The organism is Psychrobacter sp. Ps2, from assembly GCF_022129405.1.
Classification (GTDB): domain Bacteria; phylum Pseudomonadota; class Gammaproteobacteria; order Pseudomonadales; family Moraxellaceae; genus Psychrobacter.
On record NZ_JADQAM010000052.1, the window covers coordinates 1 to 57,671 of the forward strand.

54 protein-coding genes and 1 pseudogene (1 of these 55 running past the window's edge) are annotated in these 57,671 nt (G+C 41.7%); 15 read left to right on the forward strand and 40 right to left on the reverse strand.

Annotated elements, in window-relative coordinates; translation table 11 throughout:
- Window positions 1-409 precede the first annotated feature (409 nt).
- Together pssA and rlmJ are read right to left on the reverse strand one after the other, a co-directional pair.
- A complete protein-coding gene (pssA, locus tag I3254_RS06985; RefSeq protein ID WP_238052244.1) occupies window positions 410-1,324 on the reverse strand; it encodes a CDP-diacylglycerol--serine O-phosphatidyltransferase in 915 nt (304 codons plus the stop codon).
- A gap of 26 nt (window positions 1,325-1,350) precedes the next feature.
- Entirely contained in the window at window positions 1,351-2,238 is an 888-nt protein-coding gene (gene rlmJ, locus I3254_RS06990) for a 23S rRNA (adenine(2030)-N(6))-methyltransferase RlmJ (protein WP_057758888.1), read from the reverse strand.
- A 141-nt stretch (window positions 2,239-2,379) separates the two neighbouring features.
- Between rlmJ and I3254_RS06995 the strand changes: the two genes are divergently transcribed.
- The 3 genes from I3254_RS06995 (at window position 2,380) to dapE (ending at window position 4,988) form a co-directional block, all read left to right on the forward strand.
- Window positions 2,380-3,132, forward strand: a complete 753-nt coding sequence (locus I3254_RS06995; protein ID WP_238052245.1) for a 2OG-Fe(II) oxygenase — start codon at window positions 2,380-2,382, stop codon at window positions 3,130-3,132.
- Between the two features lie 57 nt (window positions 3,133-3,189).
- Complete coding sequence (locus I3254_RS07000; RefSeq protein ID WP_238052246.1) at window positions 3,190-3,654, forward strand: hypothetical protein; 465 nt, start codon at window positions 3,190-3,192, stop codon at window positions 3,652-3,654.
- A gap of 134 nt (window positions 3,655-3,788) precedes the next feature.
- Window positions 3,789-4,988 carry a succinyl-diaminopimelate desuccinylase gene (gene dapE / locus I3254_RS07005; RefSeq protein ID WP_238052247.1) on the forward strand — a complete coding sequence of 400 codons (1,200 nt, stop codon included), beginning with the start codon at window positions 3,789-3,791 and terminating at the stop codon, window positions 4,986-4,988.
- An 82-nt stretch (window positions 4,989-5,070) separates the two neighbouring features.
- Here dapE and I3254_RS07010 read toward each other — a convergent pair whose 3' ends face one another.
- The 7 genes from I3254_RS07010 to I3254_RS07040 all read right to left on the reverse strand — a co-directional run bounded on the left by I3254_RS07010 (window position 5,071) and on the right by I3254_RS07040 (window position 10,575).
- Window positions 5,071-5,733 carry a hypothetical protein gene (locus tag I3254_RS07010; RefSeq protein ID WP_101204832.1) on the reverse strand — a complete coding sequence of 221 codons (663 nt, stop codon included), beginning with the start codon at window positions 5,731-5,733 and terminating at the stop codon, window positions 5,071-5,073.
- A gap of 68 nt (window positions 5,734-5,801) precedes the next feature.
- Window positions 5,802-6,305 (reverse strand): GyrI-like domain-containing protein, encoded by a 504-nt coding sequence (locus I3254_RS07015; RefSeq protein WP_238052249.1) that lies wholly within the window; start codon window positions 6,303-6,305, stop codon window positions 5,802-5,804.
- 65 nt (window positions 6,306-6,370) lie between these two features.
- A complete protein-coding gene (gene iscX / locus I3254_RS07020; protein WP_021812734.1) occupies window positions 6,371-6,580 on the reverse strand; it encodes a Fe-S cluster assembly protein IscX in 210 nt (69 codons plus the stop codon).
- A gap of 176 nt (window positions 6,581-6,756) precedes the next feature.
- Window positions 6,757-7,293: an acyl-CoA thioesterase gene (locus I3254_RS07025; RefSeq protein WP_238052250.1), complete on the reverse strand. Its 537-nt coding sequence runs from the start codon at window positions 7,291-7,293 to the stop codon at window positions 6,757-6,759.
- A 279-nt stretch (window positions 7,294-7,572) separates the two neighbouring features.
- Entirely contained in the window at window positions 7,573-8,955 is a 1,383-nt protein-coding gene (locus tag I3254_RS07030) for an NAD(P)(+) transhydrogenase (Re/Si-specific) subunit beta (RefSeq protein WP_179799564.1), read from the reverse strand.
- 14 nt (window positions 8,956-8,969) lie between these two features.
- Window positions 8,970-9,308, reverse strand: a complete 339-nt coding sequence (locus tag I3254_RS07035) for a proton-translocating transhydrogenase family protein (RefSeq protein ID WP_197707696.1) — start codon at window positions 9,306-9,308, stop codon at window positions 8,970-8,972.
- 115 nt (window positions 9,309-9,423) lie between these two features.
- The gene (locus I3254_RS07040) at window positions 9,424-10,575 is read right to left on the reverse strand and encodes a Re/Si-specific NAD(P)(+) transhydrogenase subunit alpha (RefSeq protein WP_238052251.1); all 1,152 of its coding nucleotides are present in this window, start codon (window positions 10,573-10,575) and stop codon (window positions 9,424-9,426) included.
- A 497-nt stretch (window positions 10,576-11,072) separates the two neighbouring features.
- Here I3254_RS07040 and yaaA point away from each other — a divergent pair, with 497 nt between their 5' ends.
- The gene (gene yaaA, locus I3254_RS07045) at window positions 11,073-11,885 is read left to right on the forward strand and encodes a peroxide stress protein YaaA (protein WP_238052256.1); all 813 of its coding nucleotides are present in this window, start codon (window positions 11,073-11,075) and stop codon (window positions 11,883-11,885) included.
- A gap of 33 nt (window positions 11,886-11,918) precedes the next feature.
- Here yaaA and I3254_RS07050 read toward each other — a convergent pair.
- The 5 genes and pseudogenes from I3254_RS07050 to I3254_RS07070 form a co-directional block, all read right to left on the reverse strand.
- Window positions 11,919-13,189, reverse strand: a pseudogene (locus tag I3254_RS07050) (IS256 family transposase).
- A gap of 156 nt (window positions 13,190-13,345) precedes the next feature.
- The gene (locus tag I3254_RS07055) at window positions 13,346-14,950 is read right to left on the reverse strand and encodes a hypothetical protein (protein WP_238052257.1); all 1,605 of its coding nucleotides are present in this window, start codon (window positions 14,948-14,950) and stop codon (window positions 13,346-13,348) included.
- A gap of 488 nt (window positions 14,951-15,438) precedes the next feature.
- Window positions 15,439-16,107, reverse strand: a complete 669-nt coding sequence (locus tag I3254_RS07060; protein ID WP_269117522.1) for a glutathione S-transferase family protein — start codon at window positions 16,105-16,107, stop codon at window positions 15,439-15,441.
- 25 nt (window positions 16,108-16,132) lie between these two features.
- A complete protein-coding gene (locus tag I3254_RS07065) occupies window positions 16,133-17,311 on the reverse strand; it encodes an aromatic amino acid transaminase (protein ID WP_238052259.1) in 1,179 nt (392 codons plus the stop codon).
- 18 nt (window positions 17,312-17,329) lie between these two features.
- Window positions 17,330-18,247: a DMT family transporter gene (locus tag I3254_RS07070; protein WP_238052260.1), complete on the reverse strand. Its 918-nt coding sequence runs from the start codon at window positions 18,245-18,247 to the stop codon at window positions 17,330-17,332.
- Between the two features lie 147 nt (window positions 18,248-18,394).
- On the opposite strand from I3254_RS07070, the gene I3254_RS07075 reads away from it, so the two are divergent.
- A complete protein-coding gene (locus I3254_RS07075) occupies window positions 18,395-18,850 on the forward strand; it encodes an Lrp/AsnC family transcriptional regulator (protein WP_165598234.1) in 456 nt (151 codons plus the stop codon).
- A gap of 233 nt (window positions 18,851-19,083) precedes the next feature.
- Here the strand turns inward: I3254_RS07075 and I3254_RS07080 are convergent, their stop codons facing one another.
- The 3 genes from I3254_RS07080 to groES all read right to left on the reverse strand — a co-directional run bounded on the left by I3254_RS07080 (window position 19,084) and on the right by groES (window position 23,635).
- Window positions 19,084-21,444 (reverse strand): DUF4238 domain-containing protein, encoded by a 2,361-nt coding sequence (locus tag I3254_RS07080; RefSeq protein WP_238052262.1) that lies wholly within the window; start codon window positions 21,442-21,444, stop codon window positions 19,084-19,086.
- A gap of 136 nt (window positions 21,445-21,580) precedes the next feature.
- Window positions 21,581-23,221 carry a chaperonin GroEL gene (gene groL, locus I3254_RS07085; protein ID WP_238052264.1) on the reverse strand — a complete coding sequence of 547 codons (1,641 nt, stop codon included), beginning with the start codon at window positions 23,219-23,221 and terminating at the stop codon, window positions 21,581-21,583.
- A 123-nt stretch (window positions 23,222-23,344) separates the two neighbouring features.
- On the reverse strand, window positions 23,345-23,635 hold the full coding sequence (gene groES / locus I3254_RS07090; RefSeq protein ID WP_057758860.1) for a co-chaperone GroES: 291 nt from the start codon (window positions 23,633-23,635) through the stop codon (window positions 23,345-23,347).
- 478 nt (window positions 23,636-24,113) lie between these two features.
- Between groES and I3254_RS07095 the strand changes: the two genes are divergently transcribed.
- Window positions 24,114-24,902, forward strand: coding sequence for a DUF3108 domain-containing protein (locus tag I3254_RS07095; protein ID WP_238052266.1), 789 nt, complete (start codon window positions 24,114-24,116; stop codon window positions 24,900-24,902).
- A gap of 110 nt (window positions 24,903-25,012) precedes the next feature.
- Here I3254_RS07095 and I3254_RS07100 read toward each other — a convergent pair whose 3' ends face one another.
- Window positions 25,013-25,462, reverse strand: coding sequence for a hypothetical protein (locus I3254_RS07100; protein WP_238052268.1), 450 nt, complete (start codon window positions 25,460-25,462; stop codon window positions 25,013-25,015).
- A gap of 154 nt (window positions 25,463-25,616) precedes the next feature.
- Window positions 25,617-26,234, reverse strand: a complete 618-nt coding sequence (gene wrbA, locus I3254_RS07105; protein ID WP_102092423.1) for an NAD(P)H:quinone oxidoreductase — start codon at window positions 26,232-26,234, stop codon at window positions 25,617-25,619.
- Between the two features lie 256 nt (window positions 26,235-26,490).
- Between wrbA and I3254_RS07110 the strand changes: the two genes are divergently transcribed.
- From I3254_RS07110 to I3254_RS07120, 3 genes are all read left to right on the forward strand, one after another.
- The gene (locus I3254_RS07110; RefSeq protein WP_238052271.1) at window positions 26,491-28,074 is read left to right on the forward strand and encodes a YhjD/YihY/BrkB family envelope integrity protein; all 1,584 of its coding nucleotides are present in this window, start codon (window positions 26,491-26,493) and stop codon (window positions 28,072-28,074) included.
- Window positions 28,067-29,683, forward strand: a complete 1,617-nt coding sequence (locus I3254_RS07115; RefSeq protein WP_238052272.1) for a DUF2254 domain-containing protein — start codon at window positions 28,067-28,069, stop codon at window positions 29,681-29,683. The genes I3254_RS07110 and I3254_RS07115 overlap by 8 nt, the downstream gene beginning before the upstream one ends.
- A gap of 169 nt (window positions 29,684-29,852) precedes the next feature.
- Complete coding sequence (locus I3254_RS07120; protein WP_201580267.1) at window positions 29,853-31,127, forward strand: sodium:proton antiporter; 1,275 nt, start codon at window positions 29,853-29,855, stop codon at window positions 31,125-31,127.
- 78 nt (window positions 31,128-31,205) lie between these two features.
- Here I3254_RS07120 and I3254_RS07125 read toward each other — a convergent pair whose 3' ends face one another.
- The 3 genes from I3254_RS07125 to I3254_RS07135 are packed head-to-tail and all read right to left on the reverse strand — an operon-like array spanning window position 31,206 to window position 34,090.
- Complete coding sequence (locus tag I3254_RS07125; protein ID WP_238052274.1) at window positions 31,206-31,754, reverse strand: DUF2127 domain-containing protein; 549 nt, start codon at window positions 31,752-31,754, stop codon at window positions 31,206-31,208.
- Complete coding sequence (locus I3254_RS07130) at window positions 31,747-32,958, reverse strand: dihydroorotase (protein ID WP_191114803.1); 1,212 nt, start codon at window positions 32,956-32,958, stop codon at window positions 31,747-31,749. The genes I3254_RS07125 and I3254_RS07130 overlap by 8 nt, the downstream gene beginning before the upstream one ends.
- A gap of 58 nt (window positions 32,959-33,016) precedes the next feature.
- Window positions 33,017-34,090 (reverse strand): aspartate carbamoyltransferase catalytic subunit, encoded by a 1,074-nt coding sequence (locus I3254_RS07135; protein ID WP_238052275.1) that lies wholly within the window; start codon window positions 34,088-34,090, stop codon window positions 33,017-33,019.
- A 385-nt stretch (window positions 34,091-34,475) separates the two neighbouring features.
- Here I3254_RS07135 and I3254_RS07140 point away from each other — a divergent pair, with 385 nt between their 5' ends.
- Both I3254_RS07140 and I3254_RS07145 read left to right on the forward strand, forming a co-directional pair.
- Complete coding sequence (locus I3254_RS07140) at window positions 34,476-35,456, forward strand: class 1 fructose-bisphosphatase (RefSeq protein WP_238052276.1); 981 nt, start codon at window positions 34,476-34,478, stop codon at window positions 35,454-35,456.
- A gap of 281 nt (window positions 35,457-35,737) precedes the next feature.
- Window positions 35,738-36,532 (forward strand): RNA methyltransferase, encoded by a 795-nt coding sequence (locus tag I3254_RS07145; RefSeq protein ID WP_238052277.1) that lies wholly within the window; start codon window positions 35,738-35,740, stop codon window positions 36,530-36,532.
- Between the two features lie 206 nt (window positions 36,533-36,738).
- Here I3254_RS07145 and I3254_RS07150 read toward each other — a convergent pair whose 3' ends face one another.
- The 8 genes from I3254_RS07150 to I3254_RS07185 all read right to left on the reverse strand — a co-directional run bounded on the left by I3254_RS07150 (window position 36,739) and on the right by I3254_RS07185 (window position 44,525).
- Window positions 36,739-37,671 (reverse strand): FAD-binding protein, encoded by a 933-nt coding sequence (locus I3254_RS07150; protein ID WP_057758839.1) that lies wholly within the window; start codon window positions 37,669-37,671, stop codon window positions 36,739-36,741.
- 152 nt (window positions 37,672-37,823) lie between these two features.
- Window positions 37,824-38,573, reverse strand: coding sequence for an electron transfer flavoprotein subunit beta/FixA family protein (locus I3254_RS07155; RefSeq protein WP_057758837.1), 750 nt, complete (start codon window positions 38,571-38,573; stop codon window positions 37,824-37,826).
- A gap of 449 nt (window positions 38,574-39,022) precedes the next feature.
- On the reverse strand, window positions 39,023-39,592 hold the full coding sequence (locus tag I3254_RS07160; protein WP_201572266.1) for a YetF domain-containing protein: 570 nt from the start codon (window positions 39,590-39,592) through the stop codon (window positions 39,023-39,025).
- Between the two features lie 267 nt (window positions 39,593-39,859).
- The gene (locus I3254_RS07165; RefSeq protein WP_057758834.1) at window positions 39,860-40,072 is read right to left on the reverse strand and encodes a cold-shock protein; all 213 of its coding nucleotides are present in this window, start codon (window positions 40,070-40,072) and stop codon (window positions 39,860-39,862) included.
- 363 nt (window positions 40,073-40,435) lie between these two features.
- On the reverse strand, window positions 40,436-40,867 hold the full coding sequence (locus tag I3254_RS07170) for a hypothetical protein (protein ID WP_101204855.1): 432 nt from the start codon (window positions 40,865-40,867) through the stop codon (window positions 40,436-40,438).
- Between the two features lie 297 nt (window positions 40,868-41,164).
- A complete protein-coding gene (ilvC, locus tag I3254_RS07175) occupies window positions 41,165-42,181 on the reverse strand; it encodes a ketol-acid reductoisomerase (RefSeq protein WP_101204856.1) in 1,017 nt (338 codons plus the stop codon).
- A gap of 134 nt (window positions 42,182-42,315) precedes the next feature.
- On the reverse strand, window positions 42,316-42,813 hold the full coding sequence (gene ilvN, locus I3254_RS07180) for an acetolactate synthase small subunit (RefSeq protein WP_057758828.1): 498 nt from the start codon (window positions 42,811-42,813) through the stop codon (window positions 42,316-42,318).
- Entirely contained in the window at window positions 42,813-44,525 is a 1,713-nt protein-coding gene (locus I3254_RS07185) for an acetolactate synthase 3 large subunit (RefSeq protein ID WP_197411831.1), read from the reverse strand. Before I3254_RS07185 ends, ilvN begins: the two co-directional genes overlap by 1 nt.
- 990 nt (window positions 44,526-45,515) lie before the next feature.
- Here I3254_RS07185 and I3254_RS07190 point away from each other — a divergent pair.
- Window positions 45,516-46,013, forward strand: a complete 498-nt coding sequence (locus I3254_RS07190) for a DUF4124 domain-containing protein (RefSeq protein WP_101204858.1) — start codon at window positions 45,516-45,518, stop codon at window positions 46,011-46,013.
- Between the two features lie 22 nt (window positions 46,014-46,035).
- Here the strand turns inward: I3254_RS07190 and I3254_RS07195 are convergent, their stop codons facing one another.
- The gene (locus I3254_RS07195) at window positions 46,036-47,859 is read right to left on the reverse strand and encodes an NAD(P)H-hydrate dehydratase (protein ID WP_238052278.1); all 1,824 of its coding nucleotides are present in this window, start codon (window positions 47,857-47,859) and stop codon (window positions 46,036-46,038) included.
- A gap of 245 nt (window positions 47,860-48,104) precedes the next feature.
- Here I3254_RS07195 and queG point away from each other — a divergent pair, with 245 nt between their 5' ends.
- Entirely contained in the window at window positions 48,105-49,262 is a 1,158-nt protein-coding gene (gene queG, locus I3254_RS07200; RefSeq protein ID WP_238052280.1) for a tRNA epoxyqueuosine(34) reductase QueG, read from the forward strand.
- Between the two features lie 146 nt (window positions 49,263-49,408).
- Here queG and lysM read toward each other — a convergent pair whose 3' ends face one another.
- The 6 genes from lysM to I3254_RS07230 all read right to left on the reverse strand — a co-directional run bounded on the left by lysM (window position 49,409) and on the right by I3254_RS07230 (window position 53,922).
- Entirely contained in the window at window positions 49,409-49,918 is a 510-nt protein-coding gene (gene lysM, locus I3254_RS07205) for a peptidoglycan-binding protein LysM (RefSeq protein WP_057758817.1), read from the reverse strand.
- Window positions 49,919-50,200: 282 nt separating this feature from the next.
- A complete protein-coding gene (gene acpP, locus I3254_RS07210; RefSeq protein ID WP_057758815.1) occupies window positions 50,201-50,437 on the reverse strand; it encodes an acyl carrier protein in 237 nt (78 codons plus the stop codon).
- Between the two features lie 271 nt (window positions 50,438-50,708).
- Entirely contained in the window at window positions 50,709-51,437 is a 729-nt protein-coding gene (fabG, locus tag I3254_RS07215) for a 3-oxoacyl-ACP reductase FabG (RefSeq protein WP_057758813.1), read from the reverse strand.
- Window positions 51,434-52,402, reverse strand: a complete 969-nt coding sequence (gene fabD / locus I3254_RS07220) for an ACP S-malonyltransferase (protein ID WP_238052281.1) — start codon at window positions 52,400-52,402, stop codon at window positions 51,434-51,436. The genes fabG and fabD overlap by 4 nt, the downstream gene beginning before the upstream one ends.
- 425 nt (window positions 52,403-52,827) lie before the next feature.
- Window positions 52,828-53,010 (reverse strand): 50S ribosomal protein L32, encoded by a 183-nt coding sequence (gene rpmF, locus I3254_RS07225; protein ID WP_057758809.1) that lies wholly within the window; start codon window positions 53,008-53,010, stop codon window positions 52,828-52,830.
- A 318-nt stretch (window positions 53,011-53,328) separates the two neighbouring features.
- Entirely contained in the window at window positions 53,329-53,922 is a 594-nt protein-coding gene (locus I3254_RS07230) for a YceD family protein (RefSeq protein ID WP_238052282.1), read from the reverse strand.
- A gap of 182 nt (window positions 53,923-54,104) precedes the next feature.
- Between I3254_RS07230 and I3254_RS07235 the strand changes: the two genes are divergently transcribed.
- A complete protein-coding gene (locus I3254_RS07235) occupies window positions 54,105-54,848 on the forward strand; it encodes an elongation factor P hydroxylase (RefSeq protein ID WP_238052283.1) in 744 nt (247 codons plus the stop codon).
- Between the two features lie 232 nt (window positions 54,849-55,080).
- Complete coding sequence (locus I3254_RS07240) at window positions 55,081-55,701, forward strand: L-threonylcarbamoyladenylate synthase (RefSeq protein ID WP_238052286.1); 621 nt, start codon at window positions 55,081-55,083, stop codon at window positions 55,699-55,701.
- A 111-nt stretch (window positions 55,702-55,812) separates the two neighbouring features.
- Here I3254_RS07240 and rplQ read toward each other — a convergent pair whose 3' ends face one another.
- The 3 genes from rplQ to rpsD form a co-directional block, all read right to left on the reverse strand.
- On the reverse strand, window positions 55,813-56,172 hold the full coding sequence (rplQ, locus tag I3254_RS07245) for a 50S ribosomal protein L17 (protein WP_021813387.1): 360 nt from the start codon (window positions 56,170-56,172) through the stop codon (window positions 55,813-55,815).
- A 19-nt stretch (window positions 56,173-56,191) separates the two neighbouring features.
- Window positions 56,192-57,199: a DNA-directed RNA polymerase subunit alpha gene (rpoA, locus tag I3254_RS07250; protein WP_021813386.1), complete on the reverse strand. Its 1,008-nt coding sequence runs from the start codon at window positions 57,197-57,199 to the stop codon at window positions 56,192-56,194.
- A gap of 80 nt (window positions 57,200-57,279) precedes the next feature.
- Window positions 57,280-57,671: the 3' portion of a 30S ribosomal protein S4 gene (gene rpsD, locus I3254_RS07255; RefSeq protein ID WP_057758723.1), read on the reverse strand. The gene runs 250 nt beyond the window's last position; only the last 392 of its 642 coding nucleotides appear in the window; the start codon falls outside the window, past its right edge — the gene reads right to left on this strand; its stop codon occupies window positions 57,280-57,282.

Here is a 57,671-nt window from a genome sequence, read left to right on the forward strand (position 1 = left end):
AGTTAACTGGGTTATTAATGTGTAATCTACACACTAGCTACTTCCAGCTCGTCTTGATGAGGTGCGTATTATAGACGCTATATTTATTTAGTCAAGAAGTATTTTCTATTTAATTCAAACAATCTACATTGCTCAAATCTGTAATCCACTTCCCTTTCGACTGGGTGGCATTATACGGAGTTTTAGATAGAAAACAAGGAAACTCTAGAAATAATCTCGGTTATTTTATATCAGCGATACTCTATTTACCTAACCTATTGTTATCGCTATCAAACTTTAAATACTGTTTCTTATATCTGTAAATTGATCTTGTTCACAGTGGCTGACGTACTTCAGCAATATATAGAGCATACAAAAAAAGGAACTCACCTGACGGTAAGTTCCTTTTTGTAGAATCCAAATACAGCGTTTAACTTTTCACTTTCGTTTTAATCGTAGTCACGATACCTGATAACGCGTAGATAATGCCGATCGCTAAGATACCAACAGGAATATCATAGAGCACGATGCTCATGACTAGCACCCCAATGATAAGCACTACAAAAGGTACTTTCTTTTTATCAAACTCTTTAAAGCTATAGTATTTGACATTGCTGACCATCAGTAGACCACAAATCACTACCCAAGCTGCAAACAATAGCATGACAGCTGTATCGTATTGACCAATCCACTCGTTATGATCGACTGCGACCATCACAGCGGACGTTACCAATATAGCAGCCAGCGGACTGGCCAAGCCAACAAAGTACTTTTTATCGACGATGCCGACTTGAACATTAAAGCGTGCAAGGCGAAAAGCAGCACAAGCGGTAAAGACAAACGCACAGCCAATGCCGATACGACCCAATGGCTCTAAAGCGAAGCTATAAATCAAAATAGCAGGGGCAACACCAAACGCTAGCATATCTGCTAAAGAGTCGTATTGCTCACCAAATGGACTTTGCGCATTGAGCATACGTGCGACACGTCCATCTGCACCATCAAGAATAGCGGATAAAAAGATAGCCAAAGCCGCTTTATAGAACTCGCCTTGGGTACTCGCCAAAATAGAGTAAAAGCCTGACAGTAGCGACAAGGTTGTGATCAGATTGGGTGCCAAATAAACACCGCGACTAACTACTCGCTTACCTTCGGCTACTTCAGCTTCAATCACCTCAAATGTCAAACCATCATAGCTGTCGTTATCCGCTAGGCGAATATTAAATTCGTGCTCATCAATAAACGGTGGCTGAGTCGCTGCATTATCTTGCAACGAGCCGTCATTTAAGGACGAATTGTTCACAGGTGCATTATTCGGCTGGCCGATAGGTGGCTGAGTCGTCATCTTAATATCCTTATTGGCCGTTATTGCTATTCGCCGACGAGCCAGCGCACATTGGTCGCACTATCAGGCGTCAAGTTTGGCGCGTCTTCTACTTTTAGTACTGGCTGTAAGAAACGTAATATCTCACGTGCATGGTTATCAAACTGCCATGGCGGATTGATAACCAGTAGACCTGTACCGTTCAGGCCAACTGCAACATCATTAGGATAAATGTTTAGCTCACAAACCAACTGACGTCTCATTTCAGTACGTTTGAGCTTTTTGTAGAAGAGCTCTACGGCTTCGATGTTTTTGATTGGGAACCAAAGCGCATAAGTTCCTTGTGGCCATTTGTTATAAGCTGCGACTAATAAATCGATCAGGCGCGTAAAATCTTTGTGCTCTTGCTCATAAGGGGGATCAAGGAAAATCAAACCGCGCTTTTCTTTTGGTGGAATAACAGCGGTGATACCTTCAAAAGCATCACGATGCTGGATACCAATTGGCAACTTATGTAGCTGATAGTTTAACGCATCGTATTCAGTCGCTTTGGCTTCAAAAGCCTCAGCACGCACGCCAGCATCAGGCTTTTTAGCTGCGGTTTTTTCGACGTGATGGGCCACCCACCATGGCGAACCAGGATAGACTTTATTGTCGTAAGTAAATTTGGCTTGCTTAATGCCTTCCATATAATCTTTGACAGCAGCTGGGGCCTTTTCGGTATCTGCTTTTAGAAAAGCTTGAATACCGCCTTTGGCCTCACCTGTTTTGCGCGCTTCTTCACTGCTTAGTGAATACAGTCCACGACCGCCGTAAGCGTCAAGCACATAAAACGGTTTGTTTTTCTGCCCCAGTTGATTAAGCAGTTGTACCAATAAAATGTGTTTAACCACATCAGCAAAGTTACCAGCGTGGTAGGCGTGTTTATAGTTCATAATCTCAAAAGTTTAAATAAGAAAAATTGCATCTATGGTAGCATAGGCAGAGTAAAAGATAATGTGGTTTTAGTAAGTGCTTTCAATAAAAACGTATTGAATGACGGTATATTGACAGCTGATTGATAATAATGAGATGAAATGACGCAGATTATTAGCAACCTTAACAAGACAGCGTTGGTCGTTGATCATCCGATAGGTCAGGATAATCCACCATTACTGCTGCCAGATACTCATAATGATAGCCAAGAAATTCCTACTCAGCACGTATTGCAAATGTCTGACTTTGCGGTGGACTGGGAAGATAAGCTGACGGATAAACAGCTTGATACCTTTGTCACTGACGGTTGGCTAATTATTGATGATGTGTTTAATAGTACTGCCTTGTTAGCACTACAAGCAGAAAGCGGTTTTATTGACTATCGTGATGCAGAGCTGACCGCTGGTGTTCGTATCAGTGATATTCGCGGTGATAGAATACGCTGGATTACTGAAGACTTTTTTGCAGGCTATTACTATCTACAAAGCATCAATGCTTTGGCCTCGCTATTCAATCGTAGTTTATTCGCTGGTATTCGCCATAGTGAAGCGCATTATGCGTGCTATCCGACTGGTTTTGGCTATCAATGGCACAGTGATAACCCTGCTGGACGTGATGAACGTGTTATCTCGGCGGTTTTTTATCTCAATGATGATTGGGAGTCAACCGATGGCGGTGCACTAGAGGTCGTTGATAAACATGGCACGCACCATAAGGTTATGCCAGTTGCTAATAGACTGATTATTTTCGATAGTGATTTACGTCATCAAGTACAAACTGCACATCGCCAACGCTACTCTATCGCTACTTGGCTAAGACGTGATGATGCTGTGGTTTTGTTTGCTGCGCCCTGAGTATATCTATCATTTGCTGCGGCTCTAAGTAAGCTTTGTTAATTAAGGACAATAATAATGCGTAAGAATCTATTCAGACATTCTATTTTAGTTATTATGTTACCTTTGCTTGCAAGCTGCACGACTATTAATCATCAAGCCTTCACTCAACAAATCAGTGAGCCTTTTTTTACCTATCACCTACCAAAATCCACCTCTGAAAAACCTGTGATAGTTACACCAACTGCGATCACTACTGAGTTCAAGTATGAGAACGAGTGTCTGCTTGCATTTGATGGAACAAGATGGATGACGCCAGTATTTCCAGAAGGACATGCTACTTTCGATATTAGTAATAAAACTTTAGAATTATTAGGAATAAGTTATCAAATGGGCGAAGTTGTTTTTGCTGGTGGCAATATCAGTAATTATGACAGAGACAAAGCTAAAACTTATAGCAATACTCTAGCCGAAAAATGTATTACAGAGTATTTAGCAAAATTTTATGGTGATTATGAAAAAATTTACTTAGACAGAGACTAATATTTTTTTAACTATAGAAATCGATTAACCTTTATATATTTGCAACGTATAAATAATTAGTACCAAATAGACCTGATAAGAAACAAGCTATCTTTTATAGCAAAAAACATTAACTCAACTTACCTAGGACTGTTATGAGTTCAGAAAACAATAGTAAAACCCATCAGCAAGAAACCTTAGATTTAAGTATTGCACTGTTAGAGCGCCCTTCAGTGACGCCCGATGATGATGGTTGCCAAGATATGTTGTCAGCACGGTTAGAACAAGCAGGCTTTGATTGCGAGTTTATGTATTTTGGTGATAGAAAACAAAGCGGCGAACATGCTGAAGTTAAAAACTTGTGGGCACGCCGCGGTACTAGCGATCCAGTGATTTGCTTTGCTGGTCATACTGATGTCGTACCAACAGGTGACGAAAAAAACTGGACCTACCCTCCGTTTACTCCAACTATCGCTGATGGGTATTTATGGGCACGCGGTGCCGCCGATATGAAAACTGGTATTGCAGCTTTTACTGTTGCAGCCGAACGTTTCGTCGCCAATCACCCTGAGCACAATGGCTCAATTGCTTTTTTAATCACTTCAGATGAAGAAGGCCCGTCAATTAATGGTACGGTCAAAGTGATCGAGACTTTAGATGCACGTCAAGAAAAAATCACTTACTGTCTCGTTGGTGAGCCATCAAGTACCGATACGTTAGGCGATATCATCAAAAACGGTCGTCGTGGCTCGCTAGGTGCAGAGCTTACCGTTACAGGTAAACAAGGCCATGTCGCCTATCCACATCTGGCATCTAATCCGATTCATGCGGCGATGTCTGCCCTTGCTGAACTGACGTCTACCGCATGGGACAATGGCAATGACTACTTCCCAGCCACATCATTACAAATATCAAATATCAACGGCGGCACTGGCGCAACCAATGTCATTCCTGAAACGCTAAACATGGTCTTTAACTTCCGTTTCTCAACTGAAACGACTGAAGATGAACTAAAGGCAAAAACGCATGCTATCTTTGATAAGCACTTTGCCAACAGTAAAGCGAGCTACGATATTCATTGGAAGTTATCTGGTCAGCCGTTTTTGACCCCTGAAGGAAAACTGGTTTCGGCCTGTCAAAATGCCATCAAAAAAGTGACCGATGTCGATACCACCCTATCGACTTCTGGTGGTACCTCCGATGGACGCTTTATCGCCCCAACTGGTGCCCAAGTGGTCGAACTGGGTGTGCGTAATGCAACGATTCACCAAGTGGATGAAAAAGTAGAAGTCGACGACTTAGGCAAACTGGCACAGATTTATGAAGGAATTTTGAAAAACTTACTACTGAAATAAGCTCAATCTCTACACATTAAAAAAGCGCCACTCTATATGAATGGCGCTTTTTTATTATTAATAAATATAATAAAAGATAGCTCTAACCTTTAATATACTCTACAACCATTTTACCTAGAGTTGTCATATGAGTAGTGCGTTTGCTAGTTTCAACTAGTCCAAAGCGTAATAATGTCTCTTTATAACTATCTTGTAAAGCAGCTTTTTCTAGTTGCTCATTCTCTAACTCTTCGTTCAATCCAGTAATAGTTTTAGATATTGGCTTCAGAACATCTGGATGCTTTTCAACCCAATCAGAGTGTGGACCTTTACCCAATCTTGGTTCAAGAGAGTAATATATCAACCATATTATTTCAGGATCAGTTAGTTCTCTAAAAATATTAAGTATTTTTCTTGATTCTTCGTACTTTAGATTTTCTCTACTTAAAGATTTTTCAAGTATAGACGCAAGTCTTTCTTTACGTTCACGACTTATTGAACGAGATGCTTGTAGCATGCCTTCTTCTAGTAAGTCTACCCCTTCTTCACTAGCTAAGTTTACTTTAAAACACTCAAGCTTTTCATCAACTTGAGATACTTTAGAGTCAAGTTCTTGAAGAAACACTACTATACGTTCAAACCTCAGGTTTGGCACGACGTTATCAAGAATTTCTGAAATTAGAGTTCCTACATACGGAATTGTACCTGCTACTGCTTTAGCAACACTAACTAATCTATCCTTAGAGTTTGGATCTAATTGGCTCATTATTACTCCAAATTAATAGCTAAGATTTAATATTACTAAGGTTTCAATATTTCACTGGTATAAAAATTCTACTCAATCCCAATATAAACATCAACTTGACCGTATTCTAAGTTACCACCGATATAATGCTCAAAGTCTACATTAAACGTTCGGGTATGCTCGCAATCGGGCGCATTGAAATATTCCCAAGCACTTTCCCATGCATTCATCACAGTATTAGGCATGTAACCTTCTTCAGAAAATACCAAGTACTTTCCTGCAGGAATATCAACCGTCACTACATTACTAGCATTGGCCACATTGTCGCTTTCTGACTGAGCATCTTGCTCACTGGCTACTTTCCAACTGGCCACAACGTCAAACGCCCCTGCCAGATCATCGCTTTCATAGTTGTGATAGACACCATAAATGTCTTCACCTTCAGGGAGTTCACCCGCGTGATTTTGATAAAACTTCTGCCATAATCTACCAAGCTTGGCAGTGTCATGGCTTATCTCAGCGTTATTAGTGGTACGAACACTGATACCACGACAAGCTATCGCTTCTGGTAGCTCTTTAATTTGTGATGTCATGATGCGGCCTTTTCTATCTGTTTATTTAGTTTTCTGTTTATAGCAATGCTGGCAGACCGAATCGATTAATCTGCTTCATCAATCCAATTCATTTGAATGGCTTCTAAGATGCCTTCATTTGATTTTTGTGGATCATCATCAAAGCCTTCAAGCTCAGTTACCCAGCGATGCAAATCAGTAAAGCGAATGTACTGCGGATCTGTTTCTGGAAATTTTTCATAAAGCTCAATCGCGATATCTAAGCTGTCTGTCCATTTTAATTTTTGTGGGGTCATAACGGTACCTTATTTTTAGTCGTTTTGAGAATCATCGTCTTAAAAGTAATGCCATCGTCCTAATACTGACGACTTGATGGGCTCTATCCTACCAAAATTCAGCAAATGATTATAGCCAAGTTATTTTACGATGTTGTTTTTCAATACTGGGTTTCAATACTGTTTTGCGATGTGGCTTAGGCTGATTTAGTCGATTTTACCGCGACTTGATGCTCATTCCATGTATTAATGGTATCCGTCAAATGCTCACCCATCATGTCTAATACTTCTGGTGTGCGCATACCTTTACTATCTGTAAAAACAAACTTGGTCATACCAACGCCCATTAGCTGATTTTTGACAAAGAACCGATGCTCAAAATACACATATTTATGATCCCATCCTGCGACTGCACTGCTCAGCGTCATTTTATCCAAAAATTTAATTTGCTTGAGATAAATCATCTCTTGCATGGCAATCACCCAATTCAGCGACTTAATGCCTTTTTCGTGACAGCACGCCTTTACCCAGCGTGTCACGTTTAGCTCAATAAATGATAAATAACGATAATTGGGTAAATGATCGCGAAATCCCATATCGTGGGGCAAAATTCGATAATGACGGACGGTCGGTGCAGTCAATGTCTCTAGACTGATAATTTCGCTCGTCGATTGATGCTTGAGCTGTTGTTTAAGTAAGCTAACCATAATAAAAAAGCGCAGTAACATGTTCATAAATCTTTCTCTTATTTCATCGTATTTATAATTGGTGATTGTCTATCGTTAAAGCAATTCAGATGGGCTGAAAGGTTAATCAAGCGCAAATCGTATAGTGAGTACACAAAGCACAGTTAATTTTGTGATTATTAAACAACTGACCGTAACTGGAAAAACCTCAGTGTATAGTCGGCTTATAAATGCCGCCCACTTTAACGCAAAAAAAGCCACCTCAGTGACTTTCTTTATCTAAAAACTTATCTGCAAATAATAATGGTTAAAAACATAGCTTAGAGATTAATGACCGCCGCCATTGATAGTACGTACCATCTCTTCTACCATTTTCTTGGCATCACCAAAGATCATCATGGTTTTGTCCATGTAGAACAAGCTGTTATCCAAACCTGCATAACCAGTACTCATTGAACGCTTGATGACCATAACCGTCTGCGCTTTGCTGACTTCTAAAATCGGCATACCAAAGATTGGAGAAGTAGGATCGTCTTTCGCAGATGGGTTTACAACGTCATTTGCGCCGATAACCAACACCACATCTGTACTTGCGAAGTCTGAGTTAATCTCGTCCATTTCTAAAATATCATCATAAGGTACATCAGCTTCAGCCAATAGGACGTTCATATGACCTGGCATACGACCAGCAACGGGATGGATAGCAAAGCGAACGTTAACACCTTCTTCTTTTAACAACTCATATAGCTCTTTTACTGCATTCTGCGCACGGCCTTGTGCCATACCATAACCTGGTACAATGACCACACTGCTAGCATTAGACATGAGGAACCCTGCGTCTTCTGCTGAGCCCGCTTTGTAGTTCTTCGGTGCTCCATCATCGCCGCCTGCTGCCACCGCTGATGTGCCCATGCCACCAAACAAGACATTAAGTAGTGAGCGGTTCATGGCTTTACACATGATGTAAGACAAGATCGCACCTGATGAACCGACTAGAGAACCTGCGATAATCAGCATCGAGTTGCCAAGCGTAAAACCAATACCTGCTGCTGCCCAACCTGAGAATGAGTTCAGTAGTGATACGACTACTGGCATGTCACCGCCACCGATTGGCGCAATCCACATCCAGCCAAAGATAACGGCAATCACTGCCATCGCATAAAATGCTGGTAGTGAGTCAGTGACGAAATACACCCCACCGAACCCAATCATCGCAATGAATAATAGCGCTTGAACCGGTTTTACCCAGCCGCCAACCAATGTTTTCGCCCAGCTTTTCGCTGCTAATTTACCAAAGGCAAAGACCGAGGCTGAGAACGTAATTGCACCGATGAAGCAACCGATAAATAGCTCGATGCGAGCAACGGCGCCATGCTGCTGTTCAGTGTGTAATACCGTCGCAAGTGCAATCGCAACCGCTGCCAAACCGACGAATGAATGCATTAAAGCAACCGTTTCTGGCATCTGGGTCATTGCGACTGTTTTCGCTTTCCACATACCAACGAGAGCACCCAACACCATCGCACCGATGATCAACCAAAGCACAGGGCCTTCTGCTAAAAAGAAGGTTGTCACAACGGCAATTGCCATCGCTGCCATACCAAAACGGTTACCGCGAATCGCTGTCTTTGGGCTAGATAAACCACGTAACGTTAAAACAAAGAGGATAGCACCGACTAAATAGAACCAATCTGCATTTGCCGCAATCATTGCTGAGAAATCGTTCATGCGTCACCTCCGGCATCAGTGGTTGCTACTGGTGCTTTTTTTACTTTCGGTTTAAACATCGCAAGCATACGCTCAGTCACCGCAAAGCCACCAAAGATATTGATACTGGCTAAAAATACCGCAAAGGCACCAAGCAAGCTGGTCGGTGTAAACATTGAACCATCAATCGTGACAGTCTGTAGCATCGCACCCACGATGACGATACTTGATAGAGCGTTGGTTACCGCCATCAATGGCGTATGTAATGCAGGCGTTACGCCCCAAACCACGTAGTATCCGACAAAAATAGCGAGCACAAATACAGTGAAAATCGCTACAAATGGTGTGCTACTCATGGCCGCACCGGCTGGCGCTGCAGCTAAAATAGTGGCAATCATCTAATCCTCCTAAAAATTTATTCATTACTGGCAAATGTGTAGTGACGAAATATGTGGTAATAGACTGTTCAAACTAGCGTTTGGCCAGTCGTACCTGACTGTCATGTGTCACTGCCAGTGCGCCCTGAATCTCGTCTTCCATGTCTAAGTTAAGTGCCAAGCTAGCCGATGCATCATCGCCAATAGGTGCAATCAATGTCGTAATAAAGTTAACAAGGTTATTGGCATACAAATCTGACGACTGTGCGGCGAGCATAGATGGGATATTGGCGGCACCAACGATACGTACGCCGTTGTCTGTGGTGATGGTTTCGTTAGGCACGCTGCCTTCGACATTACCACCGGTACCAGCCGCCATATCGATCAGTACAGAACCTGCCTTCATTTTGGCAAGCGTTGCGCCATGTACCAAACGCGGTGCGTTACGACCAGGAATCTGCGCCGTGGTAATAACGATGTCAGCATTACTGAGCGCTTTATCTACGACAGCTGCTTGATCTTTGACATATTGCTCTGATGGCGTCCATGCATAACCACCGGTAGACTTAGCTGTTTCAGCCTCCTCTGCACTCATCGGCACATCAAGCCATTTACCACCGAGTGATTCCACTTGCTCGCGAGCGGTCGGACGTAAGTCACTGGCTTCTACCACTGCACCCAAACGCTTGGCTGTCGCAATCGCTTGTAGACCTGCAACACCAACACCTAGGATAACGACCTTAGCTGGCTTAACCGTACCTGCTGAAGTCATAAACATTGGGAAAGGACGTGAATACTCATTGGCCGCGAGCAATACGGCTTTATAACCAGCAAGGTTGGCTTGTGACGACAATACGTCCATATTCTGTGCGCGTGACAGTGTACGAGGCAATAATTCCATCGCAAAGACTGTCGCGCCTTTGGCTGCATAAGTGTCAAGCTGAGTGTTGCGATACGGGTCAAGCATGCCAATGACGATCTGACCAGATGATAAGCTTTCAGTGGCTTCCGCTGGTAGGTCATTGACGGTGGTAATAATCTTAGACTGGGTAATCACCTCGGTACGACTACTGGCAATGTCGGCACCCGCAGCCTGATACAACTCATCAGCATAGTATGCTGCTTGGCCTGCACCTGACTGAATGACGACTTCAAACCCAAGTTTACGCAATTTTTTGACTGCGTCTGGGGTTATGGCTACACGGCTCTCGCTCGTGATATCTGCACTGATTACACCGATTTTCATACCGTCTCCTTACTTACGTCCAATGACTATATTTACGTCTCACGACTACCTTTAATACCCTCAACGCACATCTAAAAAGCACAGGGGACAAAACCCTTTGAACATGATTAATCCATTACAGCGACCAAAGGTTATCAATTTAATAAATGATAGCTACTTTACCATCATGCCTTTTTATTATAGAGATATCGTTCGTCAAGTTTCATTGTCTAATGATGACCCACAAGTAAAATAAAAATTTAGGTATTTACACCATTGGCATACTTTTTGTTGGTATATTAAAGCCTTTTATTTTTCCGAAAAACGCTTAGCCCTTATAGATACAGGCCTACCTCCATTTATTCTCTAACCCTAAATCTGTTTTTTTATTAAAAATATAACGTCAATAAACATAAAATAAGCAAGGTGAAGTCAAGTTCCACCCATGCATACCGTATAATAAGAATACTTGACACTCGAAAAAACCCGTCATCGATTCATTATAATAAGGAATAACTATGTATTTTTTGCTTTCCCCTGCCAAATCCCTGAACGAAACAGACGCTATACCATTGAATTTAGGCAACTACTATAGCCAGCCCGAGCTAATCAAGCGCTCACAAGAATTGATGAAAGTACTGAAGTCAAAAGAGCCTGTTGACCTACAAGAGCTGATGAGCATATCTGACGATTTGGCTCAGCTTAATGCCACGCGCAATCAACAATGGCATTGGAGCGAAGAGCAGCCATTTACTAACGATGCCTCTGATAATGCCGCCAAGCCTGCAGGCTATTTGTTCGATGGTGATGTCTATACTGGGCTTGACATGTATCATATGGACAAAGATACCGCTACTTATGTCAATGAGCACTTAGGCATTTTGTCTGGACTGTATGGAGTACTAAAGCCACTCGATCTTATCCAGCCATATCGTTTAGAGATGGGCACCAAGCTAAAAAATGAGCGTGGTGACAATCTTTATGAGTTTTGGGGTGAGGAAGTCACTAACCTTATCAATGCACGTATGGCTGACAGCGATGACAAAACATTGGTTAATTTGGCTTCTAATGAATACTTTAAGGCGGTAAAGAAAAAAGCACTGAAGGCAGACATCATTACGCCACGATTTGAAGACGAAAAAAATGGTCAATACAAAGTGATTAGCTTTTATGCCAAAAAAGCCCGTGGACTGATGGTGAAATATGCTGCTGATAATAAGCTGACCAATGCTGAGCAGCTAAAGCAGTTTGATTTGGCAGGATATTACTATTGTGAAGACGCGTCTGATGATAAGACTTGGACGTTTAGACGAGATGCGGCGGATCAGTAGCTGAGACCATCCCAGATTCTGTGTAACTGCCATTTAGATTAAATGCTTACTGATACGGTCATCAAACATAATCATAAAACGATTCAGAGCAGACGTCCAGTTACGAATAGGCATCGACCACTTCTTGGATGCCTGCTGGGTTGCTAGATAGATTACCTTGAATGCAGCCTGGTCAGAGGGGAACACCTTACGCTTATTCACCGCCGTTCGAATCACGCTGTTTAGCGACTCTATCGCATTGGTGGTATAAATCGCTTTTCTGATGTCTTTAGGATAACCAAAGAACACCGTTAAGCCCTCCCAGTTATTGCGCCAAGACTTGATGACATGCGGATACTCCTTGCCCCAAGTCTCATCAAAGTGCTCAAGTTTGGCCTCTGCCATCTCAAGCGTATCAGCGCCGTAGATGGCTTTTAAATCAGCCGCTACGGCCTTTTTATCCGTCCATGGCACGAACTTCATGGAATAGCGCACCATATGCACGATACACAGCTGAACCTGAGCGTTGGGATAAACGGTGTTGATAGCATCGGGGAAGCCCTTTAGACCATCGACACAGGCAATGAGGATATCTTGTACGCCACGGTTTTGAAGCTCGGTAAGAACACCTAGCCAGAACTTAGCGCCTTCATTCTCTGAGAGCCACATACCAAGCAGCTCTTTTTTACCGTTAAGGTTAACGCCTAGGGCTAAGTAAATGGCTTTGTTGATGATCTGCTTGTCTTGACGTATCTTCACGACGATGCAGTCTAGATAGACGATAGGATAAACACTGCTCAGCGGCCGGTTCTGCCAAGCAGTGATGTCCTCTAATATGTTATCGGTGACTCTTGAGACAAGAGAGCTTGAGATGTCGACATCATAGAGCTCTTTAATGCTCTCTACGATCTCAGTGGTGGTTTGACCCTTGGCGTAAAGGAATATGATCTTGTCATCAAGGCCACTAATACGGGTTTGATGCTTGCACACCCACGCGAGCACAGCTCTTGTCTTGCGCTCGGGCGAAGCAGTGCTTCGCTATTTCCTCGCTCAGGTTCAAAGTCACCATGACGGTCTCTTGGGGTGGAGATTTCAAGCTCGCCTGTATCACTGCGGACTCTCTTTTTAGTGTGTCCGTTGCGCTTGTTTGGTTTATCTGCTTTCTCATGCTTGGGGTAGCCGAGATGGTCTTCCATCTCAGCCTCTAAGGCAGTATCGATAAAGGATTGCATGAGCTGCTTTTGAAAATCTTTGATGTCATCGAAGCTGTTCATGCTACCAGCCATTTGCTCAGCCAGTTTCTTGATGTCAGTTTGGTTAGTCATTGCTTATTCTCCTGTTAGTGGATTATAAGCAGTTACACAGTTTTTAGGAAAGGCTCCAGTAGCTTGATATAATACGAGTCAAAATTATAAAACACCCATCATAAGCCGAAACTTATGATGGGTTTTTTATTCTCCAACCACTAAATGTTTTAGTGCCTATACTCTAAAGCGCAACTTATCCCTTGAAACATCAAGTACCACTGTTTCATTATAAACATTATAGGTATGGAGACGATCAATGTCAGCCTCCCAATTCGGTTCGATATAACGTACAAAGGTTTCTTTATAAGAGATCGGTGTCAACTCTTCTACTAGGTATAAAGCCACCCTACGCCCATATCTAAGAGTACCATCCTGGGCAGTACGAAAGAGCTGACCGTTTTTTCGGAATAATGCGCCTGCTAATCGCGATCCACGCACGTCAATTTTTAGAGGCGCCGAGGGATGAATGGTCCAATTATCTGCTTGCAGCTTGTCAGACGTATAAATATACAACTCTAAATCCATAGTAAATGCTGAAATTGAACCGTGAGTTGTAAAAAGATACCATGATCCATTATGCTCAATCACAGCGCTATCTACTGCCTGAACGCCTGAAACTAACTCATGAACTTTTTCCCACTTACGCGGAAAGTCTGTCGCTTTTAATAAGTTAATACAATTGGTTTCTGCAGCCTCTGGAATCATATAGATAGCGTTTTCATACTCGAATACATTGGGAAAGCTTAAGTGCGTGCTAATACCCAAATCAGCTTGTCCTGAACTAATAACTTGATGGCTTTCATTCAGTTCTATCCACTCTATTCGACCAATATTCTCTTTATAGTTCAGACTCTCAAAAAATATGTAACGTCTTGAGTCGTGTTCAATATAAAAAGGATCAGCCCAAAAGCAGCCTTTCGCAGGCGGTATTTCTGTATATGTATGTATTGGTTGATCAACAGATCCAATAAAGAGGCTCCACTGATTGAGATAAAAACTCTTATAAAAAGTTTTGACAGTATAATATTTTAAGAATCTAGGTAAGTGTTTGATGGTCATTGATAAGTCAGGTTTGTGATGAACCGTGTGTTCGTCAGTTGTCTTAATAGACTTTCCGGTATTAACTCCAACTCTATTCCTGTGGAAGTACCAATATAATATCGATGCTGCTATCCCATTTGACTTACGCTTAGTTAAGTTATAATCCCAGTAAAATAGCGTGCCATAACCTTCCCCTACTACTTTATCTATATTAAGATGTTCATTTAATAATTGCAAAGTAACGACACTACTTTCCCATTGTTCAGCAAACTGCCAATATAACGTAGGCTTATCATGTTGTATCGCATTATTGCCATAATGAAAAAAAAGCACACCGTTTTTTGTAATACTTAAAATTTTTCCTGTCAGCGCTCTGAAACCAATATTAAGCAGGTAATCTAAATCCGCAGCTTCGATTTTCTCAATCACTGAATCTTCAATTTCTTCAGTGTACTCACCCTGCTTCGGTATAGACATGATAGTAGGCATTGAGCCATTTTTTGATAAGTCGTGAATAGAATAATGCTTAGCATTACTCTTAGTTCTAGAAAGAGAAGAGAATATTTTTTGATTAATTAGGGGAATAGACTTTAGTACACTGCGTTTCTGTTTTATATTTCGTTGAATAGCGATACAAACCTCGACAACTCCTTCATCCACCAATGACTTAAGTGGTTCAAAGTTGTACCACGCCAAGGTCTTATCTTCTACAAGGATTCCAAGCCTAATCTTCTTCATTGTGATCACATTTAATGGCACACGATATTTTGCGCATTCTGACCCGCAACACGTGTCCAAACTCCTTTTAATTGAATTGTCATTCCATTATATATTCAAATAATAACATATATAGTAGTATATGTTAAAAGAAACTCACCATAAATTAGACACAAAAAAGCCCTGCTATCTTTCGATAACAGCACTTCTAATAGCCAAATAGACTTTATGAAAAAATCATACTTTTAGCGAAACGCGATTCATCGAGAAAGGTGAGAAAATGGTCAATATAAAGTGAAAGGCTGAACAGCTAAAGCGGTTTAATTTGGCGGGATATTATTATAAAGCAGCCTCTGATGACAAGACATAGACGTTTAGAAGAGATGCGGCGGATCAGTAGCTTGATATAAAAACTATATTTACTACAATCCCTAGAGGTCACTAGAAGCATTGCATTCAGTGCTTCTAGCCCAATCATCAGATATCCTTTAGTTGAACATATGAACAGATCACAACAATCCTTCTTGTGCCATCATTTCTTGTATCGAGGCGCGGTTTAGCATGGCTTGATAGTGTGCACTTAGGTGTGTCCAGTCTTGTGCTCGACTCGCATATCGCTGACTCCAGTGAGCAATCATAAATAAATGAAAATCAGCCCCACTTAATTTATCGCCCAACAACCATGGACCATTATTTGCTAATCCCTTTTCAACAATACCCCAGCAGTGGGTTAGCACATCATTCGCTTTATCTTTCACTTGCTGCAAATTGTGCTCGGCGCTGATGTACTGCTCGGGATGTGCCCAGCGATTAGCGGCTTCTTGTAGTGTAGAAGACATCCAAAACAAATACTGGTAATAAACACCGCGCCTAGGGCAGCCTGTGTCTGGTGCTAGCCCAGACTCTGGGTGTTGATCTAACACATACATTAAAATTGCCGCAGACTCATAAATAACCTGTCCCTGATGCACCAACGTAGGTACTTTGCCATTTGGATTAATGGCTAGATACTCAGCTGATTTTTGCATGTTTTTAGACAGGTCTATTTCTATCATTTCATAAGAAACGCCTAGCTCCTCAAAGACAGCATGGGTGGCCATATTGGCACCACCCTTATCCCAATATAAAGTATAAATAGTCGTGTCCTTCTTGCTGTAGCGATTGATGGATAAAACCATTGTACTGAGCGATAGAAATTATTCTCTAACGTGAAATAATCGACATGATAGCGTCAGCCAGTTGATGAATTTCCGTCATTTTCAAACCGGCAATATTGATTCTACCATTTGGCATACCGTAGATAGCGAACTCATCTTGCAGTATCAGCATTTGATTTTCTGTTAGCGGTAATAGAGAAAACATGCCTTTTTGTTGCGAAATGTCCAAAAACTCTGCAGGTGCACCCCTATCTTTTAATGCTACGCTTAATGCTTGGCGAATAGTATCTACCCTATCGCGGTAGCTTGCCAGCTCGTCTAGCCAAGCGTCTGGGCTGTCTAGCAAATAAGAAGCCACTGCGGCACCGTGATTGGGCGGCATGGAGTAATTGGCGCGTGTGATGGTTTCTAAAAGTGTCTGTATATCTGCATGGCGGTCATGGTTCGTCGTCATTACCGTGGCAATACCCGTACGCTCATTGTATAGTCCCATATTTTTTGAACAGCTAGCGGCGATAAATGCAAAGTCAGAGTCTTCAATGATTAAACGAAGCCCTGCAGCATCGCTATCAGGGTCATCTCCAAAACCTTGATATGCCATATCAATAAACGGGACAATATTTTTCTGTTTACATTTATCAGAAAACAGTTGCCACTGCTCTAAAGAAGGATCTATACCGGTAGGATTGTGGCAGCACGCATGTAATAACAACACGTCTCCTTCTTTGGCTTTTTCTAGCGCGGCAAAACACGCATCAATATCTAACCGACCATTTTTATTTTGCCATGGATACGTATCAACCGTTAACCCAGCACCTTCCATCAGCGGACGATGATTGATATAACCAGGGTCACTGATCCAAACGGTTGAATCTGGAGAGAGCGTGGCGATTAAATCAGCAATGAGTCGTAGCGCCCCTGATGCTCCAACCGTCTGAATCGTGCATTGGCTTTTTAGACTTGGACTGTCACCCAGTACAAATTTTGCCATTTGCTGGTTAAAATTAGCGTTACCCGATAGCATGCCATAAGCTTTTGAATGAGCTTCATGAGCAAGATGTATCTCTGCGTCTTGCACGGTTTTCATCACAGGCGTATTGCCATACTCATCCCGATAGACACCAACCAATAGATCTATTTTATGTTTGCGCTGGTCAGTACGAAACCTACCTAACAATGCCCACAATGGATCACCGTTGATAACAGGCATATTATCTAACATCATGATATTTCCTTAATTAATTTATTGCGCTCGATTGGACAAGATGACGCCAATGGTACTGAGTACGATGCCGCATATCATAATGACTGATAGAGACTCATTAAGTATCAGCGTAGCCAGTATAGCGGTTAATCCTGGTGACAAAGAGCCAAGTAATAAGGTACGAATGGAGCCCAGCTTTTTGACTGCATAAGAAAACGCAATGGTTGATACCACCCCTACACCAAGTCCTTGTACTAGGATAAACGGAAGCGCTTCATCAAAAGACACAGAACCTATATTCGTTTCCACAATACCAGACAGAACCATCATCAATGTCAGAAAAAACGAGGTATAAGAGAGCACGATAGCGATAGCTATTGGACTTAACTTGGTGCTTTTTAACCCCAAGGTATAACCCGCCCAAATCAGGCTTGCCATCAACAATAACCCCACACCGTACAGAAGACTATTAGGCACTGACTGTGCACGCCCGCCAATCATCGTAGCGATACCAAAGAGAATAAGGGTTAATGCGGCAAATTTCCTCAATGATATTCGTTGACGATAAAAAATAAAAGACAATATTGCGGCAAAGAAGACTGGCGTACCTGTCAAAATAGTACCAACGTAAGCTGCTGGTACCGTACTTGCACCAAAAGCGGCTAATAAAAGAAAAGGCACGCCACCAAGTAAAACAAACATGATATCTGGCAGTCTTATGTTTTTTACTTCATGCCAACTAGAGAGTACCCAAGGAGTCAATAAGACCAGCGGTACACTGAAGCGAATGAGCATGACATCCGCAATACTTAGCGACGATGCTCCAACCGCTCGTACAGTCAACGCAAATCCTGACCAAATCAACAATACGACGCTCATTGCCACATAGCCTTTGGTTAGTGGCGACATTACAAACAAAGGGTTTTTGCGCGATGAGGGGTGGAATATCGTATTCATAGTCGTGTCTTATGCTGGTATACAAAGACCAATTATCGATTAAAATACGCGCTTTTATCTTTATTTATTCATTGCAATTTTGCAAATATTTGGTGGATAATGCTAATTAAATAAAAATTATTGGCTTAAAAAGTCAAAAGGTAAATTATGGACAAAATTGATCGCCATATCTTGGAAGTGCTCCAGAAAGAAGCGCGCTTATCTACGGCGGAACTGTCCGAACGTATAGGGCTGTCGCCGTCTCCTTGCGCGCGACGCCTAAAGCGTTTGGAGGACGAAGGTTATATAGAAAACTATCAAGCGAACGTAAACAAAGCCAAAGCAGGTATTGCGATGAGTTTCTTTGTGGAGGTCAGTCTCAACAGCCACCAAGAAAAATCTATCGCAGCCTTCGAACGCGCTCTGTCCAATATGGACGAGGTGATTAATGGACATGTGGTATCGGGTTCTTATGATTATTTATTAGAAGTGGTAAGCCCCAATCTCGATGGTTATGAGCGGTTCACACGTAAGCTGCACAAGCTTGCTAGCGTAAAAGATATACACACTCATTTATCGGTAAGAAAGGTAATCAATAAGACGACTCTACCTATTTTTGTGTGAGATTCTTTTGTACCGACTAGGAGCACAATATCTCGCTCGATAATTATTGAGTAGAAAGACCTATAATGAGTTCATTTGAATTTGATAAAATATGGCTATGATAAAGAAGTGTATGATGATAAGACTTGGGTCTTTATGCACGATGCAGCTGATCAGTAGTAATTTCTACAAAATTATTAGACAATACGAAAAAGACCAAACTCAATAAGTTTGGCCTTTTTTATATATCATTATTAAGAAGTTAAGTAATATACCGAGTTTACCTTATTAATATAATGATAACAGTTAGACTTTAGAAGTAGACGCTGAACATTCGTATCATAGAAACCACCTTCTGGTGCAAGAATTTTTATATTAGCTTTATCGGAAACTTCTCTAATAACATTATCCTCACAGTTAAGAGTTTCAGCTTTCCATTTTGATATAGTTTCACTATTCTGATTATTACTAGAAACTAAAGCATGTATAGCTTTTAAACCACTTCTGAACTTAATATAGCTGCTATCTGATGACTTGGTAAACGAACCAATAACTTGCTGATCTAGTGGTATTTTGTTAATTGAATCATAAATAGGCTGCCAAGGATAATACACTATTCCATTACTACGATGCTGAGCCAACTGAAACTCCATCCACCTTGATTCACTATCAGTAACAATTACTGATCCTGTAACTTGTGCAGTAAACAAGCTCATTTCATAGTTGGGCAGCATTGCAAAACCTATGTACTGGCCTTCACTTCCAAACGTTACATCATGCAATGGTACTAATGGATCAATTTTAGATTTTTTATCTAAATATACGTATAAATCTAATAGCCTTTCTTCATTCAGATACGGGAACATACCTAATAAAAATGCACTACGGGTAGTAGGAGGCATCTTGTATGAAATGTTAAAAAAATCCTCATCCCTCATTCTAGTAAATAGCTCTTTTTCTTTTTGACTTTTAACTTGGTCTTTTCTTAACTCTGCCATTTTTAGATATTCATTGCATAAGCTTCTATCAAAAATAGAAAGATCGGGAAAAATATTTACTATTCCATAAGCTATAAAAGGCTCAAGTACAAGCATAAAATAAAAGTCTTTTATTGCTTGATACCTATAGCTACTAGGATTCTCTACTGGACTAATTTCGGGCTTTGCATGTTTGGAATAAATAAATGGATGTTGTATCAAAAATTCGTCAAAATGAGTTGTTATGTTCAGCACATCTCTAACTATACTTTTTATGTCTATTATGCCTGAATAAAGCGCACGAAATTTTTCATCAGGTCTTGGAAGTAGTGAGTAGATTTCCGTGTCTACTGGCCAAAGCAATACATAGAAACTGTAGATTTCAGAAATTTGTGAATCTGATATTTCTTGTCTAATATCATCCCAAGTCTTTCCATTATCAATTCCAAGAATATCTCTAATAGCATTACACAAAGCTAGATTACGCTCTCTAATGCTAAGTACCGACCAAGAAGTCCGTTTATCCTTAGGAGTGTTTACACAGCATTTTTTGTACTTCTTACCGCTGCCACAGCCACACTTATCATTTCTTAGTAATTTACTTTCATTAATATTCTTCTTAAGGAAAGTATCGTCAAATTTTTTACGTCCAAAAGCATCTTGGTAATAGACACTGCCATCATTAAACTTGGCAAGAATCTCGGTAGTAAATCCTTGGTTTGGTGGAAATAATACATGCCTTAAATCAGCCCAAGTTATATCTACACTTTTCTCAGGGTATAACCAATCTGCAGAGCCTGCCGCAACATTCTCTTCAGATCTTTTCTTTATTATATAGTTAATCTGTGATACTTCATCAGAGTTGAGTTTTCGATGATTAATAAAATCGATAGTACTAACCAAACTACTACGTGTTTTAGTAGGGTTTGTCCGTTGCTCTAATGGGTCAATAGTATCTAGATTTTTTGCATATTCTTGGTTTGTCAGTATTAGGCATCTATTTTTATCAAGTGGAAAAATCGTTTGCGTTCCCTTCAAGGAAATGTCAGGATCATTTGGGTACTGACATTCTTTAGAATCTGGTGGGCAAGCATAGTTATAAACTGTTACTGGATGATCTGAAATAATAAACTTAACCTCAGAATCGTCAGCTGATACTAGTTCACGTATCCCCTCAATCCATAAAGTACAATGTAGCCTAGTGATAGACTGCATTTCGATCATAAGCTGATTTTGAATTAGATCAGGATAATGATTTTTAATCCAATCTAAGCCTTTGGGGGTTCTAAGTTTTTGAGCATCAAGATAAAAAAACAAGTTTTCAAAATTATCGTGCCACTCAGACTCATCATCAGTTAAATATGCTTTTACTGCAGTTGCACCAGTACCGTCAATATCTCCAAACAATTTTTTCTCAATATCATCGTTGCTCTCAGAACCTAAATAAGTAGTATACAAATCTTTTTTATAAAAGCATTGAGCGGGCGTGTACCATTTTTTAGCATTTATTTTTTTTACTTCACCGTTCGGCAGAATGATTTTCTTCTGCGATAAATGACACAGTTCATTATCTCTATCATTGGTAAAACCTTTTTGGTACCACTGTGGTACATAATGATTGTTTCTAGTTATTGTCATAGTAATTCCAAAATAAAGTTCAATTAATACAATTATAAACTGACAATCATTAATAAGGAATTTAACTAAAAAAGCCCTAACTCAATGAGTTAGGGCTTTCTATTACTTAAAGCAAGTATAGGTTAAGAGGCATCAATTACATCATGCCGCCCATTCCACCCATTCCAGCACCGCCGCCCATAGCAGCCATACCATCGTCACCTTGCGGTAAGTCAGTAATCATAACTTCAGTCGTTAGCATTAAGCCTGCAACAGATGCAGCATTTTCTAGCGCTGAACGAGCAACTTTAGCTGGATCAAGGATACCCATCTCTAGCATATCGCCATATTCGCCAGTCGCTGCGTTGTAACCGTAGTTACCACTGCCACTCTTCACTTCGTTAACCACAACTGAAGCTTCTTCGCCAGCGTTGGTTACGATTTGACGTAGTGGTGCTTCCATCGCGCGACGTAGGATGTTCATACCCGCGTTCTGGTCATCGTTGTCACCGCGTAGTTCAGACAATGCATTCATCGCACGAACTAACGCAACACCGCCGCCAGGTACAACGCCTTCTTCAACCGCTGCACGAGTTGCATGTAGCGCATCGTCAACACGGTCTTTTTTCTCTTTCATTTCAGTTTCAGTTGCTGCGCCGACTTTGATCACTGCTACGCCGCCTGCTAGTTTAGCAACACGCTCTTGTAGCTTTTCTTTGTCATAGTCAGAAGTAGACTCTTCGATTTGACGGTTGATAGACTCAACACGGTTTTCGATGTCAGCTTTGTTGCCAGCGCCATCAACGATAACGGTGTTCTCTTTACCGACAGTCACTTTCTTAGCAGTACCAAGTTGCTCTAGAGTAGCAGTCTCTAAGCTTAGGCCAATCTCTTCAGAGATTACAGTACCGCCAGTTAGTGTTGCGATGTCTTCTAACATTGCTTTACGACGATCGCCGAAACCTGGTGCTTTAACAGCACAAGTTTTCAAGCCGCCACGCATGTTGTTCACAACTAGTGTTGCTAGTGCTTCGTTTTCTACATCTTCAGCGATGATTAGCAACGGCTTGCTCTGCTGCATCACTTGCTCAAGTAGTGGCACGATCTCACGGATGTTGCTGATTTTTTTGTCAACGAGCAAGATATATGGGTTTTCAAATTCAGCAGTTAGGCTGTCTTGCTTGTTCGCAAAGTACGGGCTGATATAACCACGGTCAAACTGCATACCTTCTACAACTTCTAGGGTATCTTCGAAGCTTGAACCTTCTTCAACAGTGATAACGCCTTGCTTGCCTACTTTTTCCATCGCTTGCGAGATCAGCTCACCGATTTTGGTGTCTGAGTTTGCAGAGATAGAACCAACTTGAGCGATTGCTTTGTGATCGTCAGCTGGCGTTGATAGTTTATGGATTTCTTTAACCGCTTCACGTACCGCTTTGTCGATACCGCGCTTAAGATCCATTGGGTTCATGCCAGCAGCAACTGACTTCATGCCTTCTTGTAGGATTGACTGAGCCAATACAGTCGCAGTGGTTGTACCATCACCAGCGACATCATTAGTGCGACTAGCTACTTCACGTACCAGCTGTGCACCCATGTTTTCAAATTTGTTTTCTAGCTCGATTTCTTTGGCAACTGAAACACCATCTTTAGTGATGGTAGGTGCGCCAAATGATTTGTCGATAACAACGTTACGACCTTTAGGGCCTAATGTTACACGTACTGCATTTGCTAGAACGTTTACGCCGTCCATCATTTGTTTACGGGCATCAATGCCGAATTTTACGTCTTTTGCCATGTTAAATTACTCCACTATTATAAGTATGAGAATACAATTGATTGATTTGATAGTTGTTTATCAAAAGCGATTATTAGAAACTGCTATCAAAATGTGCCGAGTATAAAATAATACTCAAAAGGACTAGCCTTCTAGCACACCCAATACATCAGACTCTTTCATAATCAATAGTTCTTCACCGTCAACCTTTACGGTTTGACCAGCATATTGACCGAACAAAACTTTGTCGCCAGCTTTTACATCTAACGCACGAGTTTCACCGTTGTCACGAACTTGACCATTACCAACTGCAAGCACTTCACCTTGTGAAGGTTTCTCTTGTGCTGAACCAGGAAGCAAGATACCACCAGCTGTCTTTGTTTCTTCTTCTATGCGGCGGACGACAATACGGTCATGTAAAGGACGAATGTTCATCGATATGACTCCAAAAGTTGGTTAATAAAATTAAGGGTTTATTTGAATTAATGGTCTCAATACCAGTATCTATAGGGAACACTGCCAAAAACAATGCTTTATAGATAAGCCTTGAGCTTGTAACAAAAAGTGGGGGCAAGGTGAGTTCGGTTCAAGTGTAAAGCCCAAAAATTTACAAGATTATTTTGCAAAAATTGATCAATTAACGTTTCATATAAATGAATGAGGCTTAGTAAAGCCGATATGCTATTCAAATAAGGAACAAGAAGTAGGAATATTTAGAAATATTAGCGAGCTGAATTTATATTTTGACCAATGCCAAATTAGCTATAGAAACATTTGCTACAAGCACTACACGAAGCGGTATGACATCACGCTTGAAAATGTAACAGCGTATGACCATTATAGGTCTGGTAAACATAATAAGAACGAACGAAAAAAGTTGCTATATCGGCAATAAATTAATGAAGGGGTATCTATGAGTTTTTCATCAATGTACAAAAAGTCATCAAGCGACAATGTTGATAATGTTGATAATGCTAATAACGCAAAACGCAGTCCATCTAAATTTTTATCTGCCTTAGTGACAGGCATCAGTATCTCTACCGTTGGAGCTTTGAATATGACCGCACCTACCCTTGCCAGCGCAAAAACCGTCCAACCATCAACTGCCGATTATAGTTTTACCGTTGAGGATAAATACAAAGGCACAGCAACTCGTACGCTAAGCAAATCTGGTAATACGTGGAAATATAACGTTAAGGCTCGTGTCGCTGGTGTGGCGAGTGCTTCGCAAAACAGCACTTTTATGATTAATGGCAACAATGTCAGTCCCACGCAGGCGAGCACCACTTACAAACTACTTGGCATGGGCCGCACGCATAAACTAGACTTCAACCCAAGCAGCAAAAAAGTCACCAGTAACTATAAGGGCAAGTCGACGACTATGAACATGTCGCAACAAGCCTTTGATGACTTGAGCCTTGAGGTACAGATTCGTCAGGATTTATTGAACGGTAAATTCTCTGGTAACTACTACATGGCGAAAAAAGACAAAATCGAGAAGACGCCATTTAAAAAATCAGGCAGCACTAAGATTACCGTACCAGCGGGTACCTTTGATACAGTACGTGTTGACCGCATCCACGATGACGATAGCCGCTCTACCAGCTTTTGGTTAGCCCCAAGCTTGGACTATATGCCAGTTAAAGTTAGCCAAATTAACGATGGCAAGAAAATGGATTTAGAGTTAACTAAGATTAACTAATCTACTTATCTTGAAAGTTATAAACAAAAAAGCGGTGCTCCAGACGGGGCGCCGCTTTTTTATGGCTTTAGATTAATGGATATAATTTATTAGGCTTCAGATAACTTCAATTATTGGCGAGGTTTCTTAACAACGTTGTTCATCGAAGGCAAACGTTTAAGCAAAATAAATAGCCAAATATTGATAGCAAGCAATAGTAGGAAATCCGCTAAATACACGGCGATTTCTGCCCAACTACTGCCATATATACGAGTAAACAGCACCACACCACTCGCACCCAAATATACCAAAGTAAACATACTGCTTATCAACAATGCATAAGGTGAACGACCGCGCAATATCCATGGCGTCAAAATCAACGCAGGCACTAGCCATAATGCCTGCCAAGCAATACCGCCAACAATATCAGGGCTACTAGGATTAAAGATACTAATAAAAATAGGCAATCCGAGCAGTCTATAAACGAGCCAAATTAACCACGTAACCTTTAAGCGCTGTGCAATAGGTGCGATAGGCTTAACCGTTTTAAGAGGCTTTGTATTAGAGCGGGTTGTGGCCATTAGATATTTTGATTTCCTAAATGAATAATATACTGCTGAACATGAATAAGTAGCTCTTTGTTATAACCACTTGCTTATAATCAGGTGGTTATAAACATTCAGTCATAGACTCTGAGACTCAGACGCTTCTAGACAGCAGGTTTATAAAAGTTACTTATAAGCTCCAATTAGCCTGTGCTAATGCAGCCGCAGTAATCGCTAAACGGCGACCCTGCGCAATACCCAAATCTCGCTCGTCAGCAGATATTGGCTGATCATGTGATGCACCGCTGACATGGCTGGCACCATAAGGCGTGCCGCCGCGATGAGTGCGGTTCAATGCTGGCTCTGCATAGGGCACACCTACGATGACCATACCGTGATGCATCAGTGGCAACATCATCGTCAACAATGTCGTTTCTTGGCCGCCATGCATAGAGCCTGTCGCCGTAAATACTGAAGCTGGTTTGTTTTGTAGGTTCCCTGCCAGCCATAGGGTCACGGTATTATCCCAAAAATACTTCATAGGTGCGGCCATATTACCAAAGTGCGTTGGGCTACCAAGCGCAAGACCGCTACAGTCCTTGAGATCGTCCATCGTACAGTATAAGTCACCCTCATCAGGTATCGCAGGCTTGCTTGACGTCGTTTCAGGTGCCACTGTCGGTACCGTACGGATACGCGCAGTCATGCCAGCATCTTCAATACCTTGAGCGATAGCATATGCTAATGTCTTAGTCGTACCATAATTAGAATAATAAAGCACCAAAACATAAGGGTCGGTCTGACTCATTAGCAAAGCTTCCTTATAAAATCGTCAGCCATACTGGCCAGCAAAAATGCGGCGAAATATACGACTAACTGGCATTGTAGAATATGTGCACATTATGCCCGAGTCATTCACTGTCATGCAAATAACCATGATTGATAACCTGACTTATATTGTATCTGATGTGCTAGGTAGTGCATTTTGACACAATTAAACCGCAGATGATAACCGTTCATCTTTGTTACACTATTGTCACTCTTACTTTTGCTTAATGGTCGACATGGAAAAATTATCTCAAAAACTCCCATTTTTACAGCAGCGCTGGTTTCAGTTCTTACGGTTTTTGACTCGGCATTTTTTTGAAGATAATTGCCAACAGAAGGCGGCTTCACTGACATACACCACTATGCTGTCGATCGTACCTGTATTAACGGTATTACTGATGATTTTATCATCTGTACCAGCACTCGCATCAGTTAGAGCGCAGATTTATGACGTCATTTATAGCAATCTGTTGCCGCAATCGAGCATGCAAGTTAGTGAGTACATTAATAGCTTTGCCGAAAAGTCATCCAACTTAACCATTATCGGTGCAATGATTTTATTCTTTACGACTATCATGACCTTGACCACTATCGAGCGCGCGTTTAATCAGATTTGGCGAGTAGAAGACCGCTCTGGTGGCATCAAAAGCATGCTGCGTTATTGGACCATTGTTACCCTAGGACCGCTGGTGTTGGGTACCGCTTTTATCGCTTCAAGTACTGTACAGAGTCTGAGCTTTCTTAATCGTCAAATTGCAGGCTACGGTATCGACTGGAGCTTTTGGGTACAAATGGCATCGATTGGTATTACGATGGCGGGCTTTATCGGTATGTACTGGTTTATTCCAAAGGCGCGCGTACCAACAAAGAACGCAGCCATCGCTGGCGTGTTTGTGGCTATTGTCTTTGAATTAATGAAGCATCTGTTTGGTACAGTGATGGCTAACTTTACCAGCTACGAAGCGATTTACGGTGCCTTTGCTGCCTTACCTATCTTTCTACTATGGATTTATCTGTCGTGGAATTTGATTTTATTAGGCGTTGAAATCAGTTATACCTTGACCATTTTTGAGACAGAAGAAGTCTACCCTCGTCACCCGTTACTCAGCTTGCTAGATATGTTGAACTTGGTCTATACCCACCACTTAAAAGGTGAAGCCGTTAGCGAACAAGCGCTGCGCAATGTCTTAGGTCGCAAAGAGCTGCCAAAATGGTATACCTATATCAACTACCTACAAGACAGCAATCTGATTACCATGACAGATGATGATGACTATGTGCTCAAAAGAGACCTGAGTAGGATGACGTTATGGGACTTTTATCGTACCTTGCCCTATCCACTTCCTATCAAGGACGAGTTGGATGAGATGAAATTGGAAGGTCAAAAACCTTGGCTAAGTTTATTGGTAAAACGCTTTGAAAACACCGAAGCATATGCCAAACGGCAACTGCATCTGCCGCTAAATGCTATTTTTGCTAATAGCGAACCGCGTAAACAGTCTACTAGCAAGCATGGCGATGACCGTAAACTATTTAGAAAAACCTCTGCCGCAACTAAAAACGTACAACGACATGAAAATCTAAATAGACATGGTGAGAGTGCTTACAACGGTAATGATCCACATCTAGAAGCATCACCGCACCTAGAGCCTATGGCTTATGACAAAGACAGTGATATTGAATATGACGATCACGACAATGAAGCCATCATACCTTTAGGGACTAGTGAGAGTCATACTGAGACAGATATGACCAGACGTGTGCACAAGAACGCTATTATTACAGAAGCAGATAACCCTAAGGCTCATCACAGTGAATAAAAATGATGGAGACAGTGTCTGGACACGTACGATCAATGCAGGTCAAAACAGGCTTAAACAGTTCACTAAGTTATGGTCGATACAAACGCTGACCGACTTGCCTGATCGCTTAAATAATTTGTGGCAGTGGCTGATTGGCTCTTATTGGTTTATTCCAACCGCTTGTGTCATCGTGGGTATTTTGCTTGCTCCTTTGCTAGTCGCGATTGATCAGCATTTTGATCGTGAAACGGTAAAAGAGATCTCCTTCGCCTTTACTGGTGATGACGAGGCGGCGCGCGCGATTATGACTGCTATCGCTGGTGCGGTACTGGGCGTGGCAGGTACGACGTTTTCGATTACAATCGCCGTCCTGTCGATGGCATCTTCACAGTTTGGTCCAAGACTGCTACGTAACTTTTTGACCGACACTCCAAATCAGTTTGTCCTTGGCGCTTTTATCGGTACATTTAGCTATAGCTTACTGGTATTGAAGTCTATCCATAAGTCTGACGTAGCTTTTGGTGTGCCGCAATTGGCAGTAACTTTTGCTATTATCATGGCGATTATCTGTGCGCTGCTTTTAGTTTATTTTGTACAGCATATGGTACATGCTATTCAAGCGTCACATGTCATTCAAAATGCTAGCAACGATGCAATTGCAAACATTTACTATTGGTATAACGATCGATGTGATATTCAACATCAACGCGATGCTGAGCACCATGATATCGAGCAGTTCCAAAACTGGCCTGCTATGCCGATTTATTCACCAAATTCAGGTTATCTACAGCAGATTTATCTTGAGTCATTGATTGCGCTGTCACAAGATTATGGTGGCGTGGTACAGATGCATGTCAACCTCGGTAATTACGTCACCGATAAAAACGTCATTGGTTACTTTTATCAGCGACCTGCATCTCATCCAAATAACCAACAGAAGACAGCGACCCCGCATCTAGCAGTAATACCGCGAGCGCCTGATGGACTATTTTGGCAACGTCTTGCAGGTTGCCTACGACTTGAGCAACGATTGGCGCACTCTAACGACATTGCCTATAGCTTAGGTCAGATGACGGAGATTGCTGTACGCGCGTTATCCCCTGGTATCAATGATCCAAAGACTGCGGTCAATTGCGTCCAATCTCTAACCAGCTGTCTAAGCATTATGATGCGTCGTCAGCCACCAAGCCCTTATCATTTTCACATACCGCAGTCAGACACTAACGATAGCTCTGAAACTACTATCAAACAGAAGCGACTGGCCATATTGGCACTAGTCACTCATACCCCCAAAATTTCCGACTTTATCAATGTATCACTCGGTGAGATACGTCGTTATGCAGCTGCTGACCTAATGGTCTTAAAAGCATTATGTCAGGCAATGGTCAATCTGAACTATGCACGGGTAAACAGCGCACAGCAGCAAACGCTATTACATGAATTGCATCTGATTCAGCGAGCTGGTAAAGAGAATTTAAATTATCAAGAGCTGGTCGATGACTTGGTCGCTATGTGCGAACAAGCCAAGCAATTTATCCTTGATAAGGATGCTCAGCACAAGCATTTTAATTACGTGAGTGAGTTTGAAGCCGATATTCGTCAAGCATTACAGACACAGTCTAGTTAATGATATGACCAATTAATTGTTTAAATAGATGGCAATATCAGCCTTTATAAGCACTTTACTTATAAACACCTTACTTATAAGCATAACACCTAGAGCTAACAACACTTACAATGTCCCTATAAGCCCTGCGCTTTAGATACTTTTTATATTCATATGAGACCTACTTTTTATGGCATCTGCAACCAGCCTCACCATACTAGAAATCAGCGCCATATTTTTGTCGATTACCGCTTCATTAACTTATATCAATCACCGTTTTATTGGTTTGCCGACCACTATCGGTGTCATGGTCATCTCTATCTTACTGTCAATCGGTGCGATATTTTTGGGCTTCTTAGGGTTTGATCAGCTGATTGATTACGAAGTCAGTTTATTGGAGCAGCTTGATTTTACCGAAGTACTCTTAGACGGCATGCTATCGATGTTGCTATTCGCAGGTGCATTACACGTCAATATTGGTGATTTAAGACGTTACAAGTTACCTATCGGCATCCTTGCCGGACTTGGTACGATCATATCGGCGATGCTTATTGCGACCGCGATTTATTTTATGCTGCCGTTGTTTGGTTTCGGCCTACCGTTTCTCTGGTGCCTGTTATTTGGGGCGCTTATTTCCCCTACCGATCCTATTGCCGTAATGGGTATCCTGTCGTCAGCAGGTGCTCCAAAGAGTATCGAGACTGTCATCGCTGGCGAGTCATTATTCAACGATGGTATCGGCGTGGTTATTTTTGTCTTATTACTGGGGATTTTATCTAGCGGTGATATCCCTACTGCCAACTACGTCGCACATACATTAGCGGTTGAAGCTGGTGGCGGCGTTGTATTCGGACTGGTACTTGGGGCGATTTTGTATTACTTGCTCAAGAGCATTGATAGCTATCAAGAAGAGGTGCTATTAACATTAGCAGGCGTCATCGGTGGCTACGCGCTGGCCAGTCATTGGCATTTATCAGGGCCACTCGCCATGGTCATGATGGGCCTGATGGTTGGTAATCGTGGTCGCGAGCTAGCCATGAGTGACAAGACACGGCACTATATTGATTTGTTCTGGGAATTGATTGACGAGATTTTAAACGCCATTTTGTTTGTGCTCATCGGTCTAGAAGTGGTCATGATTGCTTATTCAGGCAATTTATTTATTGCGAGCGGTTTGACGATTTTGATTGCGCTCGTTGCCAGATTTATCGTGGTAGGCATGACGACCAAGACCTTTCATCGTCAGCTTGATCTGCCTACGGGCGCATGGAAAGTTTTGACTTGGGGCGGTTTACGTGGTGGTATCTCAGTCGCGCTAGTATTACAGTTACCGATCGGGGCTGAACGAGAGATTCTATTGGCACTCACTTATGCGGTGGTGATTTTCTCCATCTTGGTACAAGGTCTAAGCGTCGGTAAAGTCGCCAAGAGCATTCGTACGGATGAAAAACCAGTAGACGTATAAGCTAAAAATATAGCAGGCACAAAAAATCCAGCATCAGATACTTGTCTTATGCTGGATTTTTTGACTTAAATTTAAACGTTATATCAAGCCCTTTCGTTTCATATTGCGATAAACCACAATAATAATGAGCAGATTAGAAACCAGTATTCCAAGCTTAAACCAGTCAAATGGGCTAACGATCAGATAGTAGATTTCTATAGGAATAAATACCCCATAGCCTAACACCCCGAACCAATATGCCCATGTTTTGTCATACCATAAGCCATAGGCTTCTAGGAAGCGCAAACTGGCGTAAGCAAATATCAATAATAAAAACATCGGCCAGTTTTTACTTGCCTGCTGAGCAATACGTACGGCACTATCGATTTGCGGGGCAAGCATATGGCCGAAGCTGCGCTGCCAAGTAACGGTTGCCGTCGTCAGCCAATGCTCAAGACTGGTATGCCACCACCATAATGCCCCTGCTCCTAGTAACGCACCAACACCTTTGACTACCTCATAAATGGCCACTGCTTTGATAGACTCACTCGCCGTACTGCGCGATTTTTCTTGCTGACCATTCATGGTAACCCCTTTATCCTTCGAGGATGGCGGCAGACGGTCATCCTGTTGGGGCAAATTAGCCAAAGAATGTCTCCACAACACGTCCTTGCAACTGCTGATTGAAAAACGGTGTGTTCTTACCACTCGATAGCATCGATTGCGCGGTTACTTGCCACTCAAGGTTAGGATCGACTAATACTGCACCGCCAATCGCTTCATACTGCTCACTAATACCTGCTATTTTTGCAGGATTCAGGCAGATTTTATCTACCAGTTGCGAGAGTGTTAATACCTCATCATTTACCAGCTGACAAGCCAACGCCATAAACGTATCGAAGTTTGAGATACCTGGTGTACTTTCAGCAAATGGTGCTTTTTTGGCCGTACTATTCAGTGGCTCGTGATGACTACAGATAGCATCGATAGTGCCATCTTTTAAGCCACGGCGAATTGCCTGCTGATCCGTATTACTACGTAGCGGTGGCAATACATATGCCTGAGCATTAAAGCCTTCAAGGTTGTCATCAGTTAAATACAGCTGATGCATCGCAACATCGCACGTAACAGGTAGACCTTTATCTTTTGCCCAGCGCATGAGCTCAATGGAAGACTTACAGGATAACTGGCTAAAATGAGCAGCGATTCCAGTCTCTTCCACCATTAGTAGCTGCGTAGACAGTGCAACCGTTTCTGCAATCCAAGGAATCCCTTGCAAGCCATGATAAGAAGCAATATAGCCCTCATGTGCCACACCATCTCCAGACAGACTTGGCTCATCAGGATAAAAGAATACTTTCATACCAAAAGTCGCCGCGTATTCTAGTGTACGCAGCAATACTAAGTCATTGCGAAAAGGTCTACGCGCATTAGATACTGCGATACAGCCGCCCTTCTTAAGCCCTGCAATATTAGACGGTCGTTCGCCCTCTAACCCTGTGGTCAATGCACCCAAAATATGCAAGTAAATCCCGCCATCACTTAAAGCGCGCTCACGTAAACCTTTCAAGAGTGAGCCATTTTCTAAAATAGGATTGGTATCAGGCGGCGTCACTACATGCAAAAATCCATTACCACGAGCAGCACTGCCTTCTGATTTTAGCGTACCGTGTTGCTGTTGGCCTGGCTCACGCAAGCGCGCGCATAGGTCTACTAGTGGTGGTAGCAACCACATCTCACGGCCAGAATCGAGTGTAGATAGTTTTTCTGTTGCAGTTTGCGGAAGCGCATCTTTAAATGCTTTTGGTAAATGGTCAAGAATGGGTGCATCCGTATTAAGCATGGTAGACATAACGTTATTACCGTATCAATAAAATGAAATAAATGAGAATAAGTCGCACGGCAGCCTGTTACTTGCCAGCCGCTTGATGAGCACGCTGACCTTCCATCGCAAGTGATAAGACCGCCATGCGAATGGCAATGCCGTTATTTACCTGCTTTAAGATAACGGATTGTGCGCCATCAGCCACACTAGAGGCAATCTCAACACCGCGGTTCATCGGCCCTGGATGCATCACCAATGCATCAGGCTTGGCAAGCGCTACTCGTTCTGGTGTGATTCCATAATGCTTATAGTATTCACTTGAGGATGCCAATAGCGGCGAACCAATACGCTCATTTTGTATTCTTAATCCCATGATGACATCACAATCAGTGACACACTCATCCATGTTTTCATATACTTGTACACCGAAACGCTCAATACCTTTTGGCAGTAGAGTGCGCGGCGCACAAACACGAATGTCTGTCGCACCTAGCGTTTGCAATGCACTGATATCAGAGCGTGCCACGCGTGAGTGCTTAATATCACCAACGATTGCGATAGACAGCTCTTCAAACGGGCGCGGAGCTTCACGGTGAATGGTCAACATGTCGAGCATTCCTTGAGTAGGATGCGCATGCCAGCCATCACCGCCATTGATAATAGCGATATCAGGCGTCACTTCTGTCGCCATAAAATGCGCGGCACCTGATGCTGAATGGCGTACTACAAAGATATCTGCGGTCATTGCCTGTAGATTCCACAGCGTATCACGCAGACTCTCGCCTTTTTTGGTGCTCGAACGTTCGATATCGATATTGAGTACATTGGCACCCAAGCGTTTTTCTGCAACCTCAAATGTCGTCCGTGTACGGGTCGATGGCTCAAAGAACAAATTCATGACGGTATAGCCATCTAATTCCGGACGATTAATGAGTTGTCCATTTTCGTCAAAGAAAGTCTCTGCTTTTGCGATAATAGCTTTGAGCTGTGCTTTATTAAGACCTTCAACACCCAAGAAATGCCTGATACTGCCATCGGTGTTGAGCTGCGGACGACTCAGTGAAGTATTGAGTCTTTGATGAATTGTATTGGGATCAAATTTTGCATAATCAGTCGGTGAGACTGGTTGTGTAGCGCTACTATCGAGAGAATTTGACATAATGGCGAGTCTTTATTGTGGGTTTATATGAGTCTGTCGTAATCGCTTATTCATCTTTGTTCAATCATTTAGCACTGATAGGCACAGAGACGAGGACATTTTGACGCTTATTTGCTACAATTTACCGTAATCAAATTCGACCAAAAACCGTCTCAGCAGACAATCAGAAAGCGTAAATAGACATGCTATATTCTCATAGAGAATAATTCTGACAAATCTATAAATGAATAACAATAGATATAGTGTAGCCGATTTTGTGGTCAGGACAAAGATACCGTATAAGCTATTTAAGAATTCACCCATTTAAGGTGTGCCAAATGCCGCCTATGGCCTGACTCTAAGACCATCCATTTTTTACTTTCCATACCCTCTATTAGGAAGCTTTATGACGACCTTAGCAGACTATCTAAACCAATATGCCACTAGCCCTGCACTCAATGACGTGATTACCACTGTCACTGATGTCGGTAAGACGATTTCACAACTGCTCAGAAAAGGCGCTTTAGCAGACATCTTGGGCGAAGCGGGTAATCAAAACGTCCAAGGCGAAGATCAGAAAAAACTAGACGTATTGGCCAATGACCTACTACTAGATGCATTGGCAAAAAACACGCACTGTGCAGGCGTCGCTTCAGAAGAGCTCGATGACGCGACTCCTGCTAATGATGATGGTAGCCTATTGGTACTATTTGACCCATTAGATGGTTCATCAAATATCGACATCAATATGGCAGTGGGCACGATTTTTTCTGTTTTACCGTATGAACGTCAAGGTCAAACCAGTGAAAACAGCGACTATCTACAGGCAGGTAACAAACAGCTAGCAGCCGGTTATCTGCTATATGGTACCTCTACTGTCCTAGCGTTAACCGTCGCTGATAAAGTTGTGATGTTTAGCCTAGATCCAGAGACTTCTGACTATGTGCTGATAGAAGACAATGTTCAAATCGATGCCGATACGAGCGAGTATGCTATCAATAGCTCAAATTATCGCTACTGGCGTGCGCCGATGCAGCAGTACATTGATGAGTTAATCGCTGGTGAAACAGGTGTACGTGGACGTGATTTCAATACGCGTTGGGTAGCAGCCATGGTCGGTGACGTCCATCGCATCTTATGCCGCGGTGGTCTATTCACTTATCCGTTTGATACCAAATATGCTCATAAAGCAGGTAAGCTGCGCTTAATGTATGAAGCCAACCCAATGAGCTTATTGATTGAACGCGCGGGTGGCGGTGCAACAGACGCGGTCAATCGTATCTTAGATATCGAACCGACTGATATCCACCAGCGTGTACCAGTAGTACTCGGTAGCAAAAACGAAGTCAATTACGTGAAAGATTTACACGTCAATTATTCTGAATAAATAATTAGGGCGTGTCCTCAATTCAAACGAGTGTCCTCTAAATGGGCTAAAAACAGCTAAATTTTGCCAAACATCGTCAAATAGTTGGTCAATATCTCGATATTATCTGCACTATTTTCCTCGTTTGACGGCAATTTATCTCATTTTTATCACCATTTTTAAAATGAGGACACGCCCTAATTTGCGCACCTGTTAAGAACAGCCAGCAGAATGCTAAATTAATAATAGGCATTGTGTTGGTTATCTAAACGACTCCTTTACTCTTCTCTAAGCGATCCACTATGGTATTAAATCCCACCGAGCTGATTACCTCAGATAAGAACACAACCGTGAAGCTTGTAAAAGCACTGTTGTCCCAAGCACGCCAGCGTAAGAAGAACGGTCAGACAGTCATAGAAGGCGTCCATTTGATAGATGCCGCCCTGCGTAGTGACTATCCTTTCGCCCAGATACTACTGTCTGGGTCAGCGCGTAGCCACCCTGAAGTTCAGCAGGTATTAACTCGTCTACCCACTTATACGCCTATTCTTACTTTGTCAGACTCACTTTATGAGAGTATTCGTAGCTTGGGTACTGGCATTGATATCATGGCGATAATCAAAGTACCAACGCCTAGCCTATCGATGATCGATGAGGACTGCTTGATCTTGAACGACGTGCAGGATAGCGGAAATGTTGGTACGCTACTACGCACAGCAGCAGCCGTTGGTATCCGCAACATCCTATGCACCAGTGCGACCGCTCAAGCTTGGTCTCCCAAGACGCTACGAGCAGGTATGGGTGCACAGTTTGCACTGATTATTTATGAAGGCTTGAGTACGCAAGATATTTTGGATCAAGTACAAGTGCCGCTTTTAGCGACTAGCTCACATACAGATACTATCATCTACGAGCACGATTTATCTGCGCCTGTGGCATGGATTATGGGTCACGAAGGCCAAGGCGTTAGCGACGAGCTAATGCAATGTGCCACGCCGATAGCATTACCGCAGCCAAATGGTCAAGAGAGCTTAAATGTAGCGATTGCAGGGTCTTTATGTCTATATGAGACCTTACGCCAAAGACAATACTCTTAGCCTGCATTTATAACTACTATCAAAACCCTATCTATCAAGCATAAAAAAACCCACTACCAATTGATAGTGGGTTTTTTATTATACGTCTACTACTGATATAGTCAAAGAAGTCTAAAACGGATACAAGGCAGCCGACTACAGATTATACAAGTAGTACATCTAAGGAGGGTAACGCCGTAGCCGTTTAGTAGTTCTGTGACTATATATTAAACCTTGCTAGTAAGCTCAGGTAGTGCTTCGAATAGATCAGCTTCTAAGAAATAATCAGCAACGCTAGCAATAGGTGCTTCTGGGTCATTGTTGATAGCAACGATGACTTTAGAATCTTTCATACCAGCCAAATGCTGAATTGCGCCTGAGATACCAGCTGCGATATATAGCTGCGGTGCAACGATTTTACCCGTTTGACCGACCTGCATATCGTTTGGTACATATCCGGCGTCAACAGCGGCACGTGATGCACCAACAGCAGCGCCTAGCTTATCGGCCAATGGCTCAATGTACTTGGTGAAGTTTTCACCGTTTGCCAATGCACGACCACCAGAAACAACAATACCAGCTGACGTCAATTCTGGACGATCAGACTTAGCCATTTCTTCGTTCACAAAGCTAGCTTTGCCAGTTTCTTGTACATTGTCGATAGTTTCAACAGTAGCTGAACCGCCTTCGCTTGCCACTGGGTCAAACGCAGTAGTACGTACTGTTAGTACCACTTTGTCTTCTGTTGTTTTTACTGTTGCCGTTGCATTACCTGCGTAGATAGGACGCTCAAACGTTTGCGCATCTACTACACCTGAGATTTCAGACAACATGCTGACGTCAAGTAATGCAGCAACGCGTGGCATAAAGTTTTTGCCAGTCGTGGTCGCAGCCGCTAGGATATGGCTGTAATCACCAGCGATATCAGCAACCAATAGTGCCACGTTACCTGCCAATTGATGCTCATAAGCAGCGTTGTCAGCCAATAGTACTTTAGTCACGCCTTCTGCTTTTGCCGCTTCATCAGCAACAGCTTGGCTACCACTACCAGCAACCAATACATGGATATCATCACCCATTTGTTTAGCAGCAGCGATCGTGTTTAAAGTTGCCTTTTTTAGACTGGCATTGTCATGTTCTGCATATACCAAAATTGCCATGGTTTTAGTCCTTTATATATTCGTATTATCTATTCATGCGGTTGTTTGTGTACAAAGCTATTTGAGAAACTATCATTTAATCTAAGATAAAGCAGTCAAATTCACAGCCTTGTACAGGATATGCCGTAGCGAAGTATCCAATCATTAAAACATTAAATGACTTTTGCTTCGTTTCTTAGCTTATCGACCAACTCATCAACTGACCCTACTGTAATACCAGCTTTACGGTCAGCAGGTGGCACGACTTTAATAATCTCTTGCTTAGATGTCATATCAACACCGAAATCTGCTGGCGTTTTCTCATCAAGTGGCTTTTTCTTCGCTTTCATGATGTTAGGCAATTTAGCATAACGTGGCTCATTCAAACGTAGATCAGTCGTGATGACTGCTGGCAAATCAAGAGCAACAGTTTGTAGGCCACCATCGATTTCACGTGTTACGTTTACTTTGTCGCCTTCAACCTTCACTTCTGATGCAAACGTACCCTGACCGATACCCATCAATGCCGCTAGCATCTGGCCCGTTTGGTTGTTGTCATCATCAATCGCTTGCTTACCTAATAAGATGATATCAGTGCTTTCAGCTTCAGCGATGCTTTTTAGAATCTTAGCAACTTGTAAAGGATATGGCTTTTCGTCACTTACGACTAACACACCACGGTCAGCACCTAGTGCTAGGGCTGCTCGAATCTGCTCTTGTGACTCTTTTGGACCGATTGAAGCAACAATGATCTCATCAATGACGCCAGCTTCTTTTAGACGAACCGCTTCTTCTACTGCGATTTCATCAAAAGGGTTAATTGACATTTTAGTGTTTGATAAGTCAACGCCAGAGTTGTCGGCTTTTACACGAACTTTTACGTTATAATCAATGACACGCTTGACCGCTACTAATGCTTTCATACGTTCCTCGTTTATTAATGTTATGAGTTAAAAATTGTCAGTTAAGAACCAAAGGTTCGTTGTGGTTCAAATTGTCGTTCAAAATACTGCTCAAGGTTATTACTACATCAACAGAATATAGTTAACTAAGAAAGATGAGCCAATATCTAAGAGCATATTAGCATTGTATCTCTTACTAATGAAATCTGCTAAAGCTAAGCCAACCGTTATTATCAGACCTATGTATCTTGCGTCAGCAGGCAGATAAGGTCAAGACAACGCCGTGAATAATGCGTCATAAATTTGTCAACACTCTATAATAAATAGTCTATAAGCACATCATTTCACGATTTTTATTGTTCAGTAACTTAAAATACTTGTACCTTTATAGCATTCTAAGCCTTAGCTTTACTTAATATTTTGTTATTATTTATCTCTTCAAAGTTAACGGATAAGAATAGTTAATCGAGTCAGACCTGCGACTTACCATTCTTACTAGCACCAAGCAATAATTCGCTATCACGTATATCGTCAAATAAAGACCAATCAGGTTCGACATCATTGTTCTTGATGACACTCATATCACCTGTCGTCTCCATAATCACTGCAAACACTTCTGTTTTCGCTTTGATACCATTTTTACGTAGCACTTCCTGCACATCGCTGGTACTAAGATTGGCCTCTTTTAGATTATCATCTAAATACTCACCATGAGCCATTAGGATAATAGCTTGATTATCTATCAGAGCTTTTAGTGGTTTTATTTTGCGTCTGATAATTGAAATAACACCCTGTATCAAGAATAGCACCGCAACAGCAAACAATCCTTGAAGTAGAGAGGGCTTATCTGACAACACTGTCGACGCTAATATACTACCAATACCAACGGTCATGGCAAAATCATGGCTTGATAACTTGGAAAAACTGCGTAAACCCATCAATCGAGTAAACAGCATCAATCCTACGTAAAAGCCTATAGCAGATAAAGAAATCCCGAGCACTTGTTGCCAGTCAATTGAAAGCCAGTTTTCCCACTTCATAATACAACCTTATTTATTACATCTTTATTAAATCATTGTTCGTTATTACCTGATGATGTTAACTGTCAAAATCAATAGCAATTTATCTAAAGAACACTTTGTCATATCAAAAAAGTCCCATAAAAAAAGCAACCTGATAAGAGGTTGCTTCTTTTTAAAGTCGATACAGTATTTTTATTGTTTTAACAAACAAAGTAATCAATGCATATTGATAATCTTATTGTCATTAAGTTTACTGACAAGCAGTTAACCTAATAATAAATGAGATTAGATAGCTTCGATTTGCTCAGCTTGTGGGCCTTTTTTGCCATCACCTAAGATGAAAGACACTTTTTGGCCTTCGGCTAGAGTTTTGAAACCGTTACCTTGGATAGCGCTGTAGTGAGCGAATACGTCTTGTCCGCCGTTGTCTTGAGCGATAAAACCAAAACCTTTAGCTTCATTAAACCACTTTACAGTGCCTTCAACTTTATCTGACATAAATTTTCCTGACTCTTTAACTGTTGGCGAGACTTGTGTCATCACCGATTAATTGATATATACCCTAATATTTTCTGCTAAATGCGGCGGCCAAAAATGCTAAATGTTCTTAAAGAAAATTTGAATTTTTTGCCTCAAATATTTTGAGTACAGTCTGATTATAACAGTTTTCTATGGTAGGAACAGTCTAAATTGCTGATTTTTGTAAATAAATACTAACCATTGTTGCAAGCTAACATCGATAGTAATCAGTTCTATATCTTATTGATATAAAATAGTTTTTATTTATAGATGTACTACAACTTCATTAGTAAACCACTAATTAAATAAGTCGACATAGATGATAGTAGGTTGGAATATCAATCACTGCAATGGTGATGTTGGTAGCCATGCTGAACTCAATACAAGCAAACATAACGCAAAAAACACCAATGAAAATGACTGACTATAGGCAATATACTTGGCTGGAATGACCAAGTCTTTAGGAGAGTCAGGGATACCTTTACGCTTCAGTAGCTTGGTACCATATATCCAGCCAAAGGTCGTGTATATGCCATATGCAGCAGGCACTGCGATAGCTAATGGGGTCAAATCAATAACGTATAAAATCACCACTGATATGAAGAACCATAGAGTATCTAACAATGAACTGACTTTGAAGAATTTAGATTGAGGCAGTTTACCATCGGTCTGTTTGAGCATCTCCCCTTCTATCCAAATTAAAACTGCTACCACAGCGCTAAGAGTAATATATACGAATTGCGGCGTTAGCCAGTCTGAATAAGATATTTGCACAGCATACAACCTATTATCTATAGAACGTGAGAATGAAGCATCCATCCGCTTCGAATACTTAGAATCGAATGAGAACAACAATGAATGTTGATCTCAAAGGCGCTTTGGCCAATGTTAAGGTGCCTGCTTATATTGGGTAGCGATTACTGGTTTTCAACCGATAACCCCGATTCAAATCAAAGCGCAAAGCGCCTATCAAATACTTTGCATAAAAAAGCCCATGCTATCAAGTGATAACACGGGCTACTTCATCTAAATCAGATTTTTATCTGTATAAGACTTTTATCGGTATAAAACTTAGTTTTTGTCTTTATCGATGATTTTGTTACCACCGATCCATGGCATCATGCCACGTAGCTTAGCACCAGTGATTTCGATTTGATGATCAGCATTGTTACGACGACGCGCAGTCATTGATGGATAGTTGGTTGCGCCTTCAGAGATGAACATCTTCGCGTATTCACCAGACTGGATGCGCTTTAGTGCATTACGCATAGCTTCGCGTGACTGCTCATTGATAACCTCAGGGCCAGTAACATATTCGCCGTATTCAGCGTTGTTACTGATTGAGTAGTTCATGTCAGCGATACCGCCTTCATACATCAAGTCAACGATAAGCTTTAGCTCATGTAGACATTCGAAATAAGCCATTTCTGGTGCATAGCCCGCTTCTGTTAGCGTCTCAAAGCCCATTTTAACTAGCTCTACTGCACCACCACAAAGTACGGCTTGCTCACCGAATAGATCCGTTTCAGTCTCATCTTTGAACGTTGTTTCGATGATGCCTGAACGACCACCACCAACGCCAGCAGCATACGATAATGCTAACTGTTTGGCTTGACCAGAAGCGTCTTGATAGATAGCGATAAGATCAGGGATACCACCGCCTTTAGCGAACTCTGAACGTACAGTATGACCTGGTGCTTTTGGTGCAACCATGATGACATCAAGATCGCCACGTGGTACAACTTGGTTATAATGAATCGCGAAACCGTGAGCAAAAGCTAATGTCGCGCCTTCTTTAATGTTTGGCTCGATTACGTCATTATAAAGCTCTTTTTGGAACTCATCAGGCGTCAAAATCATGATAACGTCAGCAGCTTTTACCGCTTCTTCTACTTCAGCAACTTTTAGGCCAGCATTTTCAGCTTTTTTCCATGAGCTTGAGTTTGCACGTAGACCAACAGTTACATCGACGTCTGAGTCTTGTAGGTTAAGCGCGTGTGCATGGCCTTGTGAACCGTAACCGATAATGGCAACTTTTTTACCTTGGATAATAGATAGGTCACAATCTTTGTCATAATAAACGTTCATAAATAGAGTCCTTGTTCTCAAGCATGGCTTGCCATGGATAGTAAGCGCTTATGCTGTAGTCAATATAATAACTAAGATAAGCGCTTTGTTGATTAGATAAATAGATATTGGTTTAAACTGGTTTTGATAAATAATTAAATGCTTAGAGTCTTTTCACCGCGGGCAATACCAATCACACCTGAGCGAACCACTTCCATAATGCGCTCACGGCCAATCACATCAATAAAACCATCAAGTTTGGCTTTGTCGCCCACGATTTGAATTGTATATAAGTTCGAATTTACATCGACGATTTGTGCACGGAAAATATCTGCGCTACGTTTGATCTCTTCACGCACACCGCCTGTTGCACGGACTTTAATGAGCATTAATTCACGCTCAACGTGTACATTCTCCGTTAGGTTAAGCACTTTAACCACTTCAATCAATTTATGCAATTGTTTGGTGATCTGCTCAATTCTTTCAGGTGACGTAATGGTCGTAACCGTTAGACGTGAGATACTTGGGTCATCAGTAGGTGCGACGTTCAAAGTTTCGATATTGTAGCCACGTTGTGAGAACAAGCCGACTAACCGCGACAACGAACCCGCTTCGTTTTCCATCAATACCGAAATCAGATGTTGTTGTTGCATTAGGTACGCTCCCCTTTTGTTAACCACATATCACGCATGGCCTGTCCAGCGATTTGCATTGGATATACATGCTCATTACGATCGACGTAAACATCGATAAATACCAGTTTATCTTTCATAGCCATTGCTTCAGCCAATTGTGCTTCCATGGTCGCAGGGTCAGTAATTTTGATACCGACATGACCATAGCTTTCAGCCAATTTGACAAAATCTGGTAAGGAGTTCATATAAGACTGGGCATGACGACCTTCATACAGCATATCTTGCCACTGCTTCACCATACCTAGCTGCGCATTGTTAATGTTCAGAATTTTAACTGGTAAGTTATATTGCAAGCAGGTTGATAGCTCTTGGATATTCATCTGAATAGAGCCTTCACCCGTGATACAAACCACATCACGCTCAGGATTGGCAAGTTTGGCAGCCATTGCATACGGCAGGCCAACCCCCATGGTACCAAGACCACCTGAATTCAGCCATTGACGTGGCTCATTGTAAGTATAGTAAAGTGCCGCAAACATCTGATGCTGACCAACGTCACTTGTGATAATAGCGTTGCTGTTAGTCACTTTATCTAGAGCTTGTACGACACTTTGTGGCTTAATACCATTATCTGTGCTGGTGTCATAACGTAAGCCATGACGCTTACGCCACTCATTAATTTGTGACCACCAATCGAGCAATGCGTGCTGCTCTAACTGCTTGTCTTGACCAACAATCTCTAGCATGTCCGTTAAGACTGACTTCACATCGCCTACGATAGGAATGTGCGCAAGAATCGTTTTTGAGATCGAAGCAGGATCGATATCGATATGAATGATGGTTGCGTTAGGGCAGAATTTTTTAACGTTGTTGGTCACACGATCATCGAAACGCGCGCCGACGGCCAAAATCACATCAGCATGGTGCATACTCATATTGGCTTCGTAAGTACCGTGCATGCCAAGCATACCTAAGAACTGACGATCAGAGCCAGGGAACGTACCAAGACCCATCAAGGTGTTGGTCACTGGTAAATTCAGACGATGTGCAAGATCTGTTAATTCTTCGTGCGCATTGCTCCAAATCACACCGCCGCCTGCATATACAACTGGACGCTGCGCTGCTAATAGCGTTTCAATGGCTTTTTTGATTTGACCACTATGACCTTTGAGTGAAGGCTGATACGAGCGTATAAATACTTCTTCTGGATATTCATAAGCAAACTTTTCGCTAGGCGCAGTCATGTCTTTTGGCACATCAATGACGACAGGGCCTGGGCGACCAGTCTGGGCAATATAAAATGCCTTTTTTACAATCATTGGAATTTCGCTAGCATGACGTACTTGGAAGCTATGCTTAACGATAGGACGTGATACACCTACCATATCTGTTTCTTGGAAAGCATCTTCACCGATTAGGCTGCTTGGTACCTGACCTGCGATTACAACCATTGGTACAGAATCCATAAAGGCAGTAGCAATAGCTGTCACGGTATTGGTCGCACCAGGGCCTGATGTGGCCAACACGACACCAGTATTACCAGTCACTCGCGAATAAGCATCGGCCATGTGGCCCGCTGCTTGCTCATGACGTACTAAGATGTGCTCAATATTTTCTTGCTGAAACAGCGCATCATAAATGTGTAAGACCGCGCCACCTGGATAGCCAAAGATGTATTCGACACCTTCGTCAGTCAGTGCTTGCACCAGCATTTCAGCGCCCGATAGCATCACAGGCTGTGCACTACCTTCTGCAAGACGTTGTTGCTTTTGTTCAAAATTTTTGGCGGCATTACCCGTTTGGGTATGTCCCGTCATGTTCGGACTTTGCGTGGTTTGCGTCACTGTCATCACCTTTTTTTGCGGCGAGAATTTGCGGGATTCTATGAGCAAAAATAATTACTTACCGTCGTTATTTTTACTTACTGAATGATCGCTAATTCTTGTCCATATCAAGAATATCTGCCTAATAAGTTTAATTAACACTGTCTCATAGGACAATACTAATCAAACATAGCAGTGTATTTTAGGTCAGCTTTGTGATGGATGTTTATCGATATACAGTGACAAGATGCGAGTGCATCTATAAAAGAAGGCGCTTATTATTGAGATTCGATACTAACAAGTACCTATTGTGACTTTATTCGTGTGACTTTATTTGTACAGATGCATCGATATACACAAGCAAAAAAACTTCATAACCAATGCTAAATTATAAGATCTTTAGAACTTACAATAGGCTTTGGGGAAATCTCTCAACGGCGTACTATATCGCTTTTGATACAACTGCTAAAAACACATTTAGCACATTTCAAATAATAAGTTTATCTTAGTCATTGTAGACAGATAAGTCCGGAGACAATGTATCGCTATCAATAGTGGTCGTTTTGCCACTACGCTTGCTATATCATTATCACAAAGGAAATAAAACTGCAGAAGCTACCGATAAGTAACTCGTCGTTTTCTTTCTCAAGTGCCACGGCAACATCGTAAAAGCCGCTCACTGACCAATCAACTGCTATTATATTCGATGGTTTACGAGTTATTGTCAAGAAAAACTTCTAAAGCCTATCCCAAACTATTAGTTATTAAATAATATACATTGATAAGTATTATTTGCTAGAATCGATAGTCGATACATTATTACTACCAATAAAACGTTCAAGTGTTATATTTACACCCATATACATTTGATTTTTATTAAATAAGAGGATTGCTACTATGGCATATGCGTCTAAGATATATACCGCTGCCAAACTGTTGATGAGTACCGCGTGTATGCTAATGCTGTCCATGAATGCCAGTCAGGCCATTCAAGTTTATAAATCTATTGGTGCACATGGTGAAGTAAAATATAGCCAACATGCGCCCCAAGTCGGTAAAAATATTGAACTGATTGAGTTTCGTAGTGACGGTAGACAGAACAACGCAGGACAAATGGCAGGAAAAACAGATCCCAACCAGAGCAGCAATGCTCAAACTGCAGAAGAACAACGAGTAGCCGCACTTGAAGCACGTATTAAAGAACAAGAAGCTCAGGCTAATGCTCAACGCTGCCAATCATTACGTAATAATCTGACCAACCTAAATGTAGGCGGCCGTATCTATGAGATGGATGCTAACGGCAAACGTCAATACCTAGATGGTCGTGAGATTGAGCTTAAGCGCGAGCGCGTACAGCAAGCGATTACTCAGTATTGCTCCAACCCTTCTACCTAGTCAGACCTCTTGAAAGCAAATATCAAACTACCATAAGCTGCATGACGTGACGAATGGCTGCTGGCATATCTTGAGCTTGTAGCCCTCGTTGCCCTACTAGCAATGTACTGGTGTCGCTATTCGCTTGATTTACTAATACATCTCCTGCAAACCCATGTATAAGAACCGCTTGATGTAAGCTACGCGCCTCTGCTGATAAATCTTGCTGTGCCAATAGTCCAGCGGTCACCCCAGATAGCACATCACCCATGCCAGCGGTTGCCATGCCAGCATTCCCTATATCACAGACATATATTTGCTCTTTTCCCTCTTCTTGTTCTAGCACTAACGATCCAGCCCCTTTTAATACCCAATTACCGCCATACGTTACAGCGCACTGTTTTATAGCTTGCAGTCTATTGGACTCAATCTTACTTATCTTTTGATCAAGTAATCTAGCTGCTTCCCCACTATGCGGCGTTAAGCAAACTCGATGATTCGTACTGTATTCTCGTAGCTCTGTTACCAGTTCATGATTATCCATATGCAGCGATGTCAAGTGATAAAGTCCATCTGCATCAATCACAATTGATTTTTCATTCTCTATAGCAGCCTGTACATAATCAATAAATAATGTTTTGGCTTTTTCGTCGCGGCCAAGTCCCATCCCAATGGCAACGACACTGGCCTGCTTGATTAAATCTCTTACGCCGCTTGCGTCATGTAGATTAATAGTCATCGCATCTGGCAATGAAGTCAGTAACGACCCATGAAAAGCCTCATGACAGGCAACTGTTATTTTACCAGCACCTGTCGCCATCGTACTGGCTGCAGACAGTATGGCAGCACCACCCATACCCTGAGAGCCATCGACGCGATTTCCGCCAATGACTAGCACATGACCATAGCTGCCTTTATAGCTGTTTTGGCGACGCAGATTCATACTATGTGCAGCCGTCATCAACGTGGCAACTGGCTCAAATGCTTGACTGGCATTTTTCTCAGCTATCGTATGATGGCTAGCTGTTTGCTGGCATGCTTTTTGATAAGGTATCAACGGTATATCGATTACGTCTCCGCTATAATCTGTACCATCTTTAGTATGCAGACCAAACTTACGCGCAATCAAACATAGAGTCACGTCAGCTTGTATTGCTATGCGCTCGAACACTTCACCAGTAGAAGCCACTAAACCACTTGGAATATCAACTGCTATTGCTAGTGTGTTATTTTTCTGAGTAACGTTGTTAAAAGCTTTAATAGCTGATTTATAAACGCCTTCTGGTGCACGATCTAAGCCAATACCAAATAATGCATCGATATAGATATCAGCTGGCAAAACTCTTTTATCCGCATCATCGTGACTAACAATGTCTTCAAATCGTTGATAGTGACAGCTGCTAGCTAAAGCTATCTGTAATGCCTTTATCGAGTCAGTAATATTGCTACTATCGCTGTCTCCATTGTTAGGAGTTTTAGAAGTTACTGATTGATCATGGAGATCAAAATCATTTTCACTAAAGCCAACTGTTATTACTTCTACTTGCCAGCCAGCTTGCTGTAAATAATAAGCGATAAGCCAGCCATCACCACCATTGTTACCTTTCCCTACCCAGATACTTGCTCGACGTGGATAAGCACTACGCTGATAAACGTTAGTATTGGTAGAATGGCTGGCACTGACGGTTTTTCGCTCATAAACCTGTTCTATTTGCTGTGTCATTTGCCAAGCAGCTTGTTTCATCAAACCAAAACTGTCGTATCCCTCTGCAAACCAAGCCTGTTCCATCGCATAAACCTGCTCACTACTATATAGCGCGATAGGTTTTGTATTTTTTATAGGTAATAAATTGGTATTATTTCTCATAACTTATCCTTGGTGTTTCTACTCATTTTTTATTTTATTTAAATTTGGTTGCTCATTTCTCATATCAGCTTAGCAAAAGCTTACCTCGACTTATGTATCAATATGAATGTGAGTTTATTTTCTTTTATACTTGCACTCATTGCTCACTGGCTTATCATAGCCGTATTTACATTATCTCTGATTGTCAGATATGAATAATCTGATTAAAACAAACGAGAAAACCATCTAATAAGCACCTACTCTCTATGCCTACTGATAAAAACAAAATTACCATTACCAATCCAACTGTATTCGCAACCACAGCTGATGTTAAGCAGTGGATTACAACACAAGCACAGGCATTAGGATTTGCTGATTGTGGTTTTTTATCTGTGCATCATCCTTTGTTTACTCAGCAGATTGAACAACTACAGAAGTGGCTAGATAAAGGCTATGAGGGCCAGCTGCAGTTTATGCATAATAATCATGATCTGCGCGCTCATCCTGATCAGTTAGTTGAGGGCGCAAAGACCATCATCAGCGTACGTATGGACTATCTAACTCAAGCACCCACACCGCGTGCTGTCACTGATAACGACCATCCCAATAAAGGCATCATTGCGCGTTATGCAAGAGGGCGCGACTACCATAAGACAATGCGTAGCCGTTTAAAGCAATTGGCTTTAAAGATAGAAACAATGCTTCCTGAATGGCAACATTTGGATATCGGTTCAGAGAAAGAATTTGTGTTTAGACCTTTTAGCGATTCAGCGCCTATCTTTGAGCGGCCGATTGCAGATGCAGCAGGTCTCGGTTGGACGGGTAAACATACACTACTTATAAATAAGCAAGCTGGCTCATTTTTTGTGCTCGGTGAGCTATTTTTGAGTCTTGAGCTGCCCGATGATAAACCGGTCAAGGAGCATTGTGGTAGTTGTAGCGCTTGTATTGACATATGCCCTACTCAAGCAATTGTAGCGCCCCATGAGCTCAACGCCTCTGCTTGTATCTCTTATTTGACTATCGAGCATGATGGAGTCATCGATACCAAATATCGACGCGCAATTGGCAATCGGGTTTTTGGCTGTGATGATTGCCAGTTAATCTGTCCATGGAATCGTTATGCCAATCTGACTACCGTCGATGACTTCGCACCAAGACATGGACTGGATAATAGTAGCTTACTTGAACTATGGCAGTGGCAAGAAGCCGACTTTATGAAGAACACTCAAGGTAGCCCGCTAAGACGCACCGGCTATGTGAATTTTTTACGTAATATTGCTATCGGACTTGGCAATGCTAATGCCAGCTTAGAAGTGGTCGAACAGTTAAAATCTAAATTGACCTTACATAATGATATGCTAGATGAGCATATCGAATGGGCTGTAGCTGAGCAGCACAATAAGCTAGACTCGACTAATTAACCAATCACTCTATGACTATCAAATCTCCCTGAGATAAAATGGTTATTTAAAGTGTACGATATAAAAAAAGCCTCTTAATGATAAGAGGCTTTTTTGATTAGAATATCATATTTAAAGTATTATTTTTCTATACGCTTCTTCTAGCATTACGGCTTAGGAATGCGTAATACTTGACCTGGATAGATTTTATCTGGATCAGATAACATTGGCTTGTTTGCTTCAAATATCTTCATGTAATCGCCAGATGAACCATAAACTTCTTTAGCAATCTTAGATAAACTGTCACCAGACTTTACCGTATACATTGTAGATTCAGGTGCATCTTCTTCGATATCGATGTTATCAATAACTTTTGCAACGTTTTGCACGTTACCGATAGCGATAATGGCTTTTTCACGATCAGCTTGAGTTTTAGCATTACCACTGATTTCTGCAGTATCTGTAGAACCATTATATTTAATTTTTAGGTTACTGATATTGAGGTTCTGCTGCTGAATACGGCGCAACAAAATATTGGCAACTGATTGTGCACTCGGTTCACTGCTTTGTACTGGTGTATTAGCATCTGCTTTCGTTTCTGTCTTAGCATCATGCTTTTCGTCGTCACGGTTAAAAATCTTATCACCGATATCTTTTGCAAAGCTAAACATACCCATATATCTACTCCTTGAAATATTATTATTTGTCATTCTTTTAATGAAATGCGCAATCAAACAATATTTTAAATGTCTAACTGGCATCCTTTTTTACGATTTACTGTTATGAGTATAGATAAAGTGAGTCGATGTAGATAGTAATAGTATGTTGAATAATGTTGAATTAACGTAGTCAATGTTAAATTCGATTACTGCGTTTAAAGATAACAATCACGCACCCATAAAAAAACCGCCTATCTAATCAGATAAGCGGCATTATAAATCTGCTAAATAAGTAGCAAATTATAGTTGGGCTTGTACGTAATCAATTGCTTTTTGAACAGTAGTCAATTCTGCAGAATCTTCATCAGGAATAGTGATACCAAAATCACTTTCAAATGACATAACCAATTCAACTAGGTCTAAAGAATCTGCACCTAAGTCTTCCATGAATGAAGCATCGTTGTTGATGTCTTCAACATTCATACCTAGTTGCTCAGCTACTGCTGCTTTTACTCTTAGCTCGATATCATTACTCATGTAGATCACTCCGTTATCATCTATTATTTTTAATAAACTGCTATATCGCCTTGTTTAAACGCTATAGCATGGTATATAAAATGCGTTTGCCAGACCAGCAATGCTGTCTGAGTACTCTATGACATGTTATACAGTCTGTCTGATGTCTAATAAAGCCCTGTTATCATACAGGGCTTTGACTCAAAAGTATCCGTCATTATAGCACCCTTTATTATAGTTTACACTCGTTCACACAGTTTTTTATTATAACTATGTAACGCTCATATATTGACTACATATACATGCCGCCATTGACAGGAATAACAGCACCTGTGATATAACTGGCCTCGTCGCTAGCCAAGAAATGTACCGCTGCAGCGATGTCTTCTGGCTGACCAAGACGGCTGATAGGTACAGCATCTAACATAGAGTTCAATAGGCGCTCATCAAGCTCATCTGTCATATCCGTTTCGATCAAGCCTGGTGCCACACAGTTGATGGTCACTTGGCGTGAACCGATCTCACGTGCAAGCGTACGGCTAAACCCTTCTACGCCAGCCTTGGTCGCCGCATAGTTAGATTGGCCTGCATTGCCCATTTGAGCGACGACAGAGGTGATATTAATAATACGGCCACGGCGTGCTTTCATCATACCGCGTACGGCACGTTTACTCATGCGATATACCGATGTCAAATTGGTGTCGATGACATTTTCCCAATCTTCATCTTTCATGCGCATCAGTAGACCATCTTGAGTGATGCCGGCATTGTTAACCAATACTTGTACCGCGCCATAAACGCTTTCGATCTCTTCAAACAATTTGTCAATTTGAGCAGTATCACGTACGTCTAAAACACGACCAATACCACCAGTATCATGAAGGTAGTCATCGATAAGCTCTGCGCCCTTTTCGGTGGTCGCGGTTCCAATGACAAAATGTCCTTCTTTAGCAAAACGTTTGGCCACTGCTTTGCCAATACCTCGGCTAGCGCCAGTCACTAATGTAATCGTACGGCTCATAATAACACCTCCAATAATTTTTCTAGACGGGCAGGCTTGTCAGTAGGGTAGCTTGCGATTGGCTGCGCCTGACGCTTCGCCAAATTGCTCAGTACATTACCACTGCCGCATTCGATTAATATATTAATTTGCTTATCAGCTAGCTCTTGCATGGTTTTTGACCACAGTACTGGCTCGCTCAGCTGTTCAGTCAATGCTTGCTTGATACCGACCGCACTGGTTTCAACGCGTGCATAGCGATTTTGTATCACAGGAATGGTTGCCTGATCAAACTTGATACCCGCTAGTATCTCAGCCAATGCATTGCTGGCAGGTTCCATAAGTGCGCAATGAGACGGCACACTCACTTTTAGAGGAACAGATTTTTTGCCAGTATTTTTGACTTTATCAATAACAGCATTAACACCAGCAGCGTTACCCGAGATAACCACTTGTCCTGGACTATTGAAATTGGCTGCACCGACTACGGCATCTTCTACGTGTTCGGTTGCTTGCTCACACAGGTTTTCGACTCGGTTATCTTCTAGTCCTAATACTGCAGCCATAGCAGTATCGACACCTACAACGGCCTCTTGCATCAACTGACCGCGCTTATGTACTAAAGTGACTGCATCACCAAGCGATATCACATTGGCAGCACACAGGGCACTGTACTCGCCCAGAGAGTGACCAGCTAAATAACAAGGCGTCTCTTCTATTTTTTGTTGTAAGACACGCCAAATAGCAATACTAGCTGTCAAAAGCGCAGGCTGAGTATATTGGGTTTGATTGAGTTTTTCTTCGTCCTGACAGATTGCCCACAAATCCTCGCCAAGCGCATCACTCGCTTCGGTAAATGTATCGCGTATCTCTGGATAGATTTCGGCAAGCTCGCTCGTCATCGCGACTGCTTGAGATCCTTGTCCAGGAAAAATAACCGCGATACGAGCGGGTTGCTTTTTTACCATATCGGGTACAGAAGCCATAACCAATATTCCTTATCTGATTAGAAATATCCCTAAAAACAATGGGGTGTATTATATTATTAGATGCTATACAAAGCCGCTACTTCAAGTATTTATGCAAGAAAACGGATTGTCAGTAAACTATACACTGACAGACACTATTATCATAGCGGATGCAAACCAAACAGCAAGAGTAACGCTGCCCAAATTAAAGGAGCAGATTATATCAGCACATTTTTAAATCTACTAAAAATAACAAGCGAATTAAGCAATAAGTCTAGTTATAAATAACAAAAAGCCAAGTTATCCAGCCACATAATATATGATAGCGAAATAACTTGGCTTTTTTTAGCTCAAAGCTTATTGACTAATAATAACTAGGCAAAAACAATAATAGTCACCAGTACTATTATCATCTTCGCCTAAGCTATCACAGAGCCAATGTCTTAGGCGTCTTGGCTGACTTTGAACAGTTGACGACCACGGTAGAAACCATCTTTAGTCATGTGATGACGACGATGTTTTTCACCAGTAGTAGCATCTACGCTTAGTTCAGCAATTTCCATACGGTGATGTGAACGGCGCATGTCACGACGAGAACGGCTTTTACGACTTTTTTGAACAGCCATGATATAGCTCCTATACTTAAAAGGGATAAGCTTGAAATTCAGCTTAAGTCGATACTGACAGAGGCTATATAATCATAACAACCTAAGTCTTAAGCATCATTAGTTAAATAGATTGCCACTCACATAAAGCACTGACCAAGGCTGAATTCTATAAAAAATTTACCCAGTCAGTTTCTATCAGCAAGCAACAGGTTGCTCGAATGCAATAAACCGGACATTATACGCATGTTTATTAAATTAATAAAGCCCTGCCTTGCACTCTTCTGTACAAAGCTGATAAAAGGCTTTTTAAATGCATTGAGTAGATAATTTTGACGCTTATAGTTTGCCTTTTAATGAGGCTAAAGCAGCGAAAGGATTTTCACCCTCCTCTTCTTCTGGTATCTCACCAAACTGCTCAATAGACATCTCACAATCGTCATGCTTTGGCGCCATTGGGGTCTTGAGCAAGATCTCGTCTTCTACCAACTTCTTAAATGGTAACAGACGCTCTGGCGATTGCTCGGTGACGATTTCATCCAGTAATAAATAATCTTGTTCATCTTTAACTAGGCGAACCTGACTATCGTTTTCTAGTAGCGCGATGTCATAATCATCAGACAAGTCTATCGCGATTGGTTGTAAGCAGCGCTGACAAGTTAGCCAAACATCACCTGTCAAAGTAAATGCTAAATGCAAGACGTTGTTGCGACGATATAAGTTAGCGTTGAGCTGTATATCTGACTGCTCATGTTCAGTACTCAAAGTAGTAGCAAGACGATCAAACGAGCTTGGTTTGACCTCTCCTGACCATTCATAACCAGTATCTGCCCATTTATCTAAGGAGATGTGCTCAGGCATGCCAGTAGATACAGGCACTTTTTTGTTGTCAGCGTGAGATGCTGACGGTTTAGTTTCTGGAGTGCTTGACATGCGCGGCCTCATTCATAAAAACGGTGTATAATATTGCCTGCCATACTAACGGAAAGTGCCATATTCTGCTAGCGCTAGTATGTTAAGATTTTTTGATAGCAAATTTGTTTAAGCTCTTTTACTACTTACCTTTTTACCTAAAGTTTTTTGTCTTTAGTATTTATTAAGTCAATGTCTTCTCTATGAATCTATCCGATAATAAAATGAATTTTTCTGATTTACTTTCTCCTACTGAAGCAAGTTCGTTGCTGCAACAGCTTACTCAGTTAGGGAGTCATACTGAAAATTCAGCCAACAACAAACTGAATCTTGATAAAGATGAGTATTTAAACGAATGCAGAAGTCAGTGGCAAAGGCTGTATAGTACTCAATCTGACAATACCTACTCAGCAGAATCGATAGTTGATAGCGAACGATTAGCTACCGATTGGCTCATACAGTTATTTAATACTTTATTCGCTGATCAGCAAGTTATATTGGTTCGTAGCAATGATGAACCCGAATATTTTCCAGCTCAAAATGATAAGCCTGCCAGAATTGAATTCGCTCATGGCTTTTTTGCTAGTGCTCTGCATGAGCTAAGTCATTGGTGCGTAGCTGGCGACGCTCGTAGACAACTATCTGACTTTGGCTACTGGTATGCTCCAGATGGACGATCAGCGGCGCAGCAGCAAGCATTTGAGCGTGTAGAAATCAAACCTCAAGCATTAGAGTGTCTATTCACCTTGGCGTGTGGACGAAATTTCCAAATCTCACAAGATAACTTGTTTGCCGACTTCGACACTAGTAGTAGCACCTTTGCTATTGATGTCTATCAGCAAGTCCAAAGCTATATAGCCAAACCTCATACTCTGCCGCGTGACGCTAAGACTTTACTGACTGCGTTACTTAGCGCTTGCACTTCTTCATCTGAAACCAGCGCTTAGTTTAAATTACTAAGCGTTCCTACTTATTAACGATTTTCTACGGTTGGTAACGCCTTGCCACTAAACTTATATCTACTTTGAGCTATACTGATAACTGAAGTAGTATTTTGAAGATATCGATCTACTTTAGTTCTAGAGTAGTTTTTCTAATGTATCTAGTAATTGAACTGCATCTAACTAATGAAAAATTTGTCTCAATTAAAAACCAATAATTATAAAATAAGGAACCACTATGGAAGTCTTCTATATTCATCCCGATAATCCGCAGCCACGTCTCATTGAGCAAGCCGCTGACCTATTGCGCAGAGATCAGTTAATTATTTACCCAACTGATACCAGTTATGCTTTTGGTTGCCGTTTGGGTGCAAAGGATGCCCTAGCGAAGCTTAAGCAAATCCGCGAACTCGATGATAAGCATCAATTTACGCTATTGTGCCGAGATCTGAGAGAGATTGCCAACTATGCAACAGTTGATAATGTTCAATTTAAACAGTTGAAAGCCCACACACCTGCCCCAATTACTTTTATTCTTACTGCCACTAAAGACGTACCCAAGAAACTGGCGCATGCAAAGAAAAAAACCATTGGTATTCGTGTGCCTAGCAACCCTATTGCTCAAGCATTATTAGAAGCGATGGATGAACCTATCTTAACCAGCTCACTGATTTTGCCTAATCGAGACGATATTTTGGATGACCCATTTGAGATTGAAGACTTACTAGGCAATCAAATCGACGGACTGATCAATGCAGGTATAAAGACGACCAAGCTTACTACTATCGTAGATATGACTAGCAGCGTTCCTGAAGTTATCAGGCAAGATGCTGCCAATGTCGATTCGTTGTTACTCTAAACAGCTAGTTATTGCTTTAAACAACTACTAGTATATCTAGTCAAATTTAAGACAAAAAAAAGCTCCAATTGCATTGGAGCTTTTTTATGGGAATATGTCTTAGGTGTAAAACTAGTCACGATCAACCAATTCTACATAAGCCATTGGCGCATTGTCACCATCACGGTAACCGCATTTTACGATACGCAAATAACCACCTGGACGCGTCTGGTAACGAGGACCTAACGTGCCAAATAATTTGCCTACCATAGCTTTGCTACGCATACGGCTGAACGCTAAACGACGGTTAGCAACGCTGTCTTCTTTAGCCATAGTGATCAATGGCTCGGCAACGCGACGTAGTTCTTTAGCTTTTGGTAAAGTTGTTTTGATCAGTTCATGCTCAAATAATGAGTTAGTCATGTTCTGAAACATTGCCTTACGATGACTGCCGGTACGACCCAGCTTGACTCCACTCTTACGATGGCGCATAGTCAAAAATCCTTAAAGTTTAACGGCTACGATAAGAAAAGCGATCATCAACACGTAAATCAGCTGGTGGCCAGTTATCTAGGCGCATACCGAGCTCTAAATCTTTAGACGCTAATACGTCCTTGATTTCTGTCAATGATTTCTTACCAAGATTTGGGGTTTTTAGAAGTTCAGTCTCTGAACGCTGTACCAAATCACCGATATAGTAAATGTTTTCAGCTTTCAAGCAGTTGGCTGAGCGAACCGTTAGTTCAAGATCGTCCACAGGGCGTAATAGCACCGGATCAACCTCTTCTTTCTCTTTCACAGGCTCAGGCGCTTCTTCAGCTTCTAGGTCAACAAAGATAGAAATCTGTTGTTGTAAAATAGTGGCTGCTTTACGAATTGCTTCTTCTGGATCTATAGTGCCATTAGTTTCAAGCTCAATGATAAGACGATCAAGATCAGTACGCTGCTCTACACGAGCGTTCTCAACCTGATAAGCAACACGAAGCACAGGACTAAAACTTGCATCAAGCTTTAAGCGTCCAATTGCTTTAGTATCACCATCTTCACGGCGCTGGTTTGCTGGCTCATATCCACGACCCATCACTACACGCAAACGCATCTTAAGATGACCACGATCGCTCAATGTACCCAAGACCAATTCTGGATTGATGATGTCAACATTGTGCGGCAACGCGATGTCTGCAGCAGTAATAGTGCCTGGACCTTGTTTATCCAAGGTCAAAAATACTTCATTTTGGTCATGAAGCGTAATTGCTAAGCCTTTTAGGTTCAAAAGCAAATCAAGTACGTCTTCTTGCAGGCCTTCAAGCGTTGAGTATTCATGGTCAACACCATCAATCTCAGCTTCAATGACTGCAGCACCAGGTAATGAAGATAACAAGATGCGACGCAGAGCATTACCTAGGGTATGCCCAAAGCCGCGTTCTAACGGTTCGAGCGTGACTTTCGCAATCGTTTCGTTAACCGTATCCACATTAATGGCATTCGGCGTTAGAAACTCAGTTGCATTTAGCATCATGATGTCACCTCGATTTATTAAACTGGTTTAATTAACGTTAATTGCTCAATGCCATTTTCATAACATTGAGCATTACGTCATTACTTAGAGTATAGCTCAACGATCAAGCTTTCGTTGATTTCAGCAGGTAGATCAATACGATCAGGCGCATGTTTAAACGTGCCTTGTAGTTTGCTGTGGTCAACATCAAGCCATTCTGGAATACCACGTTGTGTCGCTAATTCGATAGCGTTTTTAATACGTAGCTGTTCGCGAGATTTCTCTTGGATAGCGATGACATCACCATCTTGAAGCTGAATTGAAGGAATGTTCACACGAACAAACTCATCACGACCAGCTTTTTTTACCATAACAGTACGATGACTGACTAGCTGACGTGCTTCTGCGCGAGTTGAGCCAAAGCCCATGCGATATACAACGTTATCTAGACGGCTCTCAAGCATTGCTAGTAGGTTTTCACCAGTAGCGCCAC

Excerpts from the sequence above, each read along its gene's own strand:
- I3254_RS07195 (WP_238052278.1), bottom strand. The coding sequence starts at position 47,859 with ATGAGAAATAATACCAATTTATTACCTATAAAAAATACAAAACCTATC.
- I3254_RS07120 (WP_201580267.1), top strand. The coding sequence starts at position 29,853 with ATGGCATCTGCAACCAGCCTCACCATACTAGAAATCAGCGCCATATTT.
- I3254_RS07130 (WP_191114803.1), bottom strand. The coding sequence starts at position 32,958 with ATGTCTACCATGCTTAATACGGATGCACCCATTCTTGACCATTTACCA.
- fabD (WP_238052281.1), bottom strand. The coding sequence starts at position 52,402 with ATGGCTTCTGTACCCGATATGGTAAAAAAGCAACCCGCTCGTATCGCG.
- I3254_RS07110 (WP_238052271.1), top strand. The coding sequence starts at position 26,491 with ATGGAAAAATTATCTCAAAAACTCCCATTTTTACAGCAGCGCTGGTTT.
- I3254_RS07055 (WP_238052257.1), bottom strand. The coding sequence starts at position 14,950 with ATGAAGAAGATTAGGCTTGGAATCCTTGTAGAAGATAAGACCTTGGCG.
- rplQ (WP_021813387.1), bottom strand. The coding sequence starts at position 56,172 with ATGCGCCATCGTAAGAGTGGAGTCAAGCTGGGTCGTACCGGCAGTCAT.
- yaaA (WP_238052256.1), top strand. The coding sequence starts at position 11,073 with ATGTATTTTTTGCTTTCCCCTGCCAAATCCCTGAACGAAACAGACGCT.
- I3254_RS07155 (WP_057758837.1), bottom strand. The coding sequence starts at position 38,573 with ATGAAAGCATTAGTAGCGGTCAAGCGTGTCATTGATTATAACGTAAAA.
- I3254_RS07160 (WP_201572266.1), bottom strand. The coding sequence starts at position 39,592 with ATGAAGTGGGAAAACTGGCTTTCAATTGACTGGCAACAAGTGCTCGGG.
- I3254_RS07230 (WP_238052282.1), bottom strand. The coding sequence starts at position 53,922 with ATGTCAAGCACTCCAGAAACTAAACCGTCAGCATCTCACGCTGACAAC.
- I3254_RS07185 (WP_197411831.1), bottom strand. The coding sequence starts at position 44,525 with ATGCTATCGGGCGCTGAAATGCTGGTGCAAGCACTGACTGACGAAGGT.
- fabG (WP_057758813.1), bottom strand. The coding sequence starts at position 51,437 with ATGAGCCGTACGATTACATTAGTGACTGGCGCTAGCCGAGGTATTGGC.
- I3254_RS07145 (WP_238052277.1), top strand. The coding sequence starts at position 35,738 with ATGGTATTAAATCCCACCGAGCTGATTACCTCAGATAAGAACACAACC.
- I3254_RS07000 (WP_238052246.1), top strand. The coding sequence starts at position 3,190 with ATGCGTAAGAATCTATTCAGACATTCTATTTTAGTTATTATGTTACCT.
- I3254_RS07240 (WP_238052286.1), top strand. The coding sequence starts at position 55,081 with ATGGAAGTCTTCTATATTCATCCCGATAATCCGCAGCCACGTCTCATT.
- I3254_RS07060 (WP_269117522.1), bottom strand. The coding sequence starts at position 16,107 with ATGGTTTTATCCATCAATCGCTACAGCAAGAAGGACACGACTATTTAT.
- I3254_RS06995 (WP_238052245.1), top strand. The coding sequence starts at position 2,380 with ATGACGCAGATTATTAGCAACCTTAACAAGACAGCGTTGGTCGTTGAT.
- I3254_RS07190 (WP_101204858.1), top strand. The coding sequence starts at position 45,516 with ATGGCATATGCGTCTAAGATATATACCGCTGCCAAACTGTTGATGAGT.
- pssA (WP_238052244.1), bottom strand. The coding sequence starts at position 1,324 with ATGACGACTCAGCCACCTATCGGCCAGCCGAATAATGCACCTGTGAAC.
- I3254_RS07065 (WP_238052259.1), bottom strand. The coding sequence starts at position 17,311 with ATGATGTTAGATAATATGCCTGTTATCAACGGTGATCCATTGTGGGCA.
- iscX (WP_021812734.1), bottom strand. The coding sequence starts at position 6,580 with ATGACCCCACAAAAATTAAAATGGACAGACAGCTTAGATATCGCGATT.
- I3254_RS07025 (WP_238052250.1), bottom strand. The coding sequence starts at position 7,293 with ATGAACATGTTACTGCGCTTTTTTATTATGGTTAGCTTACTTAAACAA.
- I3254_RS07235 (WP_238052283.1), top strand. The coding sequence starts at position 54,105 with ATGAATCTATCCGATAATAAAATGAATTTTTCTGATTTACTTTCTCCT.
- rpoA (WP_021813386.1), bottom strand. The coding sequence starts at position 57,199 with ATGATGCTAAATGCAACTGAGTTTCTAACGCCGAATGCCATTAATGTG.
- wrbA (WP_102092423.1), bottom strand. The coding sequence starts at position 26,234 with ATGAGTCAGACCGACCCTTATGTTTTGGTGCTTTATTATTCTAATTAT.
- rpmF (WP_057758809.1), bottom strand. The coding sequence starts at position 53,010 with ATGGCTGTTCAAAAAAGTCGTAAAAGCCGTTCTCGTCGTGACATGCGC.
- I3254_RS07075 (WP_165598234.1), top strand. The coding sequence starts at position 18,395 with ATGGACAAAATTGATCGCCATATCTTGGAAGTGCTCCAGAAAGAAGCG.
- I3254_RS07070 (WP_238052260.1), bottom strand. The coding sequence starts at position 18,247 with ATGAATACGATATTCCACCCCTCATCGCGCAAAAACCCTTTGTTTGTA.
- groL (WP_238052264.1), bottom strand. The coding sequence starts at position 23,221 with ATGGCAAAAGACGTAAAATTCGGCATTGATGCCCGTAAACAAATGATG.
- I3254_RS07095 (WP_238052266.1), top strand. The coding sequence starts at position 24,114 with ATGAGTTTTTCATCAATGTACAAAAAGTCATCAAGCGACAATGTTGAT.
- lysM (WP_057758817.1), bottom strand. The coding sequence starts at position 49,918 with ATGGGTATGTTTAGCTTTGCAAAAGATATCGGTGATAAGATTTTTAAC.
- ilvN (WP_057758828.1), bottom strand. The coding sequence starts at position 42,813 with ATGCAACAACAACATCTGATTTCGGTATTGATGGAAAACGAAGCGGGT.
- rlmJ (WP_057758888.1), bottom strand. The coding sequence starts at position 2,238 with ATGAACTATAAACACGCCTACCACGCTGGTAACTTTGCTGATGTGGTT.
- acpP (WP_057758815.1), bottom strand. The coding sequence starts at position 50,437 with ATGAGTAATGATATCGAGCTAAGAGTAAAAGCAGCAGTAGCTGAGCAA.
- dapE (WP_238052247.1), top strand. The coding sequence starts at position 3,789 with ATGAGTTCAGAAAACAATAGTAAAACCCATCAGCAAGAAACCTTAGAT.
- I3254_RS07140 (WP_238052276.1), top strand. The coding sequence starts at position 34,476 with ATGACGACCTTAGCAGACTATCTAAACCAATATGCCACTAGCCCTGCA.
- I3254_RS07040 (WP_238052251.1), bottom strand. The coding sequence starts at position 10,575 with ATGAAAATCGGTGTAATCAGTGCAGATATCACGAGCGAGAGCCGTGTA.
- ilvC (WP_101204856.1), bottom strand. The coding sequence starts at position 42,181 with ATGAACGTTTATTATGACAAAGATTGTGACCTATCTATTATCCAAGGT.
- I3254_RS07165 (WP_057758834.1), bottom strand. The coding sequence starts at position 40,072 with ATGTCAGATAAAGTTGAAGGCACTGTAAAGTGGTTTAATGAAGCTAAA.
- I3254_RS07135 (WP_238052275.1), bottom strand. The coding sequence starts at position 34,090 with ATGTCAAATTCTCTCGATAGTAGCGCTACACAACCAGTCTCACCGACT.
- I3254_RS07010 (WP_101204832.1), bottom strand. The coding sequence starts at position 5,733 with ATGAGCCAATTAGATCCAAACTCTAAGGATAGATTAGTTAGTGTTGCT.
- queG (WP_238052280.1), top strand. The coding sequence starts at position 48,105 with ATGCCTACTGATAAAAACAAAATTACCATTACCAATCCAACTGTATTC.
- I3254_RS07100 (WP_238052268.1), bottom strand. The coding sequence starts at position 25,462 with ATGGCCACAACCCGCTCTAATACAAAGCCTCTTAAAACGGTTAAGCCT.
- I3254_RS07150 (WP_057758839.1), bottom strand. The coding sequence starts at position 37,671 with ATGGCAATTTTGGTATATGCAGAACATGACAATGCCAGTCTAAAAAAG.
- groES (WP_057758860.1), bottom strand. The coding sequence starts at position 23,635 with ATGAACATTCGTCCTTTACATGACCGTATTGTCGTCCGCCGCATAGAA.
- I3254_RS07035 (WP_197707696.1), bottom strand. The coding sequence starts at position 9,308 with ATGAGTAGCACACCATTTGTAGCGATTTTCACTGTATTTGTGCTCGCT.
- I3254_RS07080 (WP_238052262.1), bottom strand. The coding sequence starts at position 21,444 with ATGACAATAACTAGAAACAATCATTATGTACCACAGTGGTACCAAAAA.
- I3254_RS07030 (WP_179799564.1), bottom strand. The coding sequence starts at position 8,955 with ATGATTGCGGCAAATGCAGATTGGTTCTATTTAGTCGGTGCTATCCTC.
- I3254_RS07015 (WP_238052249.1), bottom strand. The coding sequence starts at position 6,305 with ATGACATCACAAATTAAAGAGCTACCAGAAGCGATAGCTTGTCGTGGT.